Here is a 57,671-nt window from a genome sequence, read left to right on the forward strand (position 1 = left end):
TGGATCACTTTCACAACCCATAGCCGTCTTGTTAATCGCATTGGCAATTTCCAGGTGGGCATTTGAAGGAAGAATGTTTAACCTTTCCCAGGTTTCAACTGATTTGTCTTGGGCCCGCAAGCGAAGCCAATTCGCCACTCCTGACTGTTGCTGAAAATCCGTTAATGCTATTAAAGCCACTTCTTTTGCAACTTCGTCGAGCCCTCTATGATCGACGGTTATGCCCAGTTTCTTTGCAATAGACAAGAGCTTGTCTTTTCCTTTAATATCGTACGCTGCTTTACCCTGAGCAGCTTCTAAAAAAGTGTGAAGGACTTCCCTAGCGTGCTCAACGTGAGGGGTGGTGCCTTCAACGATAAGTGACAGTAAATTCCGGGCGACAATCTGGTCGGCAGTGGCTCCGCACACACCGCGCTTGGCGCCTTTTGTGCCATTGAAGGTTATACGGCAAGGACCCTGCAAACAGCGGCGGCAACACACTCCCGTGAGCCCAAATTTGCAATGAGGCTGCTGTGCTTTGGCACGTTCAAACGCTGTCTCTACATTTTCCGCCTGTGCCTTGATTAATAATTGTTGAACTCCCGAATCCGTGGACAGATCAGTAACTGGGATCATCTCGGTCTCCTCCTCTAATACCAAAGTACGCTCTCGGATTATCTTCCGAGGGCTATTTTATTGCCTTGCGGAATACACCAAAATTAGTTTTCCTCCAGCAAAAGCAAATTTTAATCTGGTTTTTAACGGTTCTTGCCCTCAAATCTGTATCAGTAGTTACAAAACCTGTGTCGAATAATAAAGATATCATTCGACTTAAAACCCCTTGACTTTTAGAAATTACCCCAATAATCGTGATGGAGGCATTGTTTACTGCCTACTACGGTTCAAGGGGTGATTTCTTCTGGTTATCGAGTGGAAATCTCATGATCAATTCCGTCAGTCTCTCGTCACTCACTTTTCCAAGTGGTATAGCTCACCGAAAAAGCGACGAATTCTGAAAAATTATCAGGCGACCATTGCCAAGGTGTGGCTTGCAGATTTGTCAAGAGCGATTCCTATTCTTGAGCCCTGTTACGTTTCCTCTAAGCGTGGCAAGGTTCCTCGCGATCCCCTAGCTATGTTGCGCTCTTTCTTTGTGATGGGCTTGGAAGGCTTCGTTAGTATTACTAAATGGGTTAAAGCTTTGAAATCGCAGCCAGTGCTTGCTATTCTCCGCGGATTTGAACCAAACGACACTCCTGGCATTGGTACTTTCTACGAGTTTATTGACCGCATTTGGTTAGCGCAGGGACATACCAAACCTCGCCTAAAATCCCCTAACCAAAAACCACGCCAAAAGGGTAAAAGAAATGAGAAAATGGAAACTCCCAAACACCCAGGTAGCGTTGAGCGCTTGGTGAACCGGGTTACCAAGTCCCAAGACTCTCCGGCACCATCTGCTCCCTATGAGGTTGTTATGAACCTCTTTAAACATTGCTTCGTCCTGCCTTCGGCCCATTTCGGTCTCTTAGGGGATCCTTCGAATCTTTCTCTTGCCGGTGACGCTACCACCGTCAGGAGTGGGTCAAACCGATTGGGTCGCAAAACTTGTTCATGCCATGAACAAGGTGTTTATAACTGCGACTGTCCAAGATCCTTTTCCGATCCAGACGCTTCCTGGGGTTGGGATAGCTATCGAGAAGAGTATTTTTGGGGGCGTTCCCTTTACGAGTTTGTTGCCTCTGACAGCCCTTATGACTTGCCTATCTACTTTATGCTTGCGGCTGCTAAGCGTCATGATAGTATTCTGTGTGTGTCTGCCTTAGACAAAGCCCGTAAGTTTTATCCGGAGTTCTCCTTCGCTGAGCTGAGCCTGGACTCTGCCCATGATGCCTATCTAATTTACTGTTTGCTTGATTCGTGGGATATCACCCCCATTATTGCTGTTAATCCCCGTAAGAAATCTGACTCTAAGCACGAGAAGTTTAAGCTTACATCAACAGGAACACCTATCTGCAAATGCGGATTCCCGATGGTTTATAACTGATTTCGTGAAAAAGGTTTTATCGGAGATACACCAATACTTGAATCATCATGGCGGCTTAAATCTCGCGATCTAAACATTTAACGCAGAAGCTCGTTGCCAGGGCTAGCTTTGCTATGCCTTTTTTACTGTAGATCCCTATTAAAACACTTTTACAATCTTGAAAATCCGTTTAATTTCAGGTCAAGGTTTTTAACCGAGAGTGTTCACCAAAATATTTTACATTTCTGATAATTATTTTAGCTCAGAGTGAAATAAAAAGCTGTCAGATATCTGACAGCTTTTATTCTTTTGACAACATACTTTGTAAATCATCTTTTCCCGCTATTTCAAGCAATTTACTGACATTAAACAGAACAAAATATGTTCGATTGAGTCTTAGTATTCCTTCTTTTTGCCATCGGTTCAGGATCGTGGATGTAGTCTGACGGGAACTCCCTACTACTGAGGCTATATTTTCGACCGTCAGGTCCAAGCTGATAAGAATTCCCTCATGGTTTTTTATGCCCCTATCTTTAGCAGCATCCAAAAGAAAGCATGCGAGACGTTTATCCACATCACGGAAAGCCAGATTTTCTATGATATGTAATGTATTCCCTAGGCTTTGGCCCAGAACTTTAACCATATTGACGAGGATAGCAGTGTTATTGATCATAAAACGGAAAAAAGTTTCTATATCGATCGCCAAAATCCTAGTAGTCTCCATGGCTTCTGCAAACGTCCGTGAATGACTACTGTAAAGATCCCCGGGCTCCAGGAATGCAATAGTAAATTCTTTGCCATCAGGATAGGCCAGATAGATGCGAACCTTGCCTGTTATAAGAATGATTATGAAATTGTCCGTTTCATCGGCAGTAAATATGCTGTCACGTTTCTTAAATGCGCTTTCGCGAGCAACTTCTTGGATCTTTTTAAGCTGTTCCTCATTCAAAGAGCTCAAGACTGGAATATTGTGGAGTTCCTTTAAATCCATTTTTACAACTCCTATTCTAGATCTCCTCCGATCGAGGCATTCACCGAAGTACTGTTTTTTCAGGCTACTTATCACTTATAAAAAAACGAAAGATAAAAGCCAGAACTGTGAGATACATTCTGCCCAATTCTGGATGTTTATAATATATTTCTTTAAGCTATCAAAATGACCCTTTCGGCCAGCCAACGCAGGTTACCAAGCGGAGCAACGACCTAATATAGTTATGATGGGCAAGAACAACTGCGCACGGTGACAGATAATGCGGGAAATATAACAACAAACAATTTGGATGCCAATGGCAATGTTACAAATGTTTCCATTACAGGGATGTCTTCTTATGATAATAGTTCATTTACCTATAACCGGGATAACAATCTTCTAACGGAAACCGATACCGATCATCATACCACGAATTACAGTTATAACCAAGATGGGAGAATAACCCAGAAGGCTAATCCAAAAAGAACCAGTGTCTGTGCTGGTTACGACGATTACGGTAAATTTGAGTCAAATCAACCTCTCCGGTGGACCCACTTATAACTTAGGCTATGATTTGGAAAGGCATCTCACAAGTTCATCCGTTATGAGCGGTCCGAGCATGACCTATGGTTATGACACGGTTGGCAACCTGATAAGCTCTGTGGAAAAGGATGCAAGCGTCAATACAGTGTCAACAGTGGGTACGCCGACCGGCGGAAGCATGTATTCCAGCTTGGACCAGCTCCTAGGCTTGAACCTCACGTATGGTTTTTAAAATTCAGTATCTGAATCCGTCCCAAAACCGATTAAATAATCGGTTATTCTACCGTGCAAAAAGCCAGAGCATCCAAAACGTTCTGGTCGTCACCTATTCTATCACCGCTTCACCAGAACTATCTTTCCACATTTCCTAAGGACACCTCGTTGTTCCACAACTTGCCCTCCTAACGTTGAAATCAGCGTTGGTGGGGTATTGTTCATTCTGATATAACTAGCCACGGTGGTGTATGAAATGGGAAATGGCCCTGCCTCTTACAGCGTTAATCCGGATGTCCGCACTAGCTGGAATAAAGTCTAATAAAACTACCTTGACAAAAAGGACTTCGAACGTGGAGCAGGCATTGGTCTACACGGTGCTGCACGAGGATGACTTGGCGAGGGCAGTTGAGGAATTATCATGTGGGTAACTAAAAAAGAGTAGGTGCTAATGACGTGGTGCCCACAACATTATAGACACACCAACTAGACAAATAGCAGTTCCTATCCAATCATACATATCTGGTACTTTCTTATCAATTCCCTAACCCCATAAGACTGCAAAAAACGAAAATTCCTCCATATGCTGCATAAACTCTGCCAAAGTTCGGGTACTTCTGAAAAGTGGGTATGACGCCGTAAAGAATGGGGATTAGTCTCCTAAAATCCCATACCAAAATGGCTTTGCTTCCCTGAGCCAAAGCCACACTAAGTAACCTCCCCCTATTTCGGCTAAACCAGCGAGAATAAATAGTATAATTGCGTTAAACACGAATTAGCTCTCCTTAGTAATTGACTCCAAAAGGCGTTTTACGTTACCGATGCAACAAGAACCCTCTGGGTTATTTACCTCACAGCCACAACGACCAGCCTTTGTATGTGCGGTTATCTCCTCTAAGGCGGTACTCTTGCCAGTTTCCGCTAATTCTTGTTGTACTCTTTTCTTAGTCCATCCGAAACAGTAACAAACTGGGCAGTCTTCGTTATCGCTTTTCGTATAGACTTCGACTTTCATGTCTTTCGTTTCAAATACCTCTTGTTTTTCACTAAAATAAACTACGGAACAGGTTTTGTTGGTACACGTTTTGTAAGAAGCTGAAGGTTCTAGTTTAGCTAATGCACGCACTAACAGGCTTTTCAAAGTGATGATTTTCATTGGTCTGCCCTTATCGCCGCACTCCGGGCAACTAAACCCTAAGTCGAATTTTATTGGTTCGATTTGAATAGTACAACAGTCCTCCATCTTTTTTTACCATCTTTCCAAATAATTGTGTTTATTATATCACACTTAGTAGGTATGAGTTTTGGGAGCCTAATCAAAAGAAGAAACTGATGTATCCACATGCACTATAAATTGGCAAAGAACATGGTTAAATTTACATAATTAGTATGTTCCCCTGAACATACCCACTACGTACATTCAAGAACATAAACCCTTATATTTCCTTCACCGTCCCACGTTGCCCACATAAACACATGCCTAAAAACCCGAAACCAGCTATTTAAGGAGGTTTCAGATGTCTTTTTTGTTGAGACAACAAACCGTCTCGACGTGCCCCGTCCACTGAAACATATTGTCTAACACTTCATCTTCTGCGACCAAGCGAACTAAGTCTACAAACTCTCAGTGGATCGCACCCAAAAAACATTAGCTTAACTCTCTTCACAATATCCTGTATTGGAGAAAGTTAAGCTAATGTGGAACCTTTACTCAGACAGTATAGTAGCAGACTTTATTATCCTAATACAGTCAATCATCCGCACTTCGAGTAGCCGCAATGGGTGCAGACAACGCAGCCGCTCTCATGATTGATCGGCATGCCGCACTCCGGGCAGGCATTGTCCACGGCCACTCCGGCCCGGGCTTTCTTCACAACAGCCTTCTCTGCTGCGGTTGGACCTGAAGCATTCACCATTTTCATGGCTGCATCATTTCCATTCCCGTTACCATTTCCATTACCGTTTCCATTTCCATTGCCATTCGGGCCGATGTCCATATATTTCTTGATGACGCGGGCAATGGCATCCGGGCAGGAAGTGACGGTCACGCCCTCACGGCGGATGCAGGCGGGGCAGCGGATGCCGCGAATCTGCTCCATAATCGCCTCTACGGACAGCCCGGAACGAAGCGCAATCGAGATCAGCCTGGCGGTGGCTTCGGACTGTGAGGAGCACCCTCCGGCCCGTCCGGTATTGGTAAAGACCTCGCAGATCCCTTTCTCATCGGCATTAACACTGACATAAAGGTTGCCGCAGCCGATTTTGATCTTTTCCGTAACCCCCATCGTCACTGCCGGGCGCGGGCGTGGCATTACCGTGTTCACTTCGGGCACAAACGGCACTTTGGGCGGAAGAGCGGTATTATCGCCGCCGGTGGCGTTCTTGCCGTTGTCTTTCTGTGCTGCTGCCGTACCGGTCGAGAGCACCTGCTCCTCCCGGCTGCCATCGCGATACACGGTCAGCCCTTTGCAATTAAGGTCATACGCAAGGCGGTAAGCCTTGGCAATATCCTCGTGCGTAGCCGCGTTAGCGAAGTTAATCGTCTTCGAAACGGCATTGTCCGTATATTTCTGGAAAGCGGCCTGAATTTTGATGTGCCATTCCGGTTCGATTTCCTGAGCGGTGATAAAGACTTCCTGGACCCAGTTCGGCACTTCAGGGACGCCCAAGACTGTACCGGTTTCAGCGATTTTGTGCATAAGCTCCGGGGAGTAGAAGGAAAACTCATTCGCAAACTGTTCGAAAATCGGATTGACCTCCACCAGGGAAGTGCCATCCATCACGGTCTTTGTATACGCCACTGCAAATAATGGCTCCACTCCGCTGGAAGCCCCGCAGATCATAGAAATCGTCCCGGTCGGAGCAATCGTGGTCAAGGTCGCATTGCGCAGCTTCATCATCCCGTCATAGATAGAGCCGGAATAGTTGGGGAAAGTGCCCCTTTCTGCTGCCAGGCGCTCTGATTCGAGCCGCGCCTCGGTCTGCATGAATTTCATAACTTTTTCCGCGTACTCTACGGCCTCTTCCGAAGCATAGGAAGTCTGGAGCAAAATCAGCATATCCGCAAAACCCATGACCCCGAGGCCAATCTTGCGATTCCCCTTGACCATTTCCTCAATGTTCGGCAGCGGGTATTGATTGGCATCAATCACATCATCCAGAAAACGCACAGACAGCCGCGTGATGTGCCCTAACTTTTCCCAATCCACCACAACCTTGCCGTCCTTTTCCGTAACCATCAGCTTAAGGTTTATCGAACCAAGGTTGCAGGCTTCGTTCGGCAGAAGGGGCTGTTCCCCGCACGGATTGGTCGCCTCAATCTCTCCCAGATGCGGAGTCGGGTTGTCCTTATTCAGGCGGTCCAGGAACACAACGCCCGGTTCCCCGTTGCGCCAGGCATGGTCGACAATTTTGTCAAACACTTCCAGCGCGGATAGCTGCATCACTGCTTTGCCTGTATGAGGGTCAACTAAGTCATAGGCTTGTCCCGCACGCAAGGCTTCCATAAATTGCTCGGTGATGCCAACGGAAATATTGAAGTTCGTTATTTCCTTGTTGTCTTCTTTGCACTGAATGAATTCCAAAATATCCGGGTGATCCACCCTCAGTATCCCCATATTCGCGCCACGGCGGGTGCCCCCCTGCTTCACCGCTTCCGTAGCTGAGTTAAACACTTTCATAAAAGATACCGGACCGGAAGCGACTCCACCGGTCGAGCGGACCGCACTGTTTTTAGGGCGCAGGCGGGAAAAGCTGAATCCCGTCCCTCCCCCTGATTTATGAATAATGGCAGCATTCTTAATCGCATCGAAGATTTTTTCCATGCTGTCCTCAACAGGCAAGACAAAACATGCGCTCAGTTGGCCAAGATCCCTGCCGGCATTCATTAAGGTCGGTGAATTAGGCATAAATTCGAGATTAGCCATCATGGCATAGAATTCTTTAGCCAGAGCTTGAGTTTCCTTTTTCCCTTTGCCGTACTTTTCTTCTTCAATTTGTGCAATCACCGTGGCAACCCGGTAAAGCATATCTTCCGGGCTTTCCACCGCTTTTCCGTTTTCCTGCTTCAGATAGCGTTTTTCCAGCACCACACGAGCATTAGGCGTAAGGTTTGCCTTAGGCCATGTTTTCGGTACTTTTTCTTCGAAACTCAATGTCGATTCCCCCAACCATCTTTTATCGTAACTGCCTGCCCTTTTTCTCCATCAGTTCATTCAATTCTTGCATAAAACGCTGAACATCTGTAAACTGACGATAAACCGAAGCAAATCTGATGTATGCTACTTCATCCAGGTTAAAAAGATGTTCCATCACCGCCTCCCCTACTTCTTCGCTTGAAACTTCCCGTTCATGACTGTTGCGTAAAGCCTTATCAATGTCATAGGCCGCTTGTTCAATCTGTTCGACAGTAATCGGCCGCTTTTCACAAGCTTTAAGCATGCCTGCCATCAGTTTGGCCCGCGCAAACCCTTCTCGCCGTCCATCTTTTTTGACCACGACCAAAGGCACATCCTCATACCTTTCATACGTGGTAAAACGCCGGGAACAATCGTCGCATTCCCGCCGCCGCCGTATCGCCGAGCCTTCCTCTACTTGGCGGGAGTCGAGGACTTTGGTATCCTCATTTCCACAAAACGGACAACGCACAGGCTCACCCCCATATGTAGTACATGAGTTATTTTAGCAACACCATATATAGTATGTCAATCCCCCGGAAGTACTATTACGGTCCACCCCAATAGTCCTAGAGCCCAAAACATCGCTCGTTCTCATTCTCACGAACAAATATCTATGATACTTAATTTAGTCTAATAACATTTCAAACACGTCTGTCAACGAAACGGAGGATTAGAAGATTTTGGCTGTCGATATTAATTCTTACACACGCATCCGTGAACTTGACTTGATCAAAGCGTTGGCCATCGTTTTAATGGTTATCTATCACTTTGTTTACGACCTAAAGGAATTTGCAAATTTCCCCATAGACTACCATGCCCCGTTGTGGCATACTGTGCAGAAAACTTCGGCCCTGCTTTTTATATTTGTGTCCGGCGTTACCAGCGGACTAAGCCGCAATCCCCTGCGCCAAGGTCTAAAAATATTTTCGTATGGGTTGATTATCACCGTTATTACTTATTTGGTCATGCCGGAGCAATACGTCCGCTTCGGAATCCTGCATTTCCTCGGAGTCGCAACCCTTATTTTATTTTTCTTGCGCAAGCAAAAAATCCCCATTCTCATCATACTCTCTATTCTATCCGCAATCATCGGATTCAAGCTTAAAAAACTTTACCTGGCAACGCCTCTGCTCCTGCCATTTGGGGTAAAATATCCCCAGTTCGGGAGTATCGACTACTTCCCGATCTTTCCTTACCTTTCCGTATCCATTTTAGGACTTATCGCTTATCAGCTATTCTACTTGAACGCTCGCAGGGAAAATCCCGGTTTCCCCCAACCCAGACGAACCTTCCTACCCACTTCATTGATCTCAAGTCTCAGCAAACACTCTTTGATGATTTATCTGGTTCATCAGCTTATCCTCCTGGGCGCTATTTTTGCATTTTTGGCCCTTACACGCTAACTTCTTTAACACCCATGAAGCAAGGTGTAGCCTTCATGCGAAAAAGCTAAGCCCATGCCCGATAATTTTAGGCAAATACGGATAAACTGGTAGAGCGGATTATTTAAAAGCAATATGGAGGCTAACGTATGAAAAAAGGATTCCCCGATAAGAACGCGAACCCGAACACAAAACCAACACCCCACCGACCTGAAGAACAGCCGAGCACAGATTCGAGAGACTGGCACGGCTTATCTGAAGACGAGGCACTGCGAGGGAAAAAGTAAGAAAAAGCAACAAAAGCTTTAGGCGGGAGCAGGACGAGTCCCGCCTATTAAATTATTTGTGTTTGTTCTTGTTCATACTTGCACAAATTCAATGATCCATTTAAAATGGTAAATGTATAGTAGCTATAATAGCCGGTGTATAATTCGAGCCTTTTTATGTGAACATTAGAAACTATTAACTAAAACCCCATGCCATCAAAGGATTAACAAGTGCAGACTAATTTCAAGCTGGATATCCCGAAGTAAAGGCGGCGTCAATGATGCACGAGATGAGCTTAATGTCGGAAATGGTCACCCTCCTGGCCGCAAGTGCCCAGGAAAACAACATCCGTGAGATTACCCGGGTCAAATTGGTCGTGGGAAAAATGACTATGGCCCTGCCTGATGCTCTCCGGTTGGCCTTCGAAGTATTCAAGGGAGAGCCTCCTTTAAGCCCACAAGCTTTGTTGGAGATTGAGGAGCGGGAAACTCTGGGGAAATGTCAAGCGTGCGGCCATTCATTTTCTTTAGTCGACAACTACCTCTTTGTCTGCCCTGCGTGTGAGAGCGTCCGCATTGACATCCTCTCCGGGCGCGAGTTGTACATTGATCATTTTGAAGGGGAGGAGGAACCTGCTTCGTGACTATTAAAGTTGAACTGGGAACAACCCTGTTAGCCCGCAATGACGAGTTGGCGGCCGAGATCCGGTATGTATGTGCAGACAACGGAATCTTCCTCGTAAATATTATGAGCTCCCCCGGAGCCGGGAAAACCACCCTTTTGGAAAAAACCCTGCCCAAGCTCAAAAACAAAGTGCGTGTGGCCATCATTGAAGGAGATATTGCCACCACCCGCGATGCGGACCGCATTTCAGCCCAGGGGGTAACCGCCGTGCAGCTCAACACGGACGGAGGCTGCCACCTAGACGCCCGCATGATTTACCAGGCGCTGCAACAGCTAAATCTGGCTCAACTGGATCTGATTATCATTGAAAACATCGGCAATCTGGTGTGTCCGGCTGAATTCAGCCTGGGAGAAGACCTGCGCATCGCGCTTTTAAGCACGACCGAAGGGAATGACAAAATCGTTAAATATCCGCTCATGTTCCGCGAGGCCCAAATCCTCGTAATTAATAAGACAGACCTTCTCCCTTATACGGATTTTAACATCAAGGAATTGGAGCATGATGTCCTGGCAATTAATCCTGATTTGCAGATTCATTATGTGTCCGCGCGCCAAGACACAGGAATAGACTCCTTCGCAGAACAGCTGGCGGGCTTCGCCCTTAAGAAAGCCCAGAGAGGATAACGCCGGTATGTCCATAAACTCGCACCAACCCCTTCACCAAGCTCAAAAAGATACCTTACTTAAATGCTGGCATCTCGAAATTTCCGGCATGGTGCAAGGGCTCGGATTTCGCCCATTTATCTACCGTCTGGCGAAAGAGTGGGAGCTTGCCGGCTGGGTGGAAAACACCGGTCGCGGAGTCATTCTGGAAGTACAGGGCCGCCCGGAAAATCTGGCCGGATTTTTGCAGGCGCTGCCGCAGGAAAAACCTGCCCTGGCCCAGATCACACACCTCAGCCAACGGGAAGTCCAGCCGCAAAACTACCGTGATTTCCGTATTTTAGAGAGCGAAGTGTCCCCGCAGGCCCATGTTTTAGTTCCCCCGGACCTGGCTATGTGTCCGGACTGCCGGGATGAGGTTTTCACGCCCGCAAGCCGTTACTACCAATACCCGTTTACCAACTGCACGAATTGCGGACCCCGCTTTACCCTGATTAAGGCTCTTCCCTATGACCGGGTGCGGACTTCGATGTCCGAGTTCAGCATGTGCGCAGATTGCGAACACGATTACCATAATCCCGCTCACCGCCGTTTCCATGCCCAGCCCACAGCCTGCCGTGAGTGCGGGCCTCAAGTTCAGTTACTTGCGAAGGACGGCCAAGCCTTGTCCGGCTCTTGGCTCGCAAACTTCCATGACCTGATACGGCGCGGGAAAATCATCGCGGTCAAGGGAATCGGCGGCTTTCACCTGGTTTGTTCCGCCTTGGATGATGCCGCCGTACAAAGACTGCGCTCAGCCAAGAAAAGGCCGTTTAGGCCACTGGCCGTAATGGCCCGTGATCTTCAAGCAGTAAAGAAATATTGCCATCTTAATCCTAGAGAAATCCAAGCCCTCTCAGACCCGGCTGCCCCGATCGTCATTCTCAGGGCTAGAGAGGCTCCTCCTCAGGGGCTGGATGCTCTTCAGGGGCTGGCACCGCACAACCCCACCCTCGGGGTTATGCTTCCCTACGCCCCTCTCCATCTTCTGCTTTTTCCGCCGGAAATTGATCTCTTGGTCATGACCAGCGGCAATGCCAAGGGGCTGCCGATTGTCAAGGATAATGAAGAAGCCCTCAAAGAATTGGCTCCCTACGTTGATTATTTCTTAGTTCATGACCGAACGGTCATTAACCGCTGCGATGATTCCGTGGTACGCGTGATCGGCCAGGACATCCACTTCTACCGCCGCTCCCGCGGCTATGTCCCAGCCCCTCTGACCTTGCCCTTTGAAGCGGAAGCCCAGGTTCTCGGTTTAGGCGGGGAAATGAAGAACACGTTTTGCCTGATCAAAGGGAACAAGGCGTTTCTCAGCCAACACCTGGGAGACATGCGCTCCCTCGAGGGTTTGGAAAACTATACTTATTCCTTATCCCAACTGGAGAGCCTCCTGTCAATCCGCCCGCTGGTGCTTGGGTACGATCCTCATCCCAGTTACAGCCTTAACTCCGTGTTAAAACACCCTGAGCTGCCCCAGACCCAGCTTCCGATTCAGCATCACCATGCCCACCTGGTTTCTGCCATGGCTGACAACGGCCTCCGCGGGGAAGTCATCGGGGCTATTTTGGACGGTACCGGGTACGGCCCGGACAGCCGCCTCTGGGGCTTCGAAATCCTTTCCGGGGATTACAACGACTTTACCCGCCACCTTCACTTAGAAGAAATCCCTTTGCCCGGCGGGGAGCGGGCGGTGGCCAACCCGTGGCTCACGGCCGCTGCCTATCTTTGGACCCGCTTCGGCCAGGCCGGTTGGGACAAAGCCTTAAGCCTGTTTCCAGAGCGAGAACAAGAACTGGCTATTGCCCTCCAAATGATTGAAAAGGGAATTAACGCTCCTTACTCATCCAGTGCCGGCAGACTTTTTGACGCCGTTGCAGCGATCCTGGGGCTCTGCCGGGAAAATACCTATGACGGCCAGGCCGCGATCGAACTGGGAGAGCTGGCGCTCACTGCCATGATGCCGAATCAGGGATTGATCAAAGAGCTTCATGAACCCGAAGCTAGCACAAGATCGGCTTTAAATCCCTATCCTTTTACGCTTGAGGCTGGGACTCTCAAAGTTAAAGGACTATTCGCCGAAATACTGGCCGACCTACAACAGGGCAAGGAAAGGCAGGAGATAGCCCGCCGTTTTCATCACACTGTCGCTGCCATGGTGTTCAAAGCCGTGACCGACGTTCGGGCGCAGACCGGACTTAAGCGCGTGGTCTTTAGCGGCGGAGTATGGCAAAACCCCTATCTGCTTTCCTTAACGAAACAACTCTTAACTGCCCATGGTTTTGATGTTTATACTCACCGGCAAGTTCCGGCCAATGACGGCGGCCTGGCTTTGGGCCAAGCCGTTGCAGCTTACTGGAGGTGGAAAATGCATGTGTCTGGCAATACCCGCTAAAGTCGTCTCGCTCTTAGGCGAGCAGTCTGTCGAAGTGGAAACCTTCGGCAGCCGCACCACCGTGAATACCATGCTCATCGACCCGCCCGCGCTTGCAGACTATGTTCTGGTTCATGCCGGGTTCGCAATCCAAGTGATTGATGAACAATCCGCCCTGGAGAGCCTGGTCTTGTGGAGGGAAATCTATGCTATCGGACTTTAGCGATCCGGCACTGGGCCGCAAAATGCTTACGAACGTACAAGAACTCCTGCACCAATGGACTGACAAATCCGGCCGCCGCCTGGTTTTAATGGAAGTGTGCGGAACTCATACCGTTGCCTTTTCCCGAAGCGGTATCCGTGAACTGCTCAAGCCTTTCCTTGAACTCAAAAGCGGGCCCGGCTGCCCGGTCTGTGTTACAGATCAGCAGGATATCGACAACATGCTGGCTTTGGCTGCTCTGCCTCAGATCACGGTTGCAACCTTCGGCGACATGATGCGCGTACCCGGAAGCAGCGGCAACCTGGCCCAAGCCAGAGCCGAGGGGGCGAATGTCCAGGTTGTTTACTCTCCGTTGGCAGCCGTAACTTTAGCCGAAGCCAACCCTAAACGCCAGACAGTCTTTCTCGGCATCGGCTTTGAAACCACCGTGCCGACTGTGGCCGCCGCTTTGGCCCAGGCAGAGACTCTGGGATTGGACAACTTTAGCCTTTACAGCGTGCATAAGCTGGCCGCTCCGGTTATCGCGAACCTTCTCGAAGACGAAGGCCTTAAGCTGGACGGTCTGATCTTGCCCGGGCATGTGGCCGCGATCACAGGGCGGCGTCATTTTGACTTTGTCGGGCAAAGGTTCGGAGTGCCCGCTGCCATTACCGGTTTTGCTGAATTAGACCTGCTCGCAGGGGTGGAGGAAATCGTGAAGCAGCTGCTTAACGGCAAATCGTATACCTTCAACGCTTATCCCCGGGTTGTGCGCGAAGGAGGAAACACTAAAGCCTGGAGCTTAGTGGAGCGTTTCTTTGAACCAGGGCCAGCCAAATGGCGCGGGCTCGGGGAACTTGCGGGAAGCGGCCTGGTCTTGCACCCGGAGTATGCACACTTTGATGCCAAAGACCGTTACTCAGTGTCCGTGCCGACGGCCCGTCTGCCTAAAGGCTGCCTGTGCGGGGAAATTCTTAAGGGCAAAGCCCTGCCCTTTAACTGCAGGCATTTTGCCACTGCCTGCAATCCCCTTAACCCGGTGGGGCCGTGCATGGTCTCGGCTGAAGGGACTTGTGCCGCTTACTATAAGTACGAACGAAGGGACGGTGCCCTCTATGGCTGAACGCATCTTGCTCGCCCACGGGGACGGAGGGATTTTGACCCATACCCTGATACAGGAACTGTTTCATAAATATTTTACCTCTGCGGAGCTTGCGGCTTTGAGCGATGCTGCTATTCTGCCCTTCCCTGCTCCAGATGCCGAAGTATTTCCGAACGAAAATTCATATATTGCGCCAACTAACTTGCTTGCGATGACCACTGATTCTTTCGTAGTCAACCCTCTTATTTTCCCCGGCGGGGACATTGGCAAACTGGCAATTGCCGGCACCGTGAACGACCTAGCCGTCAGCGGTGCCAAGCCGTTGTATTTAAGCGCCGCTTTTATCCTGGAAGAGGGTTTGGACCTGAGTCTGCTTGAGAGAATCGTAGCTTCCATGGCTGCAGCCGCCCGTGCTGCTCACGTCAAAATCATCACCGGAGACACGAAGGTGGTAGAGCGCGGACGCTGTGACGGAATGTACATCAACACGACCGGCATCGGAATGATGCAGCCGGGGATTCATCTTGGCTATGATAAAATCCAGCCCGGCGATCAGCTGATTATTAACGGCGGGGTGGGCGAACACGGGGTAGCTGTGCTCGCTGAGCGGTCCGGGCTCTCATTCTCTACTCCGCTCTTAAGCGATTGTGCCGCCTTAAACGGGCTGATCCAAGCCTTGCTTGCCCGCTTTGGATCGTCTATTAAGTTCATGCGTGATCCCACCAGAGGAGGGTTAGCGACAACGGCCAAAGAAATCGCCCTCTCGGCCAAACTAGACATTTGGCTTAAAGATGAACAAATTCCCGTGAAAAACGAAGTGCGGGGAGCCTGCGAATTGCTGGGGCTTGATCCCCTCTACCTGGCTAACGAGGGCAAAGTGATGCTTGTTGTGGAAGCGCAAAAAGCTGAGGAAATCCTCAGCTTTATCAGGGACTATTATGAAGTGAATGGCTTAGTCAGCGGCCTAAATCCGGCTATTATCGGGGAAATCCGCTCCGGCCAGGGCCGGGTCCTCTTAGAAACTCCCCTGGGCGGGACCCGCCTGCTTGAAATGCTGGCCGGAGCCCCGCTCCCCAGGATCTGCTGAACCCCCCCAGCTAAGAGCAACCTAGTGCGTTGAGCAGGAAACACACGGGTCATAAGCGCGCACCAGCATCTCCAAGAGCAGCCTGATCTCCTCCTCACTGCGGTCTAAAATTTGCGGCACCAGAGCTTCAAAATCTTTCTGGATATTGCCATGGTTCTGATTCGTGGGGATGACAAGATTGGCGGCGAGACAGTTCCCCTGTTGATCGAACGCATAGCGGTGGAAGAGAATCCCCCGGGGCGCTTCCACGCAACCCACGCCCTCACCGGCCTGAGGCCTTGCCTCAGGTTTTTCCTGTCTCAGCCCGGCACCTAAAAGCTCTTCCAGTAAAGCCAGGGAAGCCTCCACCAGCTGGGCGCACTCCACCAACTGAGCAATCGAGTTGAAGTAGGGGTTGGTGCACTTCGCCTTAAGCCCGAAAGATTGGGCAATCTCTTGCGCCAAGGGAGACAAATACGCGGAATTCAGGTTAAAGCGGGCCAAGGCACCGACCGCATACGAATCCCGGTGCCAGCGCGCCCATTTGGCCGTTGATACTTCCGGGACATATTCATTGACCACGGATTCGAACCGGTCAACCGGAGTGGTGGAGGGCATATCTGTACTTCCGATGTCCCCCTGATAAAATGAGTAGGTTCCCGGCTGAACCAGGGCAATGTATTCCGTGTCCCGTTCGAATTGCGGCAATTTGTCCGCCAGGCTTAAGACCACACCGGCTAAAGCTTTGAGATCCGGGACAATGCCCGCCAAAGTCTCTCTCAGCTCGCGCAACTCTGTTTCACTCGGAATCCTGCTGAAACCGCCGGGCTTAAAGGTAACCGGGTGAGTTGTACGCCCTGCCAGCAAATCGGACCAGGCGTTCGCAATCCGGTGCAGTTTAATCACCAGTTTCACCACATCATAATGGCTTTCAGCAAGCGGAACTACGGATTTGGCACCTAAGAGGTCGGGAGCAACCAGATACCCGACATGGAGAACATGACTTTGGAACTGCTCAGAATAGTGCGCCAGCAGCCTGAGTTTTTCTGTCTGTTCCGAAACCGCAATGCCCATGGCTGCCTCGATACCCTTGATACACGCCAGAGAGTGGGAAATGGAACAGATCCCGCAGATCCGGGTCACGATACTTTGAATATCCTGCCAGTTTCGGCCTTTAACCATAGCTTCAAAAAAGCGGGGGGCCTCGGGAACTTGCCACTCTACCTGTTCAACTTTTCCGTCTTTAGTGTTTACCACAATATTCCCATGCCCTTCTATCCTGGTGACATGATGAACTTCTACTTTCTTATTCATCGGCCTTACCTCTACTTACTTCCGAATAGAGCTATTCGGTTTTCTAAATCTTTCAGGGTTTTGCCGTACTTGCTGACAACTTCCTTAGCTGAGTCAATGTTTGGCTCTTCTATTGAACCGCGGCAGCCAAAACACCAGGTGTTAAGGGAAGGACAACGCGCGCCGCATCCAGCCCGGGTTAAAGGCCCAAGGCAGATTTCCCGGTATTCGTAGCGGCACACATTTTCTTTGAGTTTACATTCCACACATACCGGATAGCCAGGTATCTCCGGGGTCTTGCCCAAGGCTAGGCAGCGCACGATGTACGCAAACTCTCGGCGGTCAATCGGACAGCCGTACACTTTATAGTCGACCGCGACCACCTCATCAACCGCTTTCGTGGAGGAGGTATTTAAGTGAGGCATATTCGCTGCCGTTCCGTAAACAGTTTCTTTAGCCTCCTGTAAATTGAGCGTGTTTTTGAGCTTGTTTACCCCGCCGCCGGCTGCACAGGCACCGAGCGCGACCAGGACTTTCGCCTTCTCCCGAATCCTTCTCAGCCTTTCTTCATCCTCCGGGCGGGTAATCGACCCTTCGATGAGCACGATATCATACTCGTCACTCTCTTCGGACATGGCCTCGCGCCACTGCACCGGGTTCACGATGGAAATAAGGTTCAAAATCTCCTCTTCCATATTAACAATCTGCAGTTGGCACCCTTCACAACAGGCAAAATCAAATATGGCCAGTTTAGGTTTGCTCATTTATATTGCCTCCATAACATCCTTAATCTCGGAATACTTGAAAACAGGCCCTTCCTGACAGACGTAGACATCATTCATCTGACAATGGCCGCATTTTCCGACACCGCATTTCATGCGCCTTTCCAAAGAGATGTAAATGGAGTCTTCCGGCATTCCCATCTGACTGAGTTCACCAAGCACGAAGCGGTACATAACCGGTGGGCCGCACACTACCGCCACCGTATTCTTTAAGTTAAGGCGGACCATTGGCAAGAGGTTCGTAATAACTCCTACATTGCCGCTCCAGGTATCATCACAGCAATCCACGGTTTCCAATACCGTAACTCCCGGGACATGGCGCCACTCCTCCAGTTCGTCGGCAAAAAGGATATCGGCAGGGGTTTTCACCCCATAGACAATGGTTACACGCCCGTAATCCTTGCGATTATCCATAATGTATTGAATCGCCGAACGAACAGGAACCAGGCCAATACCCCCGCACACGAACAGGACATCTTTCCCTTTCATGACATCATGCACCGGAAATTGTGTGCCGAACGGGCCCCTAACTCCGACTTTATCTCCTGCTTGGAGTTTGCCTAAAGCGGTGGTCACATTCCCGACTCGCCGCACCACCAGTTGAAAAACCCCCTCTTGAGTCGGAGAGGAAGAAACGGAAATGGGCGCTTCTCCGATTCCGGGAAGGGATACTTCAATGAACTGCCCTGGTTCGTGCCCGAGCTCGTGGCCGGAATCAAGCTTCAGTTCATAGAAAGTCTCTTTGTCCGTGACCGGAAACGCCTTTAAAAGAGTGGCAGGTTCAGGCACATAAATGTTTTTGCTGCTCATGAACAAACGGTTGTACACCTCAACCGGATTGGCGATATTCGGGACACAGGCACTCACACAGCGCCCACACCCGACACAAGCCATCTGGCCCAGCTTTTCCGCAATGTATTTCCCCTTGCGGTAATAGCGGTGCCGGTATCGGTCTGCCCGCTGCCTGCGGAAATTATGCCCTCCGGCCACGGCCGCGAAATCCCGGAGCAAACAGCCGTCCCAAGCCCGCGTACGTGTCCCTGTCTGCATATCCCAATTAAGGTCATCCTGGACATCAAAACAGTAACACGTCGGGCATACCAGATTACAGGAACCACAGGAAAAACAGAGCTTGGATTTTTCTTCCCAAATCGGGTCGTAATATGAGTTTTCCAAAATGTCCGGAAGCTCTTCCGCTTTGCATTTTAATTTTTGTTTGCGCAGAAGACCTTTATTACTCTTCCAGACCTGTTCCCTTTGCTCAAAGTCTGCTTCCGTAGGCTGCCCGCTATGCTTAGCTTGCTCAAGCAAAGCTTCTCCTTTCGGCGTGCGGGCGTCCGCCAAGTAAGAATCCCCTATTTTGGTTAAGAGAACGTCAAACCCGTCTTCAACCGTAGCTGTGTTCATATAACCGGCAAACACATTAGGCGAGGGGCGCTGAACATCACAGGCAATAATCGTCGCATTGCGCCGTCTGGTCATATAGTGAACATCATAGTTATCCGCACTAAAAATTCTGTCCATTTGAGCTATGGCTGCCACATCATAGGGATGAACACCCAAAAGGATAAACGGTTCTTTTTCCGTGAGGCTTCGATATTCCCCCTTGACATGAAACTCCATAAGGTCTTCGCGCTGGGGGAGAAAGTATTTCTTGGGAGGCAGAATCGTGACATCGTAATCTAGGCGTAAGTCTTGTGCTTGAGATAAGGGTGCAAAAGCAAAACGATCTTCTTTGGCCTGCACCGCAAAAACGCGCTGTGCGGCAATCATCGAAGTTACCCAGGATTCGAGTGCTGCCTGATTAAGTTTCTTGGTACTCATGGGAGCCTCCTTGTTCATGAGTTTACTTTCACAAGGACTTGAATGCTTAACGGCTTAGATCAGAACTACCTTCATGTGTACATCTACGGAAAAGTTAACACCGCCTGGACATAACGTATCGTGCTTTGATGTTCACCCCCTTGTCTTACGTATAAAAGACAAAGTGTATAGACCTTTACAAGCTAACTATACAATTTTTCAAAAGGAATTACAACTGCTTGCCAAAAATATTTATTGTAACTATAATCGATAATGGGTGCCCTTTTTTGAACGATACGAAAAGCGAAAGGGACTAGCCGGTCACATGGCATAGTCCCTTTTATTATCTATACCCGAAAGTTTCTATTTTTATCGTGTGACTGTTAAGATGAATTTTCGTCTTCGATCGCTACAGTTGCTACAGCTTTAGAGTAACCTTTTCGGGTCAGCTCTTCTTGCTAAAGAACTGGCTTAAGAAATCTTTGATTCCTTTCTTTGGCTTAGGCCCATCAGCAGAAATGTTAACACCACTGCCCGCGCTAAGAACCGGATTTGCGTTCATAGGGGAGAATCCAGCGCTAATCCCCGCATTGCCTGCGGCACCGTCCCTATTGCCAGCCCCAAAAGCAGAACCGCTGCCTCCGAACGCTGCGCCACCGCCCCCGAACAACTGCTTGCCAGCTCCGAAACTTTGGCCACCGCCTGCAAAACCCGTGTTCCCTATTCCGAAGCCCGGATTCCCCGCTCCGGGTCCTGGATTCCCCGCTCTAAGACCACGGTTCCCTCTCCCGAAGCCTTGGTTGCTTCCTCCAAAGCCCTGGCCGGATCCTCCGAAGCCTGGGCCAAACCTTTGCATAAAACGATCAACTCCGGGTGGCATCGGAAAACTGTTTACACCAAGCTTATTGGCAATCCTTTGCAACCCTTGAGGCATAGGAAATTGATTAAGAAAATTCATGCCCGCTCCGCCCTGGGGATTTGGACTTTCCTGACCAGAATAATTTTGTTGTCCGAAAACATTCATACGACCTAACGGCATGCCTGCCCCCTCCCTTCTTTCCAATATATTCAGGAAGAAGTTATATTGTCCCATTCGATTTCAATTCTTTGTTCTATTTGAGCCAATTGCAGAAACTACCCTTAGAATTTTAGCAATGCAGGCACTGAGCGCAGCACAATTTCTACCTCATTTTCAATTGCCTTTGCCACAACATCAGTATGAGGATTATATTCTGTAGCCAAATCAGAATCTGCATACCCGTCAATAGCAAGAATGGCTCCTGCTCTAATTCCCCGCAGGGAAGAAATTACATACAAAGCTGCAGTCTCCATCTCTACGGCCAATACCCCCGCCCTCTGATATTTCTTATGTGGAAACTCTTCCACTCCCATGAAAAAGACATCCAATGTAAGAGTAATTCCCTTTTTGACATTAACGGCTAAATCATTTGCTTCTTGATATAAAACATCTACAATCCGGCTATCGGCCACTGCAGGATAACCAAGGGGCACAAGCTGACGCGTCAAGCCCTCTTCCCTAACAGCGGCAGTACTAATAACAAGGCTACCTGGGGGAACATCCAACGTGTATGATCCAGCTGTCCCTATTCGGATAATGGTTCTTACCCCTCCTTTAATTAGCTCCTCGAAGCACACTGCTGCACCAGGAGATCCTACTCCATGGCTGACAACAGCTAAATCTACTCCCAAGTATTTTCCTGCAAAAGTGCGGTATTCGCGGCTGAAGGCGAGTTCCACCGAATTATCCAAGCGCCGGGCAATGTATTCTGCCCTCTTTGGATCCCCACATACTAAAGCGATCTCCGGTAGATCTTCAGAGTTTACTTGCAAAATGGGTAAAAGCATTTAGTCCAACTCCTCATCATATATTTTGTAAAATATTATAGCATTTCTACAACTTTAGTGTTTAGACCGCAATGCAATTGGGGAACCTTTTTCTTAGTAAAGCAAACATATTATTAAGGAGAAAGATAAATGACTACATTTAGTGACTTAGGTTTAAGTGAGCAAATTATTCGTTCCGTATCAACCATGGGTTTTGAAGAAGCAACTCCCATTCAACAGGAGACTATTCCCCTGGCAATGCAGGGAAGGGATTTAATCGGACAAGCTCAGACCGGAACCGGGAAAACCGCTGCCTTTGGCATACCTCTTCTGGAAAGATTGGCGGTAGATTCTGAGCATATCCAGGGAATAGTGTTAACTCCTACACGCGAATTAGCGGTTCAAGTAGCTGAAGAACTAAATAAGCTAGGACAGTTTAAAGGGATCCGAACTCTGCCGATTTATGGCGGACAAGAGATTGAGCGCCAAATCAAAGCATTAAAAAAAAGGCCCCATGTTATTGTGGCCACTCCCGGACGCTTAATGGATCATATGCGAAGGCATACCATTCGTCTTCAGGAAATTGAAATAGTTATCTTAGACGAAGCGGATGAGATGCTAAACATGGGGTTTGTGGAAGATATTGAAACTATACTTCAAGAAGTTCCCAAAGAACGCCAGACCTTACTTTTCTCAGCGACGATGCCCATGCAGATTCAGAACCTAGCTCAGCGTTTCATGAAAAATCCCGAGATAATCCGCACTAAGTCCAAAGAAATTACGGTAGCCAATATCGAGCAACACTACATGGAAGTACAGGAAAAACTGAAGTTTGATGTACTTTGCCGCCTCCTGGACATCCAGTCACCTGAACTTGCCATTGTGTTTGGCCGTACTAAACGGCGCGTGGATGAACTCTCTGAGGCTTTAACAAAACGCGGTTATTCTGCAGAAGGAATCCACGGAGACTTAACTCAGAGTAAAAGAGATAGTGTCATGCGGCAATTCAAGGACGGGACCATTGAAGTGCTTGTTGCAACCGATGTCGCGGCCCGCGGCTTGGATATTAGTGGGGTAACCCATGTTTATAACTTTGATATTCCACAAGATCCGGAAAGCTACGTTCACCGGATTGGACGAACGGGTCGCGCAGGAAAAACAGGTTTAGCACTTACTCTAGTAACTCCCCGGGAAATGGACCATTTACGGCTAATTGAGAAGATTACTCAACGTAAGATAATTCGCAAATCGGTTCCAACAATTATTGAGGCGGTAGAAGGCCAGCAACGTTTAGCCATGGAAAAGATATTGCGGGTCGTTACAGAAGAAGATCTTGACTTGTATAAGGGGCTGGCAAAAGACTTATTGGAAGAAACGGACTCTGTTACCCTAGTGTCAGCAGCGCTAAAATTATTAACGAAAGAACCGGATACAGTCGATATAAAATTAACCGATGTTGCCCCCATTCGGACGAAAACTGCCAAAAGAAGGCCTTTTGAAACTAAACCATACAGCAGAACTGACAGAAGCCGTAGAAATAATAATTGGGATAAGTCAGACACTAAGAAAAGTGCCTGGAAACCAAGCTCCTTCCATAGATAGTGAGAAAGCCTTCGGCGTAATCACGCCTGATGCATAATTATTAGAGACTACGATTTTCTCGTAGTCTCTAATTTGCTTACTATAAACACAAAGAGAGCACTTATCCGTATAGATAAATGCTCTTCTTCGTGTACCTGGCAACGACCTACTTTCCCAGGATTCTGCAATCCAAGTATCATCGGCCCTGGAGGTCTTAACTTCCGTGTTCGAGAAGGGAACGGGTGGAACCCCTCCGGCATTGTCACCAGATTTAGTTTGAGAGTTGTTCTCTCTAAACTGCACAGATCTTTTTGTCTTAGGATCATTTACTCACTTTAGTTTGAGCCCAAGTGAGCCTAACCTCTTGTGTGGCTTAATTTTAGGTCAAGCCCTCGACCGATTAGTACCAGTCAGCTCCACACGTCACCGTGCTTCCACATCTGGCCTATCAACCTGATCATCATTCAGGGGTCTTACCAGCTTATGCTGTGGGAAATCTCATCTTGAGGCCGGTTTCGCGCTTAGATGCTTTCAGCGCTTATCCGATCCGGATATAGCTACCCAGCGGTGCCTCTGGCGAGACAACTGGTACACCAGTGATCCGTCCATCCCGGTCCTCTCGTACTAGGGACAGATCCTCTCAAATTTCCTGCGCCTGCGACGGATAGGGACCGAACTGTCTCACGACGTTCTGAACCCAGCTCACGTACCGCTTTAATGGGCGAACAGCCCAACCCTTGGGACCTACTACAGCCCCAGGATGCGATGAGCCGACATCGAGGTGCCAAACCTCCCCGTCGATATGGACTCTTGGGGGAGATAAGCCTGTTATCCCCAGGGTAGCTTTTATCCGTTGAGCGATGGCCCTTCCACTCGGTACCACCGGATCACTAAGCCCGACTTTCGTCCCTGCTCGACTTGTAAGTCTCGCAGTCAAGCTCCCTTCTGCCTTTACACTCTGCGAATGATTTCCAACCATTCTGAGGGAACCTTTGGGCGCCTCCGTTACTCTTTAGGAGGCGACCGCCCCAGTCAAACTGCCCACCTGACACTGTCCTCAACCCCGATTCAGGGGCCTAAGTTAGAACTTCAGTACGAAAAGAGTGGTATCCCACCGGCGACTCCACCAAGGCTGGCGCCCTAGCTTCTTAGTCTCCCACCTATCCTGTACATTCCTTACCAAAATCCAATGTCAAGCTACAGTAAAGCTCCATGGGGTCTTTCTGTCCTGTCGCAGGTAACCCGCATCTTCACGGGTATTACAATTTCGCCGAGTCCCTCGTTGAGACAGTGTCCAGATCGTTACGCCTTTCGTGCGGGTCAGAACTTACCTGACAAGGAATTTCGCTACCTTAGGACCGTTATAGTTACGGCCGCCGTTTACTGGGGCTTCAATTCAAAGCTTCGCTTGCGCTAACCTCTCCTCTTAACCTTCCAGCACCGGGCAGGCGTCAGCCCCTATACTTCTTCTTTCGAATTTGCAGGGACCTGTGTTTTTGTTAAACAGTCGCCTGGACCTCTTCTCTGCGACTCCTATTCCTAGGAGCACCCCTTCTCCCGAAGTTACGGGGTCATTTTGCCGAGTTCCTTAACGAGGGTTTTCTCGCGCGCCTTAGGATTCTCTCCTTACCTACCTGTGTCGGTTTACGGTACGGGCACTCTCTCGCTCGCTAGAGGCTTTTCTTGACAGCTTGGAGTCAGTTACTTCGCTACTTAATTTCGCTCCCCTTAACCTCTCAGGACTTAGCGAGGCGGATTTGCCTACCTCACTCCCTACTGGCTTGGACGTGCTCAACCAACGGCACGCTTAACTTATCCTTCTGTGTCACCCCTTCACTCAAACGCTTAAGAGTGGTACTGGAATTTCAACCAGTTGTCCATCACCTACGCTTTTCGCCTCGGCTTAGGTCCCGACTTACCCTGGGCGGACGAGCCTTCCCCAGGAATCCTTAGGTTTTCGGCGGGAGGGATTCTCACCCTCCTTTTCGCATACTCATACCGGCATTCTCTCTTCCAAGCGCTCCACCATTCTTTACAGAATAACTTCGCTGCACTTGGAATGCTCCCCTACCCCTGCCACTATAAGTGGCAAGCCATAGCTTCGGTGATACGCTTGAGCCCCGTTACATTTTCGGCGCAGAACCACTCGACCAGTGAGCTATTACGCACTCTTTGAATGGTGGCTGCTTCTAAGCCAACATCCTGGTTGTCTGGGCAATTCCACATCCTTTTCCACTTAGCGTATACTTTGGGACCTTAGCTGATGGTCTGGGCTGTTTCCCTCTCGACTATGAAGCTTATCCCCCACAGTCTGACTCCCAATCTAAATTATTTGGCATTCGGAGTTTGATAAGGTTCGGTAACCTGGTAAGGCCCCTAGCCTATTCAGTGCTCTACCGCCAATAATCATCAATTGAGGCTAGCCCTAAAGCTATTTCGGGGAGAACCAGCTATCTCCGTGTTCGATTGGCATTTCACCCCTACCCACAGCTCATCCCCTGCCTTTTCAACGACAGTGAGTTCGGGCCTCCATCCGGTTTTACCCGGACTTCACCCTGGCCATGGGTAGATCACACGGTTTCGGGTCTACAGCATGTAACTCGTCGCCCTATTCAGACTCGCTTTCGCTTCGGCTCCGGCTTCTCGCCTTAACCTCGCTACATACCGTAACTCGCCGGTTCATTCTACAAAAGGCACGCCATCACTCCTAAGAGCTCTGACTGCTTGTAAGCGTACGGTTTCAGGTTCTTTTTCACTCCCCTCCCGGGGTGCTTTTCACCTTTCCCTCACGGTACTGGTTCACTATCGGTCGCTAAGGAGTATTTAGCCTTGGGAGGTGGTCCTCCCTGCTTCCCACGGGGTTTCTCGTGTCCCGCGGTACTCAGGATACTTTCACAGCAAGTCTATCTTTCACCTACAGGAGTGTTACCTTCTCTGCTGGGCCTTTCCAGACCGCTTCGATTAGATTTCCTTGCTTAATAGAAAGTCCTACAACCCCGGCTTCCGAAGAATCCGGTTTGGGCTCTTCCCTCTTCGCTCGCCGCTACTACGGGAATCGATTATTCTTTCTCTTCCTCCGGGTACTTAGATGTTTCAGTTCCCCGGGTTGTCCTCTCTAACCTATGTATTCAGTTAGAGATAGCTGGATATGACTCCAACTGGGTTGCCCCATTCGGGTATCCACGGATCAAAGCCTGCTTGCGACTCCCCGTGGCGTTTCGCCGTTGACCGCGCCCTTCTTCGACTCTTAGCGCCTAGGCATCCACCGTACGCCCTTATTAGCTTGACCTATTTTCGCCAACACTTTAAGGTTCGTTTTTTTATGAATCCTTTGACAAAAAGATCTCTCTGTGCAGTTTTCAAAGAACACAATGTTGGATTGTTAGTTTAACATTTCTGTTTTAACGTTGCAATCCTCACCGCAAATGTATTTTTTGACAGTTTGCGGTTTCGGCGATAATCATCCTCAGCCGTATGGTTATACTTAGTAGTTATCGGCTTCGGTGATAGTCATCCTCAGGCGATAAGTGATTCTATAGAGCAGGCGCCTTCGGCGATAGTGTCCACTGGACACTATCGTCACTGGAGACTATCATCACTGGAGACTATCGTCATAATTTTTGCTTGAGTTTCCAGGTTTTAGATTGTTATGGCCAGAAATAAAAGTACCGGGTTATGCCCGTTTTTTAAGCCCTGCCATTTCTGACCTGGCTTCTGACCACTAATCTTAACTTTGGTGGAGGTAAGCGGGATCGAACCGCTGACCTCTTGAATGCCATTCAAGCGCTCTCCCAGCTGAGCTATACCCCCACATTTGTTTCCTGGTCCCTCAAAACTAAACAACAAGACTTAAGCAGATTGCCAAAGCAATCACGCCGCCAATGGTTTTGCCGTTTCCGGCTTGAAGTCTGTTATAACTTCATTAAACTCTCATCCAGTTTTCTTTCCTTAGTCCGAAAACTAAGGGGCAGAACTTCGATTTGAGTCTCGACCATAGGATTAGTTTAGCAATAGCTTGCTAAACATGTCTCCTTAGAAAGGAGGTGATCCAGCCGCACCTTCCGATACGGCTACCTTGTTACGACTTCACCCCAATCATCTACCCCACCTTCGACGGCTGCCTCTCTTGCGAGTTAGCTCACCGGCTTCGGGTGTTGCAAACTTTCGTGGTGTGACGGGCGGTGTGTACAAGGCCCGGGAACGTATTCACCGCAGTGTGCTGACCTGCGATTACTAGCGATTCCGACTTCATGCTCTCGAGTTGCAGAGAACAATCCGAACTGAGACCGGCTTTCTCGGATTTGCTTCACCTCGCGGCTTCGCGTCCGTCTGTACCGGCCATTGTAGCACGTGTGTAGCCCAGAACATAAGGGGCATGATGATTTGACGTCATCCCCACCTTCCTCCGGTTTGTCACCGGCAGTCTCTCTAGAGTGCTCATCTTTCATGTTAGCAACTAAAGATAGGGGTTGCGCTCGTTGCGGGACTTAACCCAACATCTCACGACACGAGCTGACGACAACCATGCACCACCTGTCTCACAGTTCCCTTTCGGGCACTCCCATGTTTCCACGGGATCCTGTGGATGTCAAGCCCTGGTAAGGTTCTTCGCGTTGCGTCGAATTAAACCACATGCTCCACCGCTTGTGCGGGCCCCCGTCAATTCCTTTGAGTTTCAACCTTGCGGCCGTACTCCCCAGGCGGAGTGCTTATTGTGTTAACTGCGGCACAGAAGGGGTCGATACCCTCTACACCTAGCACTCATCGTTTACGGCGTGGACTACCAGGGTATCTAATCCTGTTTGCTCCCCACGCTTTCGCGCCTCAGCGTCAGTTACAGTCCAGAAAGCCGCCTTCGCCACTGGTGTTCCTCCACATATCTACGCATTTCACCGCTACACGTGGAATTCCGCTTTCCTCTCCTGTCCTCAAGATAACCAGTTTCCGGTGCAATCCAGAGGTTGAGCCTCTGCCTTTCACACCAGACTTAATTACCCGCCTACGCGCCCTTTACGCCCAATGATTCCGGACAACGCTTGCCCCCTACGTATTACCGCGGCTGCTGGCACGTAGTTAGCCGGGGCTTCCTCCTTGGGTACCGTCATGTAGCTACATTATTTACATAACTACCGTTCGTCCCCAAAGACAGTACTTTACAACCCGAAGGCCTTCATCATACACGCGGCGTTGCTCCGTCAGACTTTCGTCCATTGCGGAAGATTCCCCACTGCTGCCTCCCGTAGGAGTCTGGGCCGTGTCTCAGTCCCAGTGTGGCCGTTCACCCTCTCAGGCCGGCTACTGATCGTTGCCTTGGTAGGCCTTTACCCCACCAACTAGCTAATCAGACGCGGGTCCATCCATAAACGGTAGCATGTTCAGAGGCCACCTTTCCTTAAAGCCCGATGCCGAGCCTTAAGCTTATCCGGTATTAGCCCTCGTTTCCAAGGGTTGTCCCGGTCTTATGGGTAGGTTACCCACGCGTTACTCACCCGTCCGCCACTAAAAATCTTTCTAAGCAAGCTTATTAAGATTCTCCGTTCGACTTGCATGTGTTAGGCACGCCGCCAGCGTTCGTCCTGAGCCAGGATCAAACTCTCCATAAAAGTTTTATCTTACTTCTTTAAAAGTTTGTCTTGTCAACTTACTTCTTTAGAAGTTCGATTCTTCTTAAGAGATTTTGATCGCTCAAAATCAATTTCTCAGTTACGGCTGATTGCTCAGCTAAACTGACGAGTTACATTGGCGTCTTGTTGTTTAGTTTTCAAAGATCAGGATCATGGTTCACATCGCCGTATTGGCGACTGACGGAATCTTATATTAGCATAACACCTTTTTGATGTCAACACCTTTTTTGTTCCGTCCGCTGTTACCAGCGTTTTTTTGCATCGCTTGTCGTGACGCTTAATCATAATATCATGCAGGTTTATCGCTGTCAATACTTTTTTGCTAATCTGCTGAAACTTTATTATTAAGCATCAGTTTTTTCCGGCACTTGCGATAACGTGACTTAATATATCATGAACTTCTATAGTGAGTCAAGCAAAAAATCAAGCATCAAAATTTGAGTAAATTGCAGCATTGACGTCTATCTGGCAAACTTCACGAGGTAATAGTTCTTTTTACCTCTACGGACCACAAGATATTTGCCATCAAGCCGCTTAAAGCCCTTAACAGTTAACGCCAAATCAGTATACCTTTGACCATTAACATAAATTGCTCCGCTCTCAATTGACTCTCTGGCCTGTCTCTTCGAGGATACTACGCCTACTTCTACCAACAGATCGACAAAAGAAATTTCATCATTTCCAATCGTAGCAGACGGGACATCGCTTAATCCTTCCTCAATCTCAATGCCCGAAAGATTCTCCACTCCGCCGGTAAAGAGGGCATAACTGATGTTTTCCGCCCGGCGTAAGGCTTCCTCTCCATGTACAAGCTTAGTAACTTCCTGAGCCAATATCCGTTGGGCATTTCTCTTTTCAGGCTGGTTCTCCACTTCTTCAGCCAGAGCGTTAATCTCAGCAAGGGGCAAGAAAGTAAAGAATTTCAAAAATTTAATCACATCACGGTCATCCGTATTAAGCCAGAACTGGTATAACTTATAGGGCGACGTCTTGGCAGCGTCCAGCCAGATCGTGCCGGATTCAGTTTTGCCAAACTTAGTTCCGTCACTCTTAGTGACCAGCGGCATTGTCAGGCCGTGTACTGTCTTGTCTTCATTCTGAGTCATCCTTCTAATTAAATCAATTCCTGCGGTAATATTGCCCCATTGATCACTACCGCCGACCTGGAGTTCGCACGAATAAACTTCATTTAATTTCATAAAATCATAAGACTGTAGAATCATATAGCTGAATTCTGTAAAAGAGAGCCCTTTGCTCAGACGCGATTCCACAGACTCTTTGCCAAGCATCGTCGCTATGGAGAAGTTTCTACCTACATCGCGCAGAAAATCAATCACCTTCAGCGAACCGAGCCATTCATAATTGTTCGCCAAGGTAGCTGCATTATCCCCACTGTCAAACTCTAAGAACTGTGCTAATTGCGCTTTGATTTTCTCAGACCACTCCTCCACCACTTCTTTGGGATTAAGAGTGCGCTCTGATACCTTGCCGCTGGGATCCCCTATTAGACCCGTACCCCCGCCCACTAACGCTATGGGCTTATGCCCCGCCAGTTGGAACCTTCTGAGTACTAAAATAGGGAGCAGGCTTCCAATATGCAAACTGTCGGCAGTGGGGTCGAAACCACAGTATAGAGTAATTGGCCCTGCCGCCAGCCTTGTACGTAAAGCTTCATCGTCAGTATGCTGGTATATGAGTCCTCTTTCCTTAAGATCGCTAAAGATATCCATAAGATTCCCTCCCTTAATAATTACCCGAATCACTTTTTACCCGAAACCACTTCTACCCCTTAAACAACAAAGTCCCTCAACTAAGTTGAGGGACGAAAAATTTCCGCGGTACCACCCACATTAGCCATGTAATAACAAAGACCCAAATACTACAAAGCCATCTCTTCAAGCAGTAACGTTGCTTCCTCGGGAGGTATTAACTCCAGTCCTGAGGTGTATACCTTGGTTTTAGGGTTCGGTTTGCACCAGCCACCGACTCTCTGAATCCTTAACGCAAGTTTCTTCTCAATCATACCGTTAATTGTATAAAGTTTACAGTTTATATTATTATAGCTTTTATAAGGCAAAAGTGCAAGGCAAGCAGCCTAAAATATACTAACTATAAAAGACAAACTACTACACAGTGCAAGAACAAAAAAAAGTACAAATACATCGAACACCAGCTTGTGTCCTGTCCTGAGCGCATGCACTCCAGCAGATGCGTACCTTGAAATACAAAAATATGCTATAATCCAAGGAGAGTTATTCCCCTTAATTTAAAAGAGGCAGGAGGCACAGATATGTCACCCCGAACAAAAGCTCAGAGAACAAAGGGTAAAAGACGCTTGTCTAAATGGCGTTTGTTTCTGCTCACTGCCATAGGCATTTTTGGCATAGCCATGCTTGGCGCTTTAATTTTTGTTGGTGAAAGCGTTGCCAAAACTCCCAAATGGGATCCGGGTGCTATCACTGATCTTAAACAGTCATCCATTGTTTATGATAAGGACGGTCAGCAGATAGCTACCCTGCACGCAAATGAAAACCGCCTCGTGGCTGAATCTACTGATATACCCAAGTTAGTAAAAGATACCTTCGTAGCAGTTGAAGACAGGCGCTTTTACCAGCATTTTGGAGTGGATCCAATCAGAATTGTCGGGGCGGCCTTCAATGATATCATATCCCGCAGCAAAAAAGAAGGCGCGAGCACCATCACGATTCAGCTGGCACGCAATGCCTTTATCGAAGACCCCACAGCCAAAACTTTTACCCGCAAAATCCAGGAAGCTGCTTTAGCTCTCCAACTGGAACACGAGTACACGAAAGATCAGATCTTAACATTCTATCTAAACAAAATTTTCTTCGGCGAATCTTCATTTGGCATTCGCACAGCAGCTAAAACGTATTTCGGCAAAGATGATCTAAATCAGCTTACCCCACCGGAAGTGGCCCTTTTGGCCGGCCTGCCACAAGCACCCAGCGGCTATGACCCTTACATTAATCCGGACAATGCCAAATACCGCCGCAATATTGTCCTGGGATTAATGAAAGACTCTAAAATCATCTCCGAAGAAGAGTATGCCAAATATAAAGAAGAACCTTTCACCTATGTTGAGCAAATGAAAAATACCGACCGCAGCGGTAATCAAGAAACGTCGGTCGCCAGCACCTCTTATAAATTCCCTTACTTTGTTGACTATGTAATTCAGGAGTTAGGATCAACCTATAATCTGAGCGAAGATCAAATTTTCAGTGGCGGGTTGCACATTTACACAACGGTAAACCCTAAAATTCAAAGCGAAGCTGAGGCTCAGTTTGCCAAGCAAGGGAATTTTCCACAGTCGGTTGATTCAAAAATACCAATTGAAGGGGCCATGACCGTTATCGAACAAGGGGACGGCGCGATCCGGGCTATGGTTGGCGGGCGCAATTATACTCCTCGCGGGCTTAACCGCGCCTGGCAGGCCAATAGGCAACCCGGGTCCACAATTAAACCTCTGGTCGTGTACGGTCCCGCCCTGGAAAAAGGAGGATATTTCCCAGGGACTGTCCTTGATGACATGCCTGTAAAATATAGTGCAGGCAACGGCAAAGTCTGGGCTCCGGTAGACTTTGACACGGAAACCTCCGGTTGGAAAGGGCTCATCACCATGCGCGAAGCCTTAAGGAACTCAGTGAACGTCTACGCCGTCAAACTCATGAACCAGATTGGAGTTGAGTATGGCTGGAAGTTCGGCAAAGAAAAACTAGGACTGCCCCTTAAAGACAGCGAGCGCTATAACCTAAGCCTTGCCCTTGGCACCACCGAGGTCTCAACTTTAGATATGGCAGCCGCTTATGGAGTGTATGCCAACAATGGGGTAAGTACAACTACCCATGCCGTCGAGAAAATCCTCGATTCTCAAGGCAACCCGGTTGCCGTACCTAAAATCACCAAGCAGAATGTCATGAAAGACACAACCGCTTACCTAATTAACGACATGCTGAGTACGGTCGTTAAAGAAGGGACCGGACGCAGTGCTCAGATAAGCGGCTGGGCAGTTGCCGGCAAGACCGGTACCACTTCCCTTCCTGAGGATTTTGGCAATAGATCCGGCAACCCCGATGCCTGGTTTGCCGGGTATACCCCGAAATACACAGCTGTGGTCTGGATGGGGTATGACAAAACAGACAAGGAGCATTACCTGCGCAAAGTTTACGGCGGCAGCTACCCGGCAAAGATTTGGAAGGCCGTCATGACTGCGGCTCTCGCCGGTGAGCAGCCACAAGCTTCATTCTCCAAACCAAGTGGGATTGTCAGCGGTTCGATCGACACCAAATCCGGTCTCCTGCCCAGCAGCCTGACTCCGTCCCCATTCATCATTAACGAAATAGCTGCCCAGGGAGACTTCCCTGCCACAGTGAGCGGTATCTGGATTGAAAAAGAAGTGGACGAAGACAATCCCTCTTACCTGGCGTCTGACACAACCAAGCATAAGTTACCTAAAGTTTTCTTAAATATAACTGATCGTGATCCTTCTTGGCCATGGCCTTCAGATGAGGCTCCTTACCGGATGCCGACCGAATATGCCCCGTCAGCACCGGCAGCTTCTACAGAGCCCAGCATCTCCCCTCCTAAAGGGGATGATAAATTACCAACTCCGGAAGTAGGCCGTCTAGCTTATGAACCTTCAACGGCAATTGCCACCCTCAACCTCTCCTTTCCACCGGGAAGCAACAAATACTCGGTCGTAATTTATCTTCTCCGTCCGGGCGCAACTAGCTTGGAGACCTACATCCCGGGCGGTGTCAGCGGTAAGTCGTCCCAAATCTCCGTTCCGATAGGCGGTGATGGCAGCGGAATAATTCCGGGGGACTACAAATTCTGGGCGGCAGTCATCGACCCGAAAACCCAGGCTGTCGGTCCGCCATCTAACAGTGTTAAGCTTAAATTAACGGACTAATCACGCGTTGTCCACCACTCACCGAGAGGGGCACCTCCCAAAGTAAATTTGGGTATGTGCCCCTTTTTATATTCCCTTATTTTAATTCTACCACCGTTACTCCCAAATCGCCCTCCCCATGCTGGCCCAAGCGGAAAGACCGCACATGGGGATGCCCGCGCAAGAACTCCTGCATGCCTGATCTAAGAGCCCCGGTCCCTTTCCCATGAATCACGTAAATCTGGCTGATCCCGGACAAAACCGCATCATCGAGGTATTTATCCAGAGTATAAGTTGCTTCCTCGATCTGCATCCCTCTGAGATCAATTTCGGTGCGCACCGTTTCCATCTTGCCTCTCCCTAGGCGCCCTTCACCCGAGCGCATAGGCACTACAGGCTTCTCATCCTCAGCCAGTCTTAGATCGGCGAGGGAAACACTTACTTTTAGCACCCCCGCCTGCACCAACACCTCTCCGCTCTCATTCGGAAGCTTGAGTATTTGCCCTTTCTGCCTCAGTTTTGTCATATACACTGTCTGCCCGAGCTTAATATCTTGCGCTCTCAACCCTGAACTATTACTCACGAGGCCTTGACCCTTTTCTTCAACTTTCCCCGCAAGTCTTTTTAGACCCTGGCGCGCTCGCTCAATATCCTGCTGCTGCTTGTGCTCCTTCTTCACAGCCTCTTTAAGTTCAGCCAGCAGTTCCTCGGCCTCACGCCTGGTCTGGCGGATGATATTTTCAGCCTCGTCTTTGCCTTTATTAATAATCCTCTCGTATTCATCATCCAACTTCAAGGATTTAAGCCTAATTTCTTTATGTTTTTCCTCTACTGCTGCCCGCACAAGTTCTGCTTTGTGTTTTTCAGCTTCGATTTCACGGTGAGTGTCCTCCAAGTTTTCCAGTAGATCCTCCATCTGGATCTCCCGCTCGGAAAAATACTTCCTAGCACGGCTTAGAATCCCTTCCCCAAGCCCTAAACGCCCGGCAATCGTCAAGGCATTGCTGCGCCCGGGAATCCCTACCAACAGACGATACGTCGGGCGCAAAGTTTCCACATCAAATTCGACCGAGGAGTTTTCCACTCCGGGGGTCTCATAGGCAAAGGCTTTCAAAGCCCCATAATGCGTGGTCGCTACAATCCTTGATCCTCGCTCATGCAGCTCTGCCAGTATCGCCATCGCCAAAGCCGCCCCTTCCGTGGGGTCAGTGCCTGCGCCTATCTCATCAAGAAGGATTAAGGAATTTCCATCCGCAGTCGCTGCGATCTCTACAATATTTTTCATGTGCCCGGAAAAGGTGCTTAAAGATTGCTCCACACTTTGCTCATCCCCGATATCCGCAAAAATCTGCGTAAAGACTCCCAGGGCCGACTCACTCTCAGCCGGAATATGAAGCCCCGCCTGCGCCATCGCACACAGGAGCCCGATCGTTTTAAGCGCAACAGTTTTCCCTCCGGTATTCGGACCGGTGATTACGAGAGTAGAGAATTCTGTTCCAAGTTCCAGAGACAGGGGCACAACCTTCCCGCTCAGCAGGGGATGTCTAGCCTCAGTTAGTTTGACCACCTGGCCCTCTGCCGGTTTAGGGCTGCCTCCGTTCATCTGAGCACTTAAATGGCCTTTGACCAGAATAAAGTCCAATCTGGCCAGCGCTTCATGGAGATCCGCGATTTGCTCAGCTTTCCCTTCGATCAGACGGGATAGCATGTTCAAGATCCGCTCTACTTCCCGCTGTTCCTTAAGTATAACTTCCCGTAATTCATTACCGAGGTTAACCACCGCCAACGGCTCAATAAACAAAGTTGCTCCGCTGGCTGACTGATCGTGCACAATCCCCGGAAACGCTCCGCGGTATTCTTGCTTTACCGGAACGACATAGCGGTCCCCGCGCTGGGTGATCAGCAGATCTTGTAGCATCTTTTGCTGGGCAGAGTTGCGCAAAATCCCTTCTAGGCTGTCCCTGATCCGCTGTTGTACCCGCAGCTTAGCTTTGCGCAGTTGAGCCAGTTCGAGTGATGCATTGTCAGATACTGCTGCATCTTCAGTAATTGCAACCGAGATTCCGTCTTCCACTACCCTGTCAGGGACAATTCGCCCCGCAACTTCGCGCAAGCGGAGGAAATCTCCTTTTTCCTCATTGAAAAAATTACGCACCTGTCTCCCGGAACGCAGTGTATCCCTGACCTGGAGCAGTTCTTCAGGTGAGAGCGCTCCCCCGCGCAGGCATCTTTCTAAGTAAGGGCGTACTTCTTTGGCCCCCCCCACCGAAAAAAGGGGGTTCAGGCGCAATAGCTCCTTCCCTTCGTCAGTCTCTTGCAGGAGCAACCGGACCCGTTCAATTTCGGTATACGGGCGGAGTGCCAGCGCCAATTCCCGGGAACGCGGCAACCGGCAGAACTCAGCTAAGCGCTCCTTGATCTTCGGGAAATCCAGCTTTTGCAGTACCCTTTCTTGAATACTCATAGATACAATAATCCTCTTTCCTAATCCTTGTACTAAAGTTGTTCTTACACCCGTCTAAAGCACCCCTCTAAAGAAATGCCCTTTCGTAAAGCCATCCGGAAACATCCCCTCCAGGGTAGCCATTCCTTGTGCGATTTCGGCTGCGCCAAGCTTCCTGCCCGCAGCAATCGTCTCCCAGGCGACAGTAAACAGCTTAACCACCTCCAAAACCTCTTGCGGGTTCTCTCTCACCAATTGCAGCCTGACGGAAGCGACTCCCATACCTGCTAATTGCTCAAGCTCCTGATACAAGTTCAACCTTTTTACATTAAAAAGGTGCATCCGGCACTCCTGGTCAGTCTCCAGCGGAAAATCGTATTTCAGACGGTCCCGCAGGTAATGAGAATCTTGAACACAGGGGCGGGCGCAGCTTTCTCCCTTTTTACCCCCACGGGTCGCCCCTACCGGACAGTATTCGCTGACCATCAATTCCAGATCTCCAAAAGCCAGTACTTCCACCTTAGGCCAGTGAGCCAGGGGACGGATTTGCTCATGATGCAATTCCGGAGACAGAGCAATCATCCCTGCGCCCTGCTTAAAGAAATGATAAAGGCTGGCCTCATTAAAGACATTAAGAGAGTAATCCACTTCAAACGGCCAGGCAGGATCAAGCAAACGCAGCAGCTCAAGTTGGCCCAGGTTACTTACCATAACCGTAGGCCTCTTAGGCCAGGCAGATGCTTCCTCAAGCCGCTTAAGCCAAAGCCGACTCTGCTCCTGGTTAAGAATCCGCGGCATTCTCCAAACAGCACTTGCTCCCGCACGGTGGCACTGTTCCATCCCTTCACGGATTTCAGCCAGACTAAAGCCCCGACGCGAGCGCCATTGCTCTCCCCCGAGTATGATACGGCGCGCACCTCCCTTAAGCCCAGCCTTAAGCGTTTCCGGATCACTTACGGCCACAGCTACTACGGGCTTTAACAATATCTTTGCACGAGTCTCTGTCTGCGATTTAAGCTCTATCTTTAGTTTCCTCTGCTCCTTCTGCCACGAAGAAACTCTTTCTCTGTACACAGAAACAGGAAGATGCTCGCGCTCACGTTCCTGAAGCAACCCCTCCACTGCTTGCCGCCGCATGTCATTCAGTTCGCTGACCGGGAGCATGATCTCCCCTTCTAAATCAAGCTCTAGTCCTTCGAGCCAGAACGGAGTCGTTCCGAGCCGCCCCAGTTGTTGCATCAGATACTCATGGTTTAACGGTCGTTTGAGGGCAGCTTGGGCTGGGGCAGCGGAGAAAACCGCAAAAGTAAGCTCACCGCTGCTCGCTTCAAGCATGAGTTTTTCCCCGGCTTTCCCGCTAAGTTTCATCCTTAATGGCCGCTTACGCTGTTCCTTGCCCTCCTGAAAACTGAGTCTCGCTTTCTCCATCAGAACTGAGTCATGCGTCTTAAAAACCCTGTCCCCGGGCCGGGCCTGACCGCTAAAAGGAACCTGCACCGTCTCTCCGGCCCCTGCCTGCTCCATTTTCTCTTGCGGACCCCAAATCTGATCTACCGTAAGCCCTTCCCGCCCGCGCCCGGTCCAGATCTCAATGCCGTCTCCCACTTGCAGTCCGGCCTCAAGCTTCAGGAACAGGCGCCCACTTTCAGTCTTGAGCACGCGCCCGAGCCGGGTACCCCGGTTGTTGGGCCGTTTATAGCTCATAAGTTCGGCCCCGGGATGTTCCAGAAAATAAGCCTGGGTAAAATCCCGGTTAAAAATCTGTAACAGCTCACGTTTTTCTTGGTCAGCAAGCAATTCCAAGCGGCCCGTGGCCCCGGGAAATTCCGCCAGCCTGTTAAGGGCCTGGCAGTAGAGGCGCACTACGGTCGCCACATACTCCGGCCTTTTCATCCTGCCTTCAAGTTTGAGGGAGTCAACCCCGCTGGTTTGAAGCTTAGCCAGATAATCTACCAGCTTGAGGTCGCGCGGGCTTAGCAAGTGCTCCCCGATATTCTCCCCCGCCAAATAATCCTGCCCCTTTGGCCCCACCAGTTGGTAAGTAAGACGGCACGGCTGGGCACAGGTGCCGCGATTCCCGCTGCGTCCCCCGATGAAACTGGACATCAGGCATTGCCCGGAATAACTGATACAAAGAGCACCGTGCACAAAGACCTCGATCTCAAGCGGGGTATTGTCCGCGATCTCCTTCATCTCGGCCGCCGAGGTTTCCCGCGCCAGCACCACCCGCTTAAATCCAAGGCCTTCGAGGTGTTTAACCCCCCAGCTTGTGTTGACGGTCATTTGCGTGCTCGCGTGTTTTTCCTGTTCCGGCAAAACCTTCTGCATGAAGGCCGCAACCCCTGGATCTTGGAGGATGACTGCATCAACCCCAAGCTCATACAGAGAGAAGAGGTAATCTATAAATTCAGGGAACTCCCGGTCAGCAATGAGAATGTTGACCGTAACATAAACCTTGACTTCCCGTTCATGAGCATAGCGCACTGCTTCCCGCAGGCTGTCTAAGTCAAAATTGGCCGCGCTGGCGCGGGCATTGAAACTCTGTCCACCTAAATAAACAGCATCCGCCCCGTTCTCGACCGCAGCCTTAAACGCTTCAAAACTCCCCGCCGGGGCCAACAGTTCCATTGTTTTCGGCCTTAAATCCATCCACTGTCTCTCCTTTGATAAACAACTCCACAATCCCAGGAGTAACCTCTTCAATACTATTCCACTCCGGCCACTTCAAGGGTCGGTTAGACCAGCACAAGGCGGGCACAGGGTTATGGGTATGCCCCTTAACCCGAAAATCTTCGATGTTGCCATGATCGCTGGTCAGGATCAAGGCTACCTCTTCGTCCTTAACGAATTCTTCCTGGTTCACAAGAGAGAAGAACCCCCCCAAGAAACTGTCGATTCTCTCAACGATCTCCACACACTCCGGCCAGAGCTGTTTGTGCCCTTTCTTATCCGTCTGAAAATATTCATACAAGGTAAAATCATGTTCAAGACAGACGCGGGCTAAGTTCTGCCCGGCCTCAAACGGGGTAAACAAGGGCACATCCTCTCCCCGTTCGCGCATAATCTCATTAACCATATCCTGAAAAACAGCCTTCCCTTCCAGCAGATCGTGCGTCCGGCGCAGGCGCACCCCGCCCGCTAAAGCGCTCAAAGTAGAAGCGGAATATCTTTTTTTATTAATGGCATTAAAGAAAAACGGCTGATCTATTACAGAAGTAAAGGCATTGGCAAAAGTTACTTTCTGGTCACGCTCAGCCAGTTGCTTAAAAATACTTTTCTCCGCAATTATCTTTGCTAAAGTCTCATTCGGGTAGGCGTTAAGGTGATACCCTAAAACCTTGGCCGCGTTCACGCCCGTCCATAGTGTAGTCTGCCCGGTGGCGCTCTGCGGTACACCTGGAACTCCTAAGGAAGCAGCGAGCGGCCTTAGGATCGTTTGCTCATGGGACAAAACACGCTCCCCCCACAACAGGTGCCCTCCCAAAAGCCTATCAATTACCGGAGTATTGGCTGCAACAATAGGATTAGCTTCTTCGCTTCCCAGACCAAATCCGTCTACAAAAAACATCACTAGGTGCATACTTCTCCCCCACTCTCTGTCACACTTCCTTCTATTCGTTTACTGTATCCAACTTTCCCTGAAAAATCCGGCATATCAAAAAGCACCTGGTCACCCCAGATGCTCGCATGAAGTCTCTTACGTGCCTCGCGTGAAGCCTACTCAGTTTTTTCTCCTAAAAGCTGCATCAAGGTCTCCTGTTCCTCACGCAGCTTGGCCAGGTCATCGGCCAAGTTCAAGGCGGTAAGGACAGCGACCTGGTGGTGGGGCAAACGGGGGAAACGCTGGGCAGTCAGGTACATTCTTTTATCCACCTCACGGGCAACTGCCTGAATTTGCTCAGAGCTTGCTTCCCCGCGCACAACATACTTTTCCCCGAAAATCTCGACCTTTTGCGTTTCGTGAGCCACGCTTTACCCCCGCTTCCTTTTCTTAACTGATTAGTCTACTATTTTCGCCATTCTGCTGCGAATTCCTGCTGAATACCCTCTAAAATACGCGAATTTAGTTCATTCACTTCCTCATCGGTGAGCGTGCGGGCGTGGGACTGATAGCGCAGGCTAAAGGCGAGACTCTTGCGGTCTTCGGGCACAGGTTTACCGGTATAAACGTCAAAAATCTCTACTTCCTGCAGGAGTTCCCCGCCTAAGCTCCGGATTTTGGCCATGACAGCGGCGGCCGGAGTCTCTTGCGAGACAATCAGGGCCAAATCCCTCTGCACTGCCGGGAAGCGCGGGATAGCCCCTACGAGCACAGTCGTGCCAGCTTGCTCGATTAAAGGCTGAACTTCCAGTTCAAACACAACCGCCCGTTCCAAATCCCACTCTTTGGCTACGAGAGGATGAAGCTCCCCTAAAAACCCTATCTTCTCATCTCCCAGATAAACTTCCGCTGAGCGTCCGGGATGAAGCAGGTCTTCCTCCGTAAGTGCTTTGTAGTTAAAAGACAAACCGAATTCTCGGCCGACTTCCTCAATCACTCCTTTAAGAAAATAAAAGTCATAGTCCACTGGAATGCTGAGCCAGTGGCGCTCACCCTTGCCCACAGCTAAACCGGCTACGCGCAGCTGTTCCTGTGGCAGTTGGGTAAGTGTCTGTTCCTCACTCAGGTAGACATTGCCGATTTCAAAAATAGCAATATTGGTATTGCGCCGACTTAGATTACGTGCTGCTACATCTAAAAGCCCGGGGGAGAGGGAGGTGCGCATCACACTTAGTTCTTCCCTAAGCGGGTTCATCAGGACAATTGCTTGTTCGGCCTTACCCCATTTGCGATCAGCCTCGGGCCGAGTGAAGGAGTAAGTTAAGACTTCGTTCATCCCTACCCTGATCAAGGCCTGGCGCAGACGCAGCCGAATCTCCTGCGAGAGAGTTCTCATTCCCTGAGTCAAGTCTCCTGCGGGCAGGGTGGTCGGTATGCGTTCATATCCGGTAAGGCGTGCTACCTCTTCAATTAAATCTTCCTCTATCTGAATGTCTGAACGGTAAGACGGGATCTTGACTGCGAAACCGTCCTGAACTTCTGTGTACAAGAAGTTTAGCCTGTCCAAGACATCCTTAACATCTGCGGCTGTCACTTCTGTCCCCAAAACATCCCCAGTCCTGCTTACAGAAACTGATACTTCCGGCAAAGGCGGAAGGTAGCCCACTTCATCCACATACCCGACCGGGCGTCCGGCTCCAGTCTCCAGCAATAATTCACTGACGCGGCCAAGCGTTGCCAGCACTCCGTAAGGGTTAATCCCTTTTTCAAACCTGTTGGAAGCTTCTGAGCGGAGTCCCAAACGGCGGCTCGTGCGCCGGATGCTCACGCCCGCGAAGTGGGCTGCTTCAACTAAAAGCCGTTTAGTCGCAGGCGTAACCTCACTATCGAGGCCTCCCATCACCCCTGCCAGCCCCAGGCCGGATTTTTCATCTGCAATAAGGAGCATGTCAGTCTCCAGTTTGCGCTCCACCTTGTCCAAAGTAGTGAGAACTTCCCCAGAATAAGCCCGGCGCACATGCACAGCCCCGTTAATCTTGTCACGGTCAAAAGCGTGCAAAGGCTGCCCCAATTCAAGCATGCAATAGTTGGTGATATCGACAATATTGTTAATTGGGCGCACCCCTGCTGCCCTCAGCCGTCTTTGCATCCACTCGGGCGCGGGCTCAATTTTTACATCCTCAACGATAAGACCGGCATAACGCCAGCACAATTCCGGCTCATCAATCACAATCTTAACATCCTGAGCCTGCGGCAGATCCAGTTCATCCCCGAGCTTTTCCGCCTGCGCCCACTTAGGCAAATTCACTTGCGCTCCGGTCAGGGAAGAAACTTCACGGGCCACATTAACCATCGCTAGACAATCCGGTCGGTTCGGGTACAGTTCCAAATCCAGGACACTGTCTTTGAGCCCTAGGAAATCAGCCAAATTTTCCCCCAGCGGGGCTTCAGGCGTCAAGATCAAAATCCCGCCTTCACTGCGTTCCAGGCCAACGCCCTGATCAAGCAAAAGTTCCTCAGCCGAGCACAGCATCCCTTGGGAAACTATTCCTCTGAATTTAGCCTCCCCAATCACAGTCCCGTTCGGAAGCTCCGCTCCGGCCAAGGCAACCGGCACTTTATCTCCGACTAACAGGTTCTGCGCCCCTGTGACCAGCGTTAAGACTGCTGCTCCCGTGTTTACCCGGCAGAGCCAGAGCTTGTCCGCGTCCGGGTGGATCTCCATCTCCTTGATTTGCCCGATCACCACGTTGTCAAAGCCTTCGCTTAAACTCTCCACACTTCCGACTTCAATCCCGCCCCGGGTCAGGGTTTCAGCCAGCTCTTCCCCGTTAAGCTTTATATCTACAAGTTCCCGCAGCCATTCCCGACTTACTTTCATCTTGCCAACCCCCTAAAACTGCCGTAAAAAGCGCAAATCATTATCAAACAGCAGGCGCATATCTTCGATCCCGTATTTGAGCATGGCAATCCGCTCCACACCCATGCCGAAAGCAAAGCCTGTCACCTCTTTAGGATCATACCCGCCCATTTCCAACACCCGTGGGTGCACCATGCCTGAGCCTAGGATTTCAATCCAGCCTGTGCCTTTGCAAGTGCGGCAGCCCGAGCCACCGCACAACATACAGGAAACATCCACTTCCGCACTCGGTTCCGTAAACGGAAAAAAGCTGGGCCTCAGCCTGATTTCCCGGGAAGGCCCGAACATCCGGCGTGAGAAATTAAGGAGAATTCCTTTCAGATCCGACATGCGAATACCCTTGTCTATAACCAAGCCCTCCACCTGATGAAACATGGGAGAGTGGGTCGCATCATCATCTTTGCGGTACACTTTACCCGGCGCAATGATCTTAATCGGCAGCTCGGGATAAAGCTTCTCCATCGCCCTAATCTGCACCGGAGAAGTCTGGGTACGCAAAAGGATCTCCTCCGTAATATAGAAAGAATCTTGCATTTCCCGGGCAGGGTGTTCTTTCGGCAAATTGAGCGCTTCAAAGTTATAATAATCCGTCTCAATCTCCGGCCCTTCCGCAATCCGGAAACCCATGCCGAGGAAAATATTTTCAATTTCCTCAATTACTTTGGTCAGAGGATGCTGGTGCCCGTGGGGAAGCATAGTTCCCGGCAGGGAAATGTCAAACCGTTCCGCCTCCAGGCGTAGGGCCAAGGCTTTCTTTTCCAGGCTTTGTGCAGCCTCAGCCCAGGCTTGTTCCAGACGATCGCGCGTTTCATTGACAACCTGTCCCCAAGCTGGGCGTTCCTCCGGGCTCAGAGTCCCCATCTGTTTGAGCATGGCCGTCAGGCTTCCCTTTTTTCCCAACACCCGCACTTTTATATCCTGTAACTCCTCAAGAGACCCTGCTTTCGCTAGTTCAGCCAGAGCTTGTCCCTCAATCCGGCTAACTTCCTCTTTCAAATCGACTCACCCTTCCCAGACATAAGCTGTTTTTCTTAAACATATTAAAAAAAATCCCATCCCCAAAGGGACGAGATCTTACCCGCGGTACCACCCTGATTCGGCACAAAGCCACGCTTTCCCTCCGTTAACGGCAGAGCATCCGGGCTTATCTACATTATCAATAAGCCACTCTCAGGCGAACTTTAACCTCGCACAGCGAGGAGGATACTTTCTGGGCTGGCTTCCAGTCTCCGGCCATTCCCTCCCTGAAAGAAAGCTCTCCTTTTAACCTGATCATCGTTTTAGCCTATTTTTACAGGGTTTTATTAATCACTTGCTCAAACCCACTTAGGTCATTCAAAAAATGCCGGTAAAGCAAATAGGCATCAGGGGAACCGGTTACCTCGAAAACTTTCCACAACCAATCAGTAGGTGACATCGGAGAACCACCTTTCTCGGCTTGGACTTTCTGAACCGTTTCATCCCGATTATAGCACACTTAATTTACTTTTTACAAGAAATCCCTCTGGCGCACGGTCTCATAGAGCAAAATCGCGGTCGCAACCGCAGCGTTCAGGGACTCCACCTGGTTGAACATAGGTATCGCCACTCTCTCCGCGGCAGCGGAGCGGAATATCTCGTGCGGGCCATTACCCTCATTTCCGATCACTAAAGCTAAAGGGGGCTTTAACAGCCCGGTGCTGTAAGGAGGAGTCCCTTCAACATCAGCCAGGACTAAACGCAGCGAGTTGGCCCGGCAGAAATTTAGAATCTCGTTCGGTTCTTGATTACAAAGAATCTTTAGGGAAAAAACCGCCCCCATCGTACTGCGCAAGACCTTGTCATTATAGAGATCGACCGTCCCTTTAGTAAGACAAACATCCTGTACTCCTGCTGCCAGGGCTGTGCGCAGAATCGTCCCCAAGTTGCCCGGGTCCTGAATTCCGTCTAGGATTAAAAGCACCGTATCCGGGCCCGGTTTGACAGCGGCCCAGCCATACTGCGGCTGTTTCACCACAGCCAACAGCCCTTGGGGCTCCACGGTCAAGCTCAGTTTGCGCACGACCCGCTCATCCACTTCCTCCACGGGAATCCGGCGGCGTGCAAGCTCAGCTAACAGAGGCTCCCACTCCCGCTGCTTCCTCTCCGGCACCAGGAACACCTGGGTGATGGCAGCCCCCCTGCGCAAGGCTTCTTCCAGGAAGCGCCGTCCCTCGATCATAAACTCCCCAGCCTGCTCCCGACCTTTGCGTCGCTGCAAAGAAACCACGTGTTTAACCAGGGTGTTGTGTAATGATGTGAGCATCTAAACTCACCCCTATACAGATATGGAAAAAGGATGCCTGAGCATCCTATTCCCTAACTATTTACTGATTAACAGCAGCCTTGGCAGTGTTCACCAATTGCGCAAAGGCAGCGGCATCATTGATGGCCAGCTCAGCTAACATCTTGCGGTTGACAACCACTCCCGCTTTCTTGAGGCCGTTGATCATGCGGCTATAGGACATCCCATTCAAGCGGGCACCGGCATTAATCCGGGCAATCCACAGCTTGCGGAAATCTCCCTTTTTATCTTTACGGTGCACATATGCATAGGCTAAAGACTTAAGAACTTGTTCATTCGCCGGGCGGAAAAGCTTGCTTTTTGCACCGCGGTAACCTTTGGCTAATTTTAATATTTTCTTATGGCGCTGATGCTTCGTAACCCCTCTTTTAACTCGGGCCATAGCGAAGACCTCCTTAATAACTGTTTCTTTTTATTTACTGATTCTAGTTCATAACTTCAATCTTAAAGATAGGCAATCAAGCGCTCAACCCGTTTGGCATCGGATTTAGCCATAACGCCGGATTTACGCAGATTACGCTTGCGTTTGGGCGACTTTTTCTCCAGAATATGACTGGTGAAGGCATGATAGCGCACAATTTTTCCTGTCCCGGTCTTCTTGAAGCGTTTGGCGGCACCGCGATGTGTTTTCATTTTAGGCATGTTGGGATATCCCCCTCTCAGTTAGTCATGTTTAACAGGAGTCAGAATCATAATCATATTGCGGCCTTCAAGCTTGGGTTCACGCTCTATATTTGCCTCTACTTTTACAAACTCAGCAAGACGCAGGCATAATTTCTTTCCTAAGTCCGGATGAGTAATCTCCCGCCCCCGGAACATAATCGTAACTTTAACTTTGTCTCCATCGTTCAAAAAGCGTTGGGCATTGCGTGCTTTCGTTTCGAAATCATGATCTTCAATATTAGGGCGCAGTTTAACCTCTTTGATCTCGGTCACTTTATGCTTTTTGCGAGCCTCTTTGTCCTTTTTAGACTGTTCATACTTGAACTTGCCATAGTCCATCAGCTTGCACACAGGAGGTTTCGCTGTCGGCGCAATTTCCACCAAGTCTAAAGATTTCTCGTGAGCAATTTGCAGAGCATCACGCCCTGACAGAATCCCGAGTTGCTCGCCTTCCTCTCCAACCAGGCGCACTTCCCGGGCCCGGATTTCTTCATTAATCCGTAAATCCTTGCTAATAATTAGCCACCTCCAAATAATTTTTTCCCTAACACCAGCACAATAAAAAGACGGGCATAAGCCACCCGTCTCCCAAATGAGCAAAAATAAACTAGCTCAGATTGCGAAGATACCTCATCGACTTCAGCCATGAGGTGAGAAGCGGATGGCTTCTACTTGACTAAAAGATATTATACCTTTGAAACTACGGTGTGTCAACATTTAAAGGAAAAACTCCATGTTTGCTTGTTTTATAGATTATAAGACCTTGAATCCCTTAAGACTCCTCCAACTCATAAGGTGTTTCCTGGTACACAAAGTAATTAAGCCAGTTGGCAAACAGCAGATTCGCATGGGAGCGCCACTTATGCACCGGGATTTGAGCGGGATCATCCTGCGGAAAATAGTTCTTAGGAATCTTGATAGAAAGCCCTTTGGCCCGATCCCGCTCGTACTCGTCTTTCAGAGTATTAAGGTCGTACTCCGAGTGCCCTGTGACAAAGATTTGGCGGCCATCAGCGGCCGCAGCCATATAGACTCCGGCCTCATCCGATTCTGCCCAGATCTCCAAATCCGGCACTTTTTCCAGATCCTCACGCCGCACCTCCGAATGACGTGAATGGGGCGCAAAAAATTCATCATCAAATCCGCGCAGCAGTTTTAAGGCACTCGGACCGGTCTTATAAATTTTATGCGGGAAAACTCCAAACATTTTCTCGGGCAGGGGATGTTTGGGCACGCCATAATGATGGTACAGACCGGCCTGCGCCCCCCAACAGATGTGGAGCGTAGAAGTCACATTGGTGCGGGTCCAGTCCATTATTTCCTTGAGTTCCGGCCAGTAAGTCACTTCTTCAAACTCCAGTTGCTCAACCGGGGCACCGGTAATAATCAAACCGTCAAATTTACGCCGCTTCACGACGCTGAACGTGGTGTAGAAAGTGTCCAGGTATTCTTGCGCCGTGTTTTTAGGAGTATGGCTCTCCAAGTGCAGAAGGGTAATCTCCACTTGCAAGGGAGAGTTGCTTAAAAGCCTGAGAATCTGAGTTTCGGTAACATCTTTGTGCGGCATAAGGTTCAGAATAGCTATTTTTAAGGGCCGGATGTCCTGGTGATAGGCTCTGGTTTCAGCCATGACGAAGACATTCTCTGAATTTAGGATCTCCATTGCCGGCAAGTGATCCGGAATCTTTATCGGCATATGCTATCACTCCTTGTTGCTTCCTGGGACGCCGACTTTAGCATACGAACAATGGCCTGCGAACGGTGCGTGACCTAGGCGACCGATATCCGTGCAGAGGCCGCGGCCCTACTTCTGGCTGGCACTAAGAGCAGTATCAAGATCTTCGAGCAGGTCGCCAATTGTCTCTAACCCGATGGAGAGGCGAATCATATCCGGGCTCACTCCGGCCTGGAGCTGGGACTCCTCATCAAGCTGCTGGTGCGTCGTGCTGGCCGGATGAATCACCAGGGATTTGGCATCCCCGACATTCGCCAGGTGGGAGAAAAGCTTCAGACTATTAATAAACTTTTTGCCTTCTTCAAGCCCACCTTTGAGGCCGAAGGTAAGAATCGCTCCCGCGCCCTTGGGCAGGTACTTTTGAGCTAAGGAATAATACGGGCTCTGCTTAAGACCAGGGAAGTTCACCCAGGTTACCAATTCGTGCTGCTCAAGAAATTCGGCCACTCTCCGGGTGTTCTCAACATGGCGCTCCATCCGGAGATTAAGGGTTTCCAATCCTTGTAATAACAAAAAAGCATTGAACGGAGAGATGGCAGCCCCCGTATCCCGCAGGAGCGTTACCCTGGCTTTCACGAGATAAGCCAAGGAGCCAACTGCCTCGGTAAACACTACCCCATGGTAGCTGGGGTCAGGCTCAGACAGCCCCGGGAACTTGCCGTTGTTCCAATCGAACGTCCCGGAATCTACGATTACCCCGCCAATGGATGTACCGTGACCCCCGATGAATTTAGTCGCGGAATGCACTACAATGTCAGCCCCGTGTTCAAATGGCCGGCAGAGGTACGGTGAGGCAAACGTGTTGTCCACGATTAAAGGAATTCCGTGTTCATGAGCAATCGCCGCAATCTTCTCCAAGTCAGCCACATTGATGCGCGGGTTGCCAATCGTCTCAACGTACAGCGCTTTGGTCTTATCATTGATGTTTGCGCGAAACTCCTGCGGGTTGTCAACATCCACAAAACGAACCGTAATTCCTAATCTGGCGAGAGTATTGGCCAGGAGCGTGTACGTGCCCCCGTACAAGGAACTGGAAGCCACAATTTCGTCCCCGGCCCCGGCAATATTAAGGATAGCGTACGTAATTGCCGCCTGACCGGAAGCTGTAGCCAAGGCCCCTGCTCCCCCTTCCAGGAGGGCCACTCTTTGTTCAAACACATCCTGCGTGGGGTTCATAATCCTGGTATAGATGTTGCCCGGTTCTTTCAGCGCAAACAGGTTGGCCGCATGGTCTGTGTCATTAAAGACATAGGATGAAGTCTGATAGATAGGCACCGCCCGGGAATTTGTAGCCGGGTCGGGTTTTTGCCCTCCATGCAGGGCCAGGGTCTCAAAACCAAGTTTTCTTTCTGCTGTCATCTCATTTTCCTCCTTAAATTTGTTTGATAGCTAAGTGCCACTAAGACTTTTACAAAACAAAAGCCTCTTCTGAGAGAAGAGGCAGATCTGCAAACTAAACGCAAATACCGCTCTCATCTCTCAGAACCTTTAGGTTCTGCAGGAATTAGCACCTTGCAGCATGCGCTGCCGGTTGCCGGGCATCATCGGGCCAGTCCCTCCGCCACTCTTGATAAGAGAGAACTATTAAATTTTTCCACTAAACTTTGGATAGACTTAAAACTCCACCTGCAGTAAGTTTCCTTTATACTATGAATAAATTATAATCATTAAATCCCGACTTTGTCAATAGGTTTAATTAATTGAGCTTAGAAAATTTCACTGCTTATTCTCTGCCCTGGCAAGCGCAGCGCTCTTGCTCCTGATTTCCTCCTGAACCAGGGCAATGAAGTCTGCAAGAGGCATCTTCTCTCCCGCATTTCCTTGTCCGTAGCGGCGGACAGCCACGCTCTTTTGTTCTTCTTCCTGATCCCCAACCACCAAAGCAAAGGGGATCTTCTCTGTCTGAGCTTCGCGGACTTTGTAATTGATTTTCTCCCGGCGCTCGTCCACTTCCGCTCGGATATCAAGTTCAAGCAACCTGTCCACAACTGCTTTGGCGTACTCATGGTGCCTTTCACTGATCGGCAGGATGCGTACCTGCACCGGGGCCAGCCATACCGGGAACGCTCCGGCGTACTGCTCAGTAAGCAAAGCGATGAAGCGCTCGATGCTGCCGTAGACGACACGGTGAACCATGACGGGACGATGTTTCTGCCCATCTTCCCCAATATAGGTTAAATCAAATTTCTCCGGCATCTGGAAGTCAAGCTGGATTGTCCCGCATTGCCAGGTGCGGTCTAAGCAGTCCTTAAGGTGAAAATCGATTTTCGGCCCGTAAAAAGCTCCGTCTCCGGGATTAATCTTGTAGTTCATGCCCTTAGCTTCGAGCGCTTCTTTGAGGCCGTTGGTTGCCAGCTCCCATGCTTCATCCGAACCCATAGAATCCTCCGGCCGGGTGGAAAGCTCGACATGATACTCAAAGCCAAATACTTTATAGAAGTAATCTACCAGTTCAATCACCCCGATAACTTCGTCCTTGATCTGCGACGGGAGCATAAAGATGTGGGCATCATCCTGGGTAAAGTTTCGCACCCGTAATAACCCGTGCAAAGCGCCGGAGAGTTCGTGGCGATGCACTAGCCCCAGCTCACCCACGCGCAGGGGCAGATCCCGGTAACTGCGCAACTTCGTCTTGTACATGATCATGCCGCCAGGACAGTTCATAGGCTTAACCGCATAATCCTGGTCATCTATTTGCGTAAAATACATATTCTCCTTATAGTGATCCCAGTGGCCGGACTGTTCCCACAAATTCCGGTTTAAAATAATCGGGGTCTTAATCTCGTGATAACCCCGTTTTTGATGTTCCTTACGCCAGAAATCTTCCAGGGTATTGCGGAGGATCATCCCTTTGGGATGGAAAAAGGGAAAACCCGGCCCCTCGTCATGCAGGCTGAACAAGTCCAACTCCAGCCCCAGCTTGCGGTGGTCGCGCCGTTTAGCCTCTTCCAGCTTAAACAGGTAGTCCTCAAGATCTGAAGCTTTAGCAAAGGTCGTCCCGTAAATCCGCTGGAGCATCTTGTTTTTCTCACTGCCGCGCCAATAGGCACCGGCCAGATTTTGCAGCTTAAAAGCTTTAATCAGGCCGGTAGCTGGGATATGCGGCCCGGCGCAGAGATCGGTAAAATTCCCTTGCGTGTACATGGAAATTGTGACCCCTTCGGGCAGGTCTTCGATCAACTCAACCTTGTACTTTTCCCCGCGCTCCCCAAAAAAGGCCAAAGCTTCCGGGCGGGAAACTTCTTGGCGGGCATACGGATAGTTTTCCTTGGCCAGGCGGCGCATTTCAGCTTCGATCTTCTCTAAGTCTTCCGGGGTAAACACATGCTCAGAATCAAAGTCATAGTAAAAACCGTTGGCAATGGCAGGGCCGATACCCAGCTTCGTCCCCGGAAACAAATTCTGCACGGCTTGGGCCAACAAGTGGGAACTGGAGTGGCGCAGGACTTCCAATCCATCTTCACTCTCAAGCGTAACAAGTTCTACTGCAGCATCATCGTTCAGGGGGTAAGAAAGGTCATGCACTTCCCCATCGACTTTCCCGACCACACTCGCCTTAGCCAAGCCGCGCCCAATCCCTTCCGCGAGTTCTTTGAGGGATGTCCCCCGCTTAACCTCACGTACTGATCCGTCTTTCAGACTAACTTTAACCATTAAACTCAACTCCTTAGCTCTTAAATCCTTAATTAATAAACGGCCCCTAAACCAAAAAACCCTCATCCCAAAAGGGACGAGAGTTACTCCCGTGGTTCCACCCAACTTTTCCAGACATGCTGTCCTTCCTCAGACCCTTAACGCGGGTACACGGCTGAACCTACTATTACTTCAGTTCAACACTCCAGGGCGGTTTTCGCTTACAATCCGCGAGCGATGCTTACAGCCTCAGGCATCCCCTCTCTGACACGAACTTAGCAAGCTACTCTTCCTGTCATCGCTTTATTCGGTATAGTCAGGACATCAGGTTTAGCCGCAGCCGCATGCCCTTAACTAGTATTCTACTATACCTGTGCGAGTTTTTAAAGTTCTTCGCAAAATGAACAGCCCGTACAATAACTAACCCTGTCCTCAAAAACCTGATTAATGGTCTGCAAAGTGTCCGTATAACCCTCATAGCAGATGTGGAGAACTACTTGTCTGGGCGCTGCCGCTATTAGCGAACTTATGAGCAAGTCCTCATAGGAAAAATCACTGTTTTGACCATCAAGAGGAGCGTCATCCAAAAATTCTTGAGTTACCTTAACCCCTTGTTCATTATAAAGGTCGAAATTCCCGAACGAATTGATCACAACGTGTAAAGTTTCCAGGCGCGGGATTTGCGTGTCCAGAAAATACTTTAAGAGGCGGATAAATTCCAGGTACTCTTTCTGTAAGACATAATCATCCACTGCATATGAGACAGCCTTGTCCAGCTCCTCCTTATACTGGTTCGCCCGGAAGCGCAAAAAACCCTCAACATCAAAAAACTGGGCACTATTCAAGCTCGAGAGAATTTGCTCGACCAAATGCGTTTTGCGGTGAACCCGATAGCCTTGGCCGTGAACTGTGTTTAATCTCTCCATGGCCTTGGTTACAACATCTTCGCTTTCCCCGTCCTTTAAACTGTACTTATGTCTGATCATTCTTTTCACATAATCGGGCTCCCAGTTATTTAGGATTATCTCAGCCAAGGCATTTGCCAAATAATATTGATGTATTTTAGTCAACGCTCCTGACTCTTCTGACCCGCCGCCTTCCAGGTGAAAATGACAGTCAAAAAAAGAATGTTTGCCTTGGCGTGATTCAATAAATTGAAACGGGAGATTCTCTTCATCACGCAATTTCAGGAGACGGTCACATATGCTCTCCCGGTAGTTCTGTGTTCCTAGCTGTACTAAATGTTCCACCGATATCCCTCCGTAGTAGAGTATATGACCTGGTTTAAGTCATATTTCGTTTTTGCCCCCTATGCGGAAAATTTCTTAAAGTTTTTTACAAAGGGGACACCACGGCACATACTACCTACTATTGCCGGATCGGTGAGCTCTTATTCTTGACGAAAAATAAAAGCCCCCCTAAAAGGGAGGCTAAATTGCTCAATATGGTGGGTTTGAGAGGACTCGAACCTCCGACCCCCGCGATGTCAACGCGGTACTCTAACCAGCTGAGCTACAAACCCATATTGGTGCCGAAGACCGGAATCGAACCGGTACGGGCTTTTGGGCCCGCGGGATTTTAAGTCCCGTGCGTCTGCCAGTTCCGCCACTTCGGCATGTTGATTTGGAGGCGGCACCCAGATTTGAACTGGGGGATAAAGGTTTTGCAGACCTCTGCCTTACCACTTGGCTATGCCGCCAGGAATACTGATACCATACTTTTACTTGCTTCCAAGGCTAGCAGAAGTCACTTTCCACTTACACGCCTAGAATACTGGGAAAATAAGGAAACTGGAGCGGGTGACGAGATTCGAACTCGCGACTTTCACCTTGGCAAGGTGACACTCTACCACTGAGTTACACCCGCATGGTGCCTCAGGACGGAATCGAACCGCCGACACGAGGATTTTCAGTCCTCTGCTCTACCGACTGAGCTACCGAGGCAGGTATGGCGACCCCGATCGGATTTGAACCGACGATCTCCTGCGTGACAGGCAGGCATGTTAACCACTACACCACGGGGCCATTATCGATGTCCGAGGTACGATGCCCGAAGTCCGCCGGCCTCTGACCTCTGTTTTGGTGGGCGATGACAGGATCGAACTGCCGACATCCTGCTTGTAAGGCAGGCGCTCTCCCAGCTGAGCTAATCGCCCGCTGTGACGAATTTTAGTATACACAAAAATACTTTTCCTGTCAAAGGCTTTTTAAGCGGTAATTTATCCAAATTATAGTGATTCTTAAGCTCTTATCATTTTTTGGCAACAAAGCCTAAAATAGCTTCACGCACCAGTTTTGCAGCTAAAAGCGCAGTTCTTTCACTTGTGTCGAGTACAGGCGAAACCTCAACCAGGTCGAACCCAACTACATTAAGTTCAGCCAAGGAGTGAATAGCTTTTAATATCTCCCTTGAACTTGCTCCTCCCGCTTCCTGGGTTCCTGTTCCGGGAGCGAAAGCAGGATCTACCACATCAATGTCAAGGCTTACATAAACCGGTTTGTTTTTTAATTCCGGAAGAATCCGCTGTAGCGGTTCCAGAACATCCTCAACTACCAGATTAGTGTGTTCTTTAGCATAGAGAAACTCTTCTCTGGTGCCTGAACGGATCCCAAATTGATATACATGCTTCGGCTTTAACATCTCCGCGACTTTGCGCATCACCGTCGCATGAGAATTGACTTCCCCGAGATAATCTAAACGCAAATCAGCATGGGCATCAAAGTGCACAACAAACAAATCCGGATATTTCTCGGTCAAAGGCTTAATTAGCGGAAAACTCACAAGGTGTTCCCCGCCTAAGAATATAGGGAACTTTCCATCATTAATGATCTGCCGCGATGCTACCTCGATTATCTCCAACGACTTAGCGACATTACCAAAAGGGAGAGCCAAATCGCCCAGATCACAATACAAGTAGTCAGCCAAGTCTTTGTCCTGATAAACACTGTATTCCTCTATTCCAATGGACACATTGCGGATACTTAAAGGACCCAACCTCGTCCCGGGGCGAAAACTGACGGTAAAATCCATAGGGATTCCTAAAATGACCGCGTCTGCCTCCGCGTAGGAGGCGGTTGCTCCCATGAATACCCCCGGTTTGTCTACAAGTTCCAACAGATCTTTTTCAGGCATCAGTTTTCTCCTAATTTAATAAAGTTCCTATTTGATAAGTTCCTTGACAAAGTTCGGAAGCTTAAAACAAGCGTGGTGGACACCCGCATTATAGTACTTTGTTCCCAGCTCAGGAATTTGGGCTTCCTCAACTTTTTCGGGGTCCCAGCGCTTGGAGCCCAGCGTAAAACTCCATAGCCCGCTTGGATAGGTTGGAATCGAAGCAAGGTACAATTTTGTTACCTGAAATACACTTGAAATATCTTTAACTACCCTTGAAATAAGCTCAGCGTTAAAGAACGGAGATTCTGTCTGAGCGACCATGAGCCCATCTTCTTTAAGAGCTGCATGGATCTCCCTGTAAAAATCCAGCGCGAACAATCCTTCCGCCGGCCCAATCGGCTCAGTCGAGTCAACCAAGATCACATCATAGAAAGCTTTCTTCTTTTTCACATGGGCAATTCCGTCATCCACAATGACCTCAACCTTAGGATTGCCTGAAAGAGCTGCGGAAATCTGTGGCAAGTACTGTTTGGACACTTCGATGACCCGTCCATCAATTTCAACCAAGGTCGCATGTTTAACCTTGGGATTTTTTACAACTTCCCGGATCGCTCCCCCGTCCCCGCCACCGATCACGAGCACGTTTTCCGGGTTCGGATGCGTATTAAGCCCCACATGCGCAATCATTTCATGATAAACAAACTCGTCTTTGTCCGTGGTCATAACCATACCATCAAGCACAAGCATGCGCCCGAACTGTTCAGTATCAATTAGGGCAATATCTTGAAACTGGCTCTGTTCCGTATATAAAGTCGAGCGAATTTTGCAGGTTATGCCCACGCTTGGAGTTTGCTTTTCCGTATACCATAATTCCATTTTACCAACGTCTCCTTTTAATACCACAATGGCACAGCCGCAAACGCACACCCAATTTTCTCAACCCTGTGTTCAGTTGCCGCTACTTTGATGTCAACGAGCTTCATTTTCCGGGTTTCAAAAGCCTCTTGCACCATCTTTTTAATAACAGCCCGGGCTTCTTCAGCACTGCACTTGCCGGAATACTCCATGATTACCCCGAAGGTACTTTCAGAGAAACCCACCGCGACCGCAGCCGCAATCAGTTCTCCCGCAACATCGCTCACGATCGAGCCGTAAGCCGTAGGTACCAGGGAACCCTCTGGAATTTGTAGAGCCGGGTCATACTCGCATCCTGGTGGTAAGATTGAACTCACCCGCAATAAATTCACATTCCCGATCCGCGCTCTTAATAAAGCATTGTCAAACGCGGTCAATTTACTGTGTCCTTCAGCACTGGCTGCAGTTATAAAGAATTTTTTCGGCGTCGGTAACAATCTCTTCATCTCCTTCACTATATCCATACCCAAAAATACAACAAATATTATAGCAGAAAGCCCGCAAAAATAAACACAAAAAACAAGCTTATGCCAAAATACAGGAGTTTTGTCGCGACTATGCTTTCATACCATTCTATTCGTAATATAGCACGATGCTATACGTACCATAGCGATGTCAGTAAACACCTAATCATTAATCACGCTTCACAGAATCAGAAAGAGGAAGGTGCCAAGGCCTTCCTCACTCCTAACACTATCCCTTTTATCCGATGGCTAAGTGCCACTAAGACTTCCACTTCTTAAGTGGTCGCTTTTCGCCATTCATGGCTTCAGCGACACTAGGTCCTCCATGACCGTCGGGAGATAAGTGGCACTAAGCCCCTGGATAAGTTCAACTAAACTTCTGATGGAGTTAAAACTCCACCGGAAGTAAGTTTCCTTTATCTTGCTTAGCGTCCCTTAATCCATGCTCAGCTAATTCGTGGATACCTTTTTCTCGCGGATAACGTCTTCGTAGCTGATAGAACGGGTATGTTTCGTATGGGACCATTCCTTGTCTTTGCGGTTGATGAAGCCCAAGAATACAATCGGAATCCAGCTATAGATAAACACCGGGTAAAGGATTAAACCGACATAGGCTCGCCAGGGCAAGCTGTCTAAGGCCAAAGCGGCAATGGGGTACACATATTGAATAGCAGAGAGAATCTGCCAGCCGGTCCAAGGCATCACCATCGAGAAGATCCTGGCATATTGTGGCAGAAAAGCGGAAACAACATTCGTGAGCATAAAGAACGTTGCAATCATGACTAAAGCCGGCTGGAAGAGATGGACAGCTGCATCAATATACATTATTTTCCGTTCGCGTATTCCTTTTGTCAGCAGCGGAATGAGATAACGCCCTGCCACATCTACCTGTCCCTGGGCCCACCGTTTGCGCTGCCGCCACGACTGAGCAAAAGTCAGGGGCTTTTCATCATAGACCACTGCATCATGGGCCCATGTTGTTTTAATTCCGTGTGAGAGGGCTTTCATGCTGAATTCCAAGTCTTCCGTAAGGGAAGTAGCCCCCCAGCCCATTTGTTTTAAGACATCGATCGAAATGCACATCCCGGTGCCGCCTAAGACATTAGACAGCCCTAGGTTATAACGGGAAAGCTGCAACAAGCGGTTGGTCAGCCAGAAAGCTATCGAAAAGGTGTTAGTAACCCAAGTGTCGAACGGATTCTTGGAATCAAGGTAGCACTGAACAATCTTATCCCCGTGACAAAGTTTAGAGTTCATTTCGATTAAGAAGTTTTCTTTAACCAGGTTGTCCGCATCAAAGATAATAACCGCATCATATTGCCTTTCCATCCGGAAAAGCCGGTTAAACATCCACTCGAGGGCATATCCTTTACCCTTTTTGACATTGTTAAAACGTTGATGCACATTAGCCCCGGCATCGCGGGCAATGAGCGCCGTCTTATCTGAACAATTGTCCGCCACCACAAAAACGTCAAACAGTTCCCTGGGATAATCCATCTGAAATAAGTTTTCAACTAAAGGGCCTATGACAGCTTCTTCATTATGAGCTGCAACCACTACCGCAAATGATTTTTCAGGAATAAGTATTTTATTTTCCCGTTTGCGATAGAGGCCAAACATAGATAACACAAAATAGTAAAAAGTAAAAAAGATTATCACGACTTGAATGGGAACCATAATAACATTAAAAAGCTCGGTGCCGGTTATTCCCGAAAACGAATCCACGTTCTCAAACCTCCCCTTTAACCGATAAAATTTTATCATAGCAATTTCCTCTATGCAAGAAACAATTCCAAAATTAGGTACGAGTTGGCAGGCACCCCGGGTGTCTGCCTCTTAATACAGGGTTGTCCCCCTCAAAGCGCAAGGTTGTCCCATCTATAATTTATGAGTTTAAGAGCACATTAGAACTCACGGCTCTAATTTTATCATGAAATTAATGATAGGATTAAAAGTTAAGGAAAAGTTAATATATGGCTTTTCTTTTTACACTAGGATCTAATTATCGTTTCGAAGAAAGCTTGACTATGATAAAAAGAATCAAGGATGTACAAAATATTAGAAAAACGAAGCTCGCTTTTAAGCTAAAAGCTACCGAAGACCAGTAAACCTGACCTACTTGAGAACCAGCAACCCAGGGAACGAGATGGCGGAAAGTCGTTGCCAGTCCCTGCCAGATCATTAGCATTAATGCAATTCCGGATATTACGGCTATTATGCCCGCGACTCCAGCCGGAGTATCCAAGCGCCAACGGCGTAATAAATCCCTTTTTAACCAATAAAATTCTATGGCTAAATCCTGCCAGATCTTCCTCCGCATAAAACTTCACCCCTTATCAGTTTATGAGTTGGAACGCCAAGACAGAATTTTGCTGCCCTAATGTATTAACTTTCGGAAATTTGTTTATAACTAGAGCCAAAGGGGGTTGATAGTCATGCCTACAATCAGTGAAGACGGCAA

43 protein-coding genes, 8 tRNA genes, 3 rRNA genes, 1 pseudogene, 1 riboswitch and 1 other annotated feature (1 of these 57 only partly in view) are annotated in these 57,671 nt (G+C 49.2%); of the genes and pseudogenes, 12 read left to right on the top strand and 43 right to left on the bottom strand.

What is annotated here, in order from left to right; translation table 11 throughout:
• Window positions 1-615: the 5' portion of an anaerobic carbon-monoxide dehydrogenase catalytic subunit gene (gene cooS, locus ACYQ2N_RS09535; RefSeq protein WP_459999021.1), read on the bottom strand. It extends 1,341 nt beyond the left edge of the window; the window shows 615 of its 1,956 coding nt (coding positions 1-615); it begins with the start codon at window positions 613-615; its stop codon lies off the left edge, out of view.
• 421 nt (window positions 616-1,036) lie between these two features.
• On the opposite strand from cooS, the gene ACYQ2N_RS09540 reads away from it, so the two are divergent.
• Window positions 1,037-2,023, top strand: coding sequence for a hypothetical protein (locus ACYQ2N_RS09540; RefSeq protein WP_459999023.1), 987 nt, complete (start codon window positions 1,037-1,039; stop codon window positions 2,021-2,023).
• A 280-nt stretch (window positions 2,024-2,303) separates the two neighbouring features.
• On the opposite strand, the gene ACYQ2N_RS09545 is transcribed toward ACYQ2N_RS09540, so the two are convergent.
• Window positions 2,304-2,993 (bottom strand): Crp/Fnr family transcriptional regulator, encoded by a 690-nt coding sequence (locus ACYQ2N_RS09545; protein ID WP_459999024.1) that lies wholly within the window; start codon window positions 2,991-2,993, stop codon window positions 2,304-2,306.
• Window positions 2,994-3,468: 475 nt separating this feature from the next.
• Here ACYQ2N_RS09545 and ACYQ2N_RS09550 point away from each other — a divergent pair, with 475 nt between their 5' ends.
• Window positions 3,469-3,747 (top strand): hypothetical protein, encoded by a 279-nt coding sequence (locus ACYQ2N_RS09550; RefSeq protein ID WP_459999025.1) that lies wholly within the window; start codon window positions 3,469-3,471, stop codon window positions 3,745-3,747.
• 429 nt (window positions 3,748-4,176) lie between these two features.
• Here ACYQ2N_RS09550 and ACYQ2N_RS09555 read toward each other — a convergent pair.
• From ACYQ2N_RS09555 to nrdR, 4 genes and pseudogenes are all read right to left on the bottom strand, one after another.
• Window positions 4,177-4,500, bottom strand: a pseudogene (locus ACYQ2N_RS09555) (YnfA family protein).
• A 3-nt stretch (window positions 4,501-4,503) separates the two neighbouring features.
• Window positions 4,504-4,971: a putative iron-sulfur cluster-binding metallochaperone gene (locus ACYQ2N_RS09560; RefSeq protein WP_459999026.1), complete on the bottom strand. Its 468-nt coding sequence runs from the start codon at window positions 4,969-4,971 to the stop codon at window positions 4,504-4,506.
• Between the two features lie 511 nt (window positions 4,972-5,482).
• Window positions 5,483-7,882, bottom strand: coding sequence for a vitamin B12-dependent ribonucleotide reductase (locus tag ACYQ2N_RS09565; protein WP_459999027.1), 2,400 nt, complete (start codon window positions 7,880-7,882; stop codon window positions 5,483-5,485).
• Window positions 7,883-7,904: 22 nt separating this feature from the next.
• Window positions 7,905-8,375 (bottom strand): transcriptional regulator NrdR, encoded by a 471-nt coding sequence (gene nrdR / locus ACYQ2N_RS09570; RefSeq protein WP_459999028.1) that lies wholly within the window; start codon window positions 8,373-8,375, stop codon window positions 7,905-7,907.
• A 211-nt stretch (window positions 8,376-8,586) separates the two neighbouring features.
• Between nrdR and ACYQ2N_RS09575 the strand changes: the two genes are divergently transcribed.
• From ACYQ2N_RS09575 to hypE, 8 genes are all read left to right on the top strand, one after another.
• Entirely contained in the window at window positions 8,587-9,309 is a 723-nt protein-coding gene (locus ACYQ2N_RS09575; RefSeq protein WP_459999029.1) for a heparan-alpha-glucosaminide N-acetyltransferase, read from the top strand.
• Window positions 9,310-9,437: 128 nt separating this feature from the next.
• Complete coding sequence (locus tag ACYQ2N_RS09580) at window positions 9,438-9,575, top strand: hypothetical protein (protein WP_459999030.1); 138 nt, start codon at window positions 9,438-9,440, stop codon at window positions 9,573-9,575.
• A 260-nt stretch (window positions 9,576-9,835) separates the two neighbouring features.
• Window positions 9,836-10,198 (top strand): hydrogenase maturation nickel metallochaperone HypA/HybF, encoded by a 363-nt coding sequence (locus ACYQ2N_RS09585; RefSeq protein ID WP_459999031.1) that lies wholly within the window; start codon window positions 9,836-9,838, stop codon window positions 10,196-10,198.
• Complete coding sequence (gene hypB, locus ACYQ2N_RS09590) at window positions 10,195-10,863, top strand: hydrogenase nickel incorporation protein HypB (RefSeq protein ID WP_459999032.1); 669 nt, start codon at window positions 10,195-10,197, stop codon at window positions 10,861-10,863. The genes ACYQ2N_RS09585 and hypB overlap by 4 nt, the downstream gene beginning before the upstream one ends.
• A gap of 7 nt (window positions 10,864-10,870) precedes the next feature.
• Window positions 10,871-13,273 carry a carbamoyltransferase HypF gene (gene hypF / locus ACYQ2N_RS09595; RefSeq protein ID WP_459999033.1) on the top strand — a complete coding sequence of 801 codons (2,403 nt, stop codon included), beginning with the start codon at window positions 10,871-10,873 and terminating at the stop codon, window positions 13,271-13,273.
• Complete coding sequence (locus tag ACYQ2N_RS09600; protein ID WP_459999034.1) at window positions 13,251-13,475, top strand: HypC/HybG/HupF family hydrogenase formation chaperone; 225 nt, start codon at window positions 13,251-13,253, stop codon at window positions 13,473-13,475. Before hypF ends, ACYQ2N_RS09600 begins: the two co-directional genes overlap by 23 nt.
• The gene (hypD, locus tag ACYQ2N_RS09605) at window positions 13,459-14,577 is read left to right on the top strand and encodes a hydrogenase formation protein HypD (protein ID WP_459999035.1); all 1,119 of its coding nucleotides are present in this window, start codon (window positions 13,459-13,461) and stop codon (window positions 14,575-14,577) included. Before ACYQ2N_RS09600 ends, hypD begins: the two co-directional genes overlap by 17 nt.
• Complete coding sequence (gene hypE, locus ACYQ2N_RS09610; RefSeq protein ID WP_459999036.1) at window positions 14,570-15,643, top strand: hydrogenase expression/formation protein HypE; 1,074 nt, start codon at window positions 14,570-14,572, stop codon at window positions 15,641-15,643. The genes hypD and hypE overlap by 8 nt, the downstream gene beginning before the upstream one ends.
• Window positions 15,644-15,664: 21 nt before the next feature.
• Here hypE and ACYQ2N_RS09615 read toward each other — a convergent pair whose 3' ends face one another.
• The 5 genes from ACYQ2N_RS09615 to ACYQ2N_RS09635 all read right to left on the bottom strand — a co-directional run bounded on the left by ACYQ2N_RS09615 (window position 15,665) and on the right by ACYQ2N_RS09635 (window position 21,366).
• Window positions 15,665-16,936, bottom strand: coding sequence for a Ni/Fe hydrogenase subunit alpha (locus ACYQ2N_RS09615; RefSeq protein ID WP_459999037.1), 1,272 nt, complete (start codon window positions 16,934-16,936; stop codon window positions 15,665-15,667).
• A gap of 11 nt (window positions 16,937-16,947) precedes the next feature.
• Window positions 16,948-17,679, bottom strand: a complete 732-nt coding sequence (locus ACYQ2N_RS09620) for an NADH-quinone oxidoreductase subunit B family protein (protein WP_459999038.1) — start codon at window positions 17,677-17,679, stop codon at window positions 16,948-16,950.
• On the bottom strand, window positions 17,680-19,521 hold the full coding sequence (locus tag ACYQ2N_RS09625; protein ID WP_459999039.1) for a 4Fe-4S dicluster domain-containing protein: 1,842 nt from the start codon (window positions 19,519-19,521) through the stop codon (window positions 17,680-17,682).
• Between the two features lie 424 nt (window positions 19,522-19,945).
• Window positions 19,946-20,539, bottom strand: a complete 594-nt coding sequence (locus ACYQ2N_RS09630) for a hypothetical protein (protein ID WP_459999040.1) — start codon at window positions 20,537-20,539, stop codon at window positions 19,946-19,948.
• A 101-nt stretch (window positions 20,540-20,640) separates the two neighbouring features.
• Window positions 20,641-21,366, bottom strand: coding sequence for a nucleoside phosphorylase (locus tag ACYQ2N_RS09635; RefSeq protein ID WP_459999041.1), 726 nt, complete (start codon window positions 21,364-21,366; stop codon window positions 20,641-20,643).
• Window positions 21,367-21,495: 129 nt separating this feature from the next.
• On the opposite strand from ACYQ2N_RS09635, the gene cshA reads away from it, so the two are divergent.
• Window positions 21,496-22,947 (top strand): degradosome RNA helicase CshA, encoded by a 1,452-nt coding sequence (gene cshA / locus ACYQ2N_RS09640; RefSeq protein WP_459999042.1) that lies wholly within the window; start codon window positions 21,496-21,498, stop codon window positions 22,945-22,947.
• Window positions 22,948-23,079: 132 nt separating this feature from the next.
• On the opposite strand, the gene rrf is transcribed toward cshA, so the two are convergent.
• The 5 genes from rrf to tyrS form a co-directional block, all read right to left on the bottom strand.
• A 5S ribosomal RNA gene (gene rrf / locus ACYQ2N_RS09645) occupies window positions 23,080-23,196 on the bottom strand.
• A gap of 110 nt (window positions 23,197-23,306) precedes the next feature.
• Window positions 23,307-26,215: ribosomal RNA gene (locus ACYQ2N_RS09650) — 23S ribosomal RNA — on the bottom strand.
• Window positions 26,216-26,660: 445 nt separating this feature from the next.
• Window positions 26,661-26,736 (bottom strand) — tRNA-Ala (locus ACYQ2N_RS09655).
• A gap of 226 nt (window positions 26,737-26,962) precedes the next feature.
• Window positions 26,963-28,529, bottom strand: a 16S ribosomal RNA gene (locus ACYQ2N_RS09660).
• The 16S, 23S and 5S rRNA genes sit together here with 1 tRNA gene alongside, the layout of an rRNA operon.
• Before the next feature lie 482 nt (window positions 28,530-29,011).
• Window positions 29,012-30,280 (bottom strand): tyrosine--tRNA ligase, encoded by a 1,269-nt coding sequence (gene tyrS / locus ACYQ2N_RS09665; RefSeq protein WP_459999043.1) that lies wholly within the window; start codon window positions 30,278-30,280, stop codon window positions 29,012-29,014.
• A gap of 560 nt (window positions 30,281-30,840) precedes the next feature.
• Between tyrS and ACYQ2N_RS09670 the strand changes: the two genes are divergently transcribed.
• A complete protein-coding gene (locus ACYQ2N_RS09670) occupies window positions 30,841-33,480 on the top strand; it encodes a transglycosylase domain-containing protein (protein ID WP_459999044.1) in 2,640 nt (879 codons plus the stop codon).
• A gap of 76 nt (window positions 33,481-33,556) precedes the next feature.
• Here ACYQ2N_RS09670 and ACYQ2N_RS09675 read toward each other — a convergent pair whose 3' ends face one another.
• The 27 genes from ACYQ2N_RS09675 to ACYQ2N_RS09805 form a co-directional block, all read right to left on the bottom strand.
• On the bottom strand, window positions 33,557-35,923 hold the full coding sequence (locus ACYQ2N_RS09675) for an endonuclease MutS2 (RefSeq protein WP_459999045.1): 2,367 nt from the start codon (window positions 35,921-35,923) through the stop codon (window positions 33,557-33,559).
• Between the two features lie 54 nt (window positions 35,924-35,977).
• A complete protein-coding gene (locus ACYQ2N_RS09680; RefSeq protein ID WP_459999046.1) occupies window positions 35,978-38,551 on the bottom strand; it encodes a U32 family peptidase in 2,574 nt (857 codons plus the stop codon).
• Window positions 38,499-39,482: an alkaline phosphatase family protein gene (locus ACYQ2N_RS09685; RefSeq protein ID WP_459999047.1), complete on the bottom strand. Its 984-nt coding sequence runs from the start codon at window positions 39,480-39,482 to the stop codon at window positions 38,499-38,501. The genes ACYQ2N_RS09680 and ACYQ2N_RS09685 overlap by 53 nt, the downstream gene beginning before the upstream one ends.
• A gap of 137 nt (window positions 39,483-39,619) precedes the next feature.
• Entirely contained in the window at window positions 39,620-39,871 is a 252-nt protein-coding gene (locus ACYQ2N_RS09690) for a cell division protein ZapA (protein ID WP_459999048.1), read from the bottom strand.
• A 38-nt stretch (window positions 39,872-39,909) separates the two neighbouring features.
• On the bottom strand, window positions 39,910-42,324 hold the full coding sequence (gene pheT / locus ACYQ2N_RS09695; RefSeq protein WP_459999049.1) for a phenylalanine--tRNA ligase subunit beta: 2,415 nt from the start codon (window positions 42,322-42,324) through the stop codon (window positions 39,910-39,912).
• A gap of 12 nt (window positions 42,325-42,336) precedes the next feature.
• Entirely contained in the window at window positions 42,337-43,359 is a 1,023-nt protein-coding gene (gene pheS, locus ACYQ2N_RS09700) for a phenylalanine--tRNA ligase subunit alpha (protein ID WP_459999050.1), read from the bottom strand.
• A gap of 295 nt (window positions 43,360-43,654) precedes the next feature.
• On the bottom strand, window positions 43,655-43,780 hold the full coding sequence (locus ACYQ2N_RS09705; protein ID WP_459999051.1) for a YqzL family protein: 126 nt from the start codon (window positions 43,778-43,780) through the stop codon (window positions 43,655-43,657).
• Between the two features lie 72 nt (window positions 43,781-43,852).
• Window positions 43,853-44,647, bottom strand: a complete 795-nt coding sequence (locus ACYQ2N_RS09710; RefSeq protein ID WP_459999052.1) for a TrmH family RNA methyltransferase — start codon at window positions 44,645-44,647, stop codon at window positions 43,853-43,855.
• Between the two features lie 61 nt (window positions 44,648-44,708).
• Window positions 44,709-45,068, bottom strand: a complete 360-nt coding sequence (rplT, locus tag ACYQ2N_RS09715) for a 50S ribosomal protein L20 (protein WP_459999053.1) — start codon at window positions 45,066-45,068, stop codon at window positions 44,709-44,711.
• A gap of 62 nt (window positions 45,069-45,130) precedes the next feature.
• Complete coding sequence (rpmI, locus tag ACYQ2N_RS09720; RefSeq protein WP_459999054.1) at window positions 45,131-45,328, bottom strand: 50S ribosomal protein L35; 198 nt, start codon at window positions 45,326-45,328, stop codon at window positions 45,131-45,133.
• Between the two features lie 21 nt (window positions 45,329-45,349).
• Window positions 45,350-45,865, bottom strand: a complete 516-nt coding sequence (infC, locus tag ACYQ2N_RS09725; protein WP_460000505.1) for a translation initiation factor IF-3 — start codon at window positions 45,863-45,865, stop codon at window positions 45,350-45,352.
• A 256-nt stretch (window positions 45,866-46,121) separates the two neighbouring features.
• Complete coding sequence (gene metA, locus ACYQ2N_RS09730) at window positions 46,122-47,045, bottom strand: homoserine O-acetyltransferase MetA (RefSeq protein ID WP_459999055.1); 924 nt, start codon at window positions 47,043-47,045, stop codon at window positions 46,122-46,124.
• Between the two features lie 108 nt (window positions 47,046-47,153).
• Window positions 47,154-48,443, bottom strand: a complete 1,290-nt coding sequence (locus ACYQ2N_RS09735; protein WP_459999056.1) for a homocysteine synthase — start codon at window positions 48,441-48,443, stop codon at window positions 47,154-47,156.
• Window positions 48,444-48,553: 110 nt separating this feature from the next.
• A riboswitch (SAM riboswitch) is annotated at window positions 48,554-48,661 on the bottom strand.
• A 139-nt stretch (window positions 48,662-48,800) separates the two neighbouring features.
• Complete coding sequence (thrS, locus tag ACYQ2N_RS09740; RefSeq protein WP_459999057.1) at window positions 48,801-50,738, bottom strand: threonine--tRNA ligase; 1,938 nt, start codon at window positions 50,736-50,738, stop codon at window positions 48,801-48,803.
• A 69-nt stretch (window positions 50,739-50,807) separates the two neighbouring features.
• Window positions 50,808-51,025, bottom strand: a binding site (T-box leader).
• A gap of 75 nt (window positions 51,026-51,100) precedes the next feature.
• The gene (gene ytxC, locus ACYQ2N_RS09745) at window positions 51,101-51,967 is read right to left on the bottom strand and encodes a sporulation protein YtxC (RefSeq protein ID WP_459999058.1); all 867 of its coding nucleotides are present in this window, start codon (window positions 51,965-51,967) and stop codon (window positions 51,101-51,103) included.
• Between the two features lie 195 nt (window positions 51,968-52,162).
• Window positions 52,163-52,239: transfer RNA gene (locus ACYQ2N_RS09750), tRNA-Val, on the bottom strand.
• Between the two features lie 4 nt (window positions 52,240-52,243).
• A tRNA-Leu gene (locus ACYQ2N_RS09755) sits at window positions 52,244-52,332 on the bottom strand.
• Between the two features lie 9 nt (window positions 52,333-52,341).
• A tRNA-Cys gene (locus ACYQ2N_RS09760) sits at window positions 52,342-52,416 on the bottom strand.
• A 92-nt stretch (window positions 52,417-52,508) separates the two neighbouring features.
• A tRNA-Gly gene (locus tag ACYQ2N_RS09765) sits at window positions 52,509-52,583 on the bottom strand.
• 1 nt (window position 52,584) lies between these two features.
• Window positions 52,585-52,660: transfer RNA gene (locus tag ACYQ2N_RS09770), tRNA-Phe, on the bottom strand.
• 5 nt (window positions 52,661-52,665) lie between these two features.
• Window positions 52,666-52,741: transfer RNA gene (locus ACYQ2N_RS09775), tRNA-Asp, on the bottom strand.
• A gap of 55 nt (window positions 52,742-52,796) precedes the next feature.
• Window positions 52,797-52,872 (bottom strand) — tRNA-Val (locus tag ACYQ2N_RS09780).
• A 95-nt stretch (window positions 52,873-52,967) separates the two neighbouring features.
• Window positions 52,968-53,849 (bottom strand): agmatinase, encoded by an 882-nt coding sequence (gene speB / locus ACYQ2N_RS09785; RefSeq protein ID WP_459999059.1) that lies wholly within the window; start codon window positions 53,847-53,849, stop codon window positions 52,968-52,970.
• A gap of 27 nt (window positions 53,850-53,876) precedes the next feature.
• Window positions 53,877-54,707 (bottom strand): polyamine aminopropyltransferase, encoded by an 831-nt coding sequence (speE, locus tag ACYQ2N_RS09790; protein ID WP_459999060.1) that lies wholly within the window; start codon window positions 54,705-54,707, stop codon window positions 53,877-53,879.
• Between the two features lie 17 nt (window positions 54,708-54,724).
• Entirely contained in the window at window positions 54,725-55,183 is a 459-nt protein-coding gene (locus tag ACYQ2N_RS09795) for a pyruvoyl-dependent arginine decarboxylase (RefSeq protein WP_459999061.1), read from the bottom strand.
• Between the two features lie 477 nt (window positions 55,184-55,660).
• On the bottom strand, window positions 55,661-56,935 hold the full coding sequence (locus tag ACYQ2N_RS09800; RefSeq protein WP_459999062.1) for a glycosyltransferase family 2 protein: 1,275 nt from the start codon (window positions 56,933-56,935) through the stop codon (window positions 55,661-55,663).
• Window positions 56,936-57,212: 277 nt separating this feature from the next.
• Window positions 57,213-57,530: a hypothetical protein gene (locus tag ACYQ2N_RS09805; RefSeq protein WP_459999063.1), complete on the bottom strand. Its 318-nt coding sequence runs from the start codon at window positions 57,528-57,530 to the stop codon at window positions 57,213-57,215.
• Between the last annotated feature and the right edge of the window lie 141 nt (window positions 57,531-57,671).

Source organism: Paradesulfitobacterium aromaticivorans, assembly GCF_054657415.1.

Bases quoted from the DNA above. Each gene is read 5' to 3' on its own strand.
- ACYQ2N_RS09545 (WP_459999024.1), bottom strand. From the start codon at position 2,993: ATGGATTTAAAGGAACTCCACAATATTCCAGTCTTGAGCTCTTTGAAT.
- ACYQ2N_RS09560 (WP_459999026.1), bottom strand. From the start codon at position 4,971: ATGGAGGACTGTTGTACTATTCAAATCGAACCAATAAAATTCGACTTA.
- ACYQ2N_RS09580 (WP_459999030.1), top strand. From the start codon at position 9,438: ATGAAAAAAGGATTCCCCGATAAGAACGCGAACCCGAACACAAAACCA.
- ACYQ2N_RS09585 (WP_459999031.1), top strand. From the start codon at position 9,836: ATGCACGAGATGAGCTTAATGTCGGAAATGGTCACCCTCCTGGCCGCA.
- hypF (WP_459999033.1), top strand. From the start codon at position 10,871: ATGTCCATAAACTCGCACCAACCCCTTCACCAAGCTCAAAAAGATACC.
- ACYQ2N_RS09600 (WP_459999034.1), top strand. From the start codon at position 13,251: ATGTGTCTGGCAATACCCGCTAAAGTCGTCTCGCTCTTAGGCGAGCAG.
- hypD (WP_459999035.1), top strand. From the start codon at position 13,459: ATGCTATCGGACTTTAGCGATCCGGCACTGGGCCGCAAAATGCTTACG.
- hypE (WP_459999036.1), top strand. From the start codon at position 14,570: ATGGCTGAACGCATCTTGCTCGCCCACGGGGACGGAGGGATTTTGACC.
- ACYQ2N_RS09615 (WP_459999037.1), bottom strand. From the start codon at position 16,936: ATGAATAAGAAAGTAGAAGTTCATCATGTCACCAGGATAGAAGGGCAT.
- ACYQ2N_RS09620 (WP_459999038.1), bottom strand. From the start codon at position 17,679: ATGAGCAAACCTAAACTGGCCATATTTGATTTTGCCTGTTGTGAAGGG.
- ACYQ2N_RS09625 (WP_459999039.1), bottom strand. From the start codon at position 19,521: ATGAGTACCAAGAAACTTAATCAGGCAGCACTCGAATCCTGGGTAACT.
- ACYQ2N_RS09630 (WP_459999040.1), bottom strand. From the start codon at position 20,539: ATGCCGTTAGGTCGTATGAATGTTTTCGGACAACAAAATTATTCTGGT.
- ACYQ2N_RS09635 (WP_459999041.1), bottom strand. From the start codon at position 21,366: ATGCTTTTACCCATTTTGCAAGTAAACTCTGAAGATCTACCGGAGATC.
- cshA (WP_459999042.1), top strand. From the start codon at position 21,496: ATGACTACATTTAGTGACTTAGGTTTAAGTGAGCAAATTATTCGTTCC.
- tyrS (WP_459999043.1), bottom strand. From the start codon at position 30,280: ATGGATATCTTTAGCGATCTTAAGGAAAGAGGACTCATATACCAGCAT.
- ACYQ2N_RS09670 (WP_459999044.1), top strand. From the start codon at position 30,841: ATGTCACCCCGAACAAAAGCTCAGAGAACAAAGGGTAAAAGACGCTTG.
- ACYQ2N_RS09675 (WP_459999045.1), bottom strand. From the start codon at position 35,923: ATGAGTATTCAAGAAAGGGTACTGCAAAAGCTGGATTTCCCGAAGATC.
- ACYQ2N_RS09680 (WP_459999046.1), bottom strand. From the start codon at position 38,551: ATGGATTTAAGGCCGAAAACAATGGAACTGTTGGCCCCGGCGGGGAGT.
- ACYQ2N_RS09685 (WP_459999047.1), bottom strand. From the start codon at position 39,482: ATGCACCTAGTGATGTTTTTTGTAGACGGATTTGGTCTGGGAAGCGAA.
- pheT (WP_459999049.1), bottom strand. From the start codon at position 42,324: ATGAAAGTAAGTCGGGAATGGCTGCGGGAACTTGTAGATATAAAGCTT.
- ACYQ2N_RS09705 (WP_459999051.1), bottom strand. From the start codon at position 43,780: ATGTCACCTACTGATTGGTTGTGGAAAGTTTTCGAGGTAACCGGTTCC.
- ACYQ2N_RS09710 (WP_459999052.1), bottom strand. From the start codon at position 44,647: ATGCTCACATCATTACACAACACCCTGGTTAAACACGTGGTTTCTTTG.
- rplT (WP_459999053.1), bottom strand. From the start codon at position 45,068: ATGGCCCGAGTTAAAAGAGGGGTTACGAAGCATCAGCGCCATAAGAAA.
- rpmI (WP_459999054.1), bottom strand. From the start codon at position 45,328: ATGCCTAAAATGAAAACACATCGCGGTGCCGCCAAACGCTTCAAGAAG.
- metA (WP_459999055.1), bottom strand. From the start codon at position 47,045: ATGCCGATAAAGATTCCGGATCACTTGCCGGCAATGGAGATCCTAAAT.
- ACYQ2N_RS09735 (WP_459999056.1), bottom strand. From the start codon at position 48,443: ATGACAGCAGAAAGAAAACTTGGTTTTGAGACCCTGGCCCTGCATGGA.
- thrS (WP_459999057.1), bottom strand. From the start codon at position 50,738: ATGGTTAAAGTTAGTCTGAAAGACGGATCAGTACGTGAGGTTAAGCGG.
- speB (WP_459999059.1), bottom strand. From the start codon at position 53,849: ATGCCTGAAAAAGATCTGTTGGAACTTGTAGACAAACCGGGGGTATTC.
- speE (WP_459999060.1), bottom strand. From the start codon at position 54,707: ATGGAATTATGGTATACGGAAAAGCAAACTCCAAGCGTGGGCATAACC.
- ACYQ2N_RS09805 (WP_459999063.1), bottom strand. From the start codon at position 57,530: ATGCGGAGGAAGATCTGGCAGGATTTAGCCATAGAATTTTATTGGTTA.